This is a genomic window from Nocardia rhizosphaerihabitans (assembly GCF_014646295.1).
Classification (GTDB): domain Bacteria; phylum Actinomycetota; class Actinomycetes; order Mycobacteriales; family Mycobacteriaceae; genus Nocardia; species Nocardia rhizosphaerihabitans.
Genome location: NZ_BMNE01000008.1, coordinates 171,533 through 229,203, shown reverse-complemented (window position 1 = coordinate 229,203; position 57,671 = coordinate 171,533). Strand labels below are relative to the sequence as shown.

General features: G+C 70.0%; 49 protein-coding genes, 1 pseudogene and 1 riboswitch (2 of these 51 running past the window's edge). Of the genes and pseudogenes, 21 read left to right on the top strand and 29 right to left on the bottom strand.

Annotated features, from left to right (window positions below):
• Positions 1-615: the 5' portion of an arabinosyltransferase domain-containing protein gene (locus tag IEY60_RS29185; RefSeq protein WP_229740220.1), read on the bottom strand. Its footprint begins 2,631 nt before the window's first position; the window shows 615 of its 3,246 coding nt (coding positions 1-615); its start codon is at positions 613-615; the stop codon falls past the left edge of the window.
• A gap of 271 nt (positions 616-886) precedes the next feature.
• On the bottom strand, positions 887-1,384 hold the full coding sequence (locus IEY60_RS29180; RefSeq protein ID WP_189033708.1) for a WKL family lipoprotein: 498 nt from the start codon (positions 1,382-1,384) through the stop codon (positions 887-889).
• Between the two features lie 170 nt (positions 1,385-1,554).
• On the opposite strand from IEY60_RS29180, the gene IEY60_RS36045 reads away from it, so the two are divergent.
• On the top strand, positions 1,555-1,686 hold the full coding sequence (locus IEY60_RS36045; RefSeq protein ID WP_229740232.1) for a helix-turn-helix domain-containing protein: 132 nt from the start codon (positions 1,555-1,557) through the stop codon (positions 1,684-1,686).
• Positions 1,687-1,897: 211 nt separating this feature from the next.
• A pseudogene (locus IEY60_RS36040) lies at positions 1,898-2,707 on the top strand (RNA-guided endonuclease InsQ/TnpB family protein).
• Between the two features lie 49 nt (positions 2,708-2,756).
• Here IEY60_RS36040 and IEY60_RS29170 read toward each other — a convergent pair.
• Positions 2,757-4,142 (bottom strand): DNA polymerase IV, encoded by a 1,386-nt coding sequence (locus IEY60_RS29170; protein WP_189033707.1) that lies wholly within the window; start codon positions 4,140-4,142, stop codon positions 2,757-2,759.
• A 93-nt stretch (positions 4,143-4,235) separates the two neighbouring features.
• Here IEY60_RS29170 and IEY60_RS29165 point away from each other — a divergent pair, with 93 nt between their 5' ends.
• Positions 4,236-5,111, top strand: coding sequence for a UTP--glucose-1-phosphate uridylyltransferase (locus IEY60_RS29165; RefSeq protein ID WP_189033706.1), 876 nt, complete (start codon positions 4,236-4,238; stop codon positions 5,109-5,111).
• 365 nt (positions 5,112-5,476) lie between these two features.
• Here the strand turns inward: IEY60_RS29165 and ileS are convergent, their stop codons facing one another.
• The 8 genes from ileS to IEY60_RS36290 form a co-directional block, all read right to left on the bottom strand.
• On the bottom strand, positions 5,477-8,608 hold the full coding sequence (gene ileS / locus IEY60_RS29160) for an isoleucine--tRNA ligase (RefSeq protein WP_189033705.1): 3,132 nt from the start codon (positions 8,606-8,608) through the stop codon (positions 5,477-5,479).
• Between the two features lie 277 nt (positions 8,609-8,885).
• Positions 8,886-9,110: a hypothetical protein gene (locus IEY60_RS29155; protein WP_189033704.1), complete on the bottom strand. Its 225-nt coding sequence runs from the start codon at positions 9,108-9,110 to the stop codon at positions 8,886-8,888.
• An 83-nt stretch (positions 9,111-9,193) separates the two neighbouring features.
• Positions 9,194-10,054 carry a DivIVA-like cell division protein Wag31 gene (gene wag31, locus IEY60_RS29150; protein ID WP_189033703.1) on the bottom strand — a complete coding sequence of 287 codons (861 nt, stop codon included), beginning with the start codon at positions 10,052-10,054 and terminating at the stop codon, positions 9,194-9,196.
• A 60-nt stretch (positions 10,055-10,114) separates the two neighbouring features.
• A complete protein-coding gene (locus IEY60_RS29145; protein ID WP_189033702.1) occupies positions 10,115-10,417 on the bottom strand; it encodes a YggT family protein in 303 nt (100 codons plus the stop codon).
• Positions 10,418-10,506: 89 nt separating this feature from the next.
• The gene (locus IEY60_RS29140; protein ID WP_189033701.1) at positions 10,507-11,262 is read right to left on the bottom strand and encodes a cell division protein SepF; all 756 of its coding nucleotides are present in this window, start codon (positions 11,260-11,262) and stop codon (positions 10,507-10,509) included.
• Positions 11,263-11,449: 187 nt separating this feature from the next.
• Positions 11,450-12,205, bottom strand: coding sequence for a YggS family pyridoxal phosphate-dependent enzyme (locus IEY60_RS29135; protein WP_189033700.1), 756 nt, complete (start codon positions 12,203-12,205; stop codon positions 11,450-11,452).
• Positions 12,202-12,933 carry a peptidoglycan editing factor PgeF gene (gene pgeF, locus IEY60_RS29130; RefSeq protein ID WP_189033699.1) on the bottom strand — a complete coding sequence of 244 codons (732 nt, stop codon included), beginning with the start codon at positions 12,931-12,933 and terminating at the stop codon, positions 12,202-12,204. Before pgeF ends, IEY60_RS29135 begins: the two co-directional genes overlap by 4 nt.
• 57 nt (positions 12,934-12,990) lie before the next feature.
• Entirely contained in the window at positions 12,991-15,861 is a 2,871-nt protein-coding gene (locus tag IEY60_RS36290) for a helix-turn-helix transcriptional regulator (protein WP_189033698.1), read from the bottom strand.
• Positions 15,862-16,029: 168 nt separating this feature from the next.
• On the opposite strand from IEY60_RS36290, the gene IEY60_RS29120 reads away from it, so the two are divergent.
• Positions 16,030-16,575 (top strand): LppU/SCO3897 family protein, encoded by a 546-nt coding sequence (locus IEY60_RS29120; protein WP_229740219.1) that lies wholly within the window; start codon positions 16,030-16,032, stop codon positions 16,573-16,575.
• Positions 16,576-16,634: 59 nt separating this feature from the next.
• On the opposite strand, the gene ftsZ is transcribed toward IEY60_RS29120, so the two are convergent.
• The 15 genes from ftsZ to IEY60_RS29045 form a co-directional block, all read right to left on the bottom strand.
• Positions 16,635-17,891: a cell division protein FtsZ gene (gene ftsZ / locus IEY60_RS29115; RefSeq protein ID WP_189033696.1), complete on the bottom strand. Its 1,257-nt coding sequence runs from the start codon at positions 17,889-17,891 to the stop codon at positions 16,635-16,637.
• Between the two features lie 160 nt (positions 17,892-18,051).
• On the bottom strand, positions 18,052-18,729 hold the full coding sequence (locus IEY60_RS29110) for a cell division protein FtsQ/DivIB (RefSeq protein ID WP_189033695.1): 678 nt from the start codon (positions 18,727-18,729) through the stop codon (positions 18,052-18,054).
• Positions 18,730-18,737: 8 nt separating this feature from the next.
• Positions 18,738-20,177: a UDP-N-acetylmuramate--L-alanine ligase gene (gene murC / locus IEY60_RS29105; RefSeq protein ID WP_229740229.1), complete on the bottom strand. Its 1,440-nt coding sequence runs from the start codon at positions 20,175-20,177 to the stop codon at positions 18,738-18,740.
• 131 nt (positions 20,178-20,308) lie between these two features.
• On the bottom strand, positions 20,309-21,424 hold the full coding sequence (gene murG, locus IEY60_RS29100; protein ID WP_189033694.1) for an undecaprenyldiphospho-muramoylpentapeptide beta-N-acetylglucosaminyltransferase: 1,116 nt from the start codon (positions 21,422-21,424) through the stop codon (positions 20,309-20,311).
• Positions 21,421-22,914: a putative lipid II flippase FtsW gene (ftsW, locus tag IEY60_RS29095; protein WP_373291781.1), complete on the bottom strand. Its 1,494-nt coding sequence runs from the start codon at positions 22,912-22,914 to the stop codon at positions 21,421-21,423. Before ftsW ends, murG begins: the two co-directional genes overlap by 4 nt.
• The gene (gene murD, locus IEY60_RS29090; RefSeq protein ID WP_189033741.1) at positions 22,911-24,347 is read right to left on the bottom strand and encodes a UDP-N-acetylmuramoyl-L-alanine--D-glutamate ligase; all 1,437 of its coding nucleotides are present in this window, start codon (positions 24,345-24,347) and stop codon (positions 22,911-22,913) included. Before murD ends, ftsW begins: the two co-directional genes overlap by 4 nt.
• Positions 24,348-24,397: 50 nt before the next feature.
• Positions 24,398-25,474 carry a phospho-N-acetylmuramoyl-pentapeptide-transferase gene (gene mraY / locus IEY60_RS29085; RefSeq protein WP_189033693.1) on the bottom strand — a complete coding sequence of 359 codons (1,077 nt, stop codon included), beginning with the start codon at positions 25,472-25,474 and terminating at the stop codon, positions 24,398-24,400.
• Positions 25,471-26,964: a UDP-N-acetylmuramoyl-tripeptide--D-alanyl-D-alanine ligase gene (locus IEY60_RS29080; RefSeq protein WP_189033692.1), complete on the bottom strand. Its 1,494-nt coding sequence runs from the start codon at positions 26,962-26,964 to the stop codon at positions 25,471-25,473. The genes mraY and IEY60_RS29080 overlap by 4 nt, the downstream gene beginning before the upstream one ends.
• The gene (locus IEY60_RS29075) at positions 26,961-28,628 is read right to left on the bottom strand and encodes a UDP-N-acetylmuramoyl-L-alanyl-D-glutamate--2,6-diaminopimelate ligase (protein WP_189033691.1); all 1,668 of its coding nucleotides are present in this window, start codon (positions 28,626-28,628) and stop codon (positions 26,961-26,963) included. Before IEY60_RS29075 ends, IEY60_RS29080 begins: the two co-directional genes overlap by 4 nt.
• Positions 28,629-28,731: 103 nt before the next feature.
• A complete protein-coding gene (locus tag IEY60_RS29070) occupies positions 28,732-30,615 on the bottom strand; it encodes a peptidoglycan D,D-transpeptidase FtsI family protein (RefSeq protein WP_189033690.1) in 1,884 nt (627 codons plus the stop codon).
• The gene (gene ftsL / locus IEY60_RS36025) at positions 30,612-31,589 is read right to left on the bottom strand and encodes a cell division protein FtsL (RefSeq protein WP_229740218.1); all 978 of its coding nucleotides are present in this window, start codon (positions 31,587-31,589) and stop codon (positions 30,612-30,614) included. The genes IEY60_RS29070 and ftsL overlap by 4 nt, the downstream gene beginning before the upstream one ends.
• Positions 31,586-32,584 (bottom strand): 16S rRNA (cytosine(1402)-N(4))-methyltransferase RsmH, encoded by a 999-nt coding sequence (gene rsmH, locus IEY60_RS29060; protein ID WP_189033689.1) that lies wholly within the window; start codon positions 32,582-32,584, stop codon positions 31,586-31,588. Before rsmH ends, ftsL begins: the two co-directional genes overlap by 4 nt.
• 219 nt (positions 32,585-32,803) lie before the next feature.
• The gene (gene mraZ, locus IEY60_RS29055) at positions 32,804-33,235 is read right to left on the bottom strand and encodes a division/cell wall cluster transcriptional repressor MraZ (protein WP_189033740.1); all 432 of its coding nucleotides are present in this window, start codon (positions 33,233-33,235) and stop codon (positions 32,804-32,806) included.
• 420 nt (positions 33,236-33,655) lie between these two features.
• Positions 33,656-34,084 (bottom strand): SCO2097 family morphological protein, encoded by a 429-nt coding sequence (locus IEY60_RS29050; protein ID WP_189033688.1) that lies wholly within the window; start codon positions 34,082-34,084, stop codon positions 33,656-33,658.
• Positions 34,085-34,209: 125 nt separating this feature from the next.
• Positions 34,210-34,659 (bottom strand): SAV_6107 family HEPN domain-containing protein, encoded by a 450-nt coding sequence (locus IEY60_RS29045; protein WP_189033687.1) that lies wholly within the window; start codon positions 34,657-34,659, stop codon positions 34,210-34,212.
• A gap of 116 nt (positions 34,660-34,775) precedes the next feature.
• Between IEY60_RS29045 and IEY60_RS29040 the strand changes: the two genes are divergently transcribed.
• The 5 genes from IEY60_RS29040 (at position 34,776) to IEY60_RS29020 (ending at position 40,016) form a co-directional block, all read left to right on the top strand.
• Positions 34,776-35,408, top strand: a complete 633-nt coding sequence (locus tag IEY60_RS29040; RefSeq protein WP_189033686.1) for a GNAT family N-acetyltransferase — start codon at positions 34,776-34,778, stop codon at positions 35,406-35,408.
• Positions 35,405-36,982, top strand: a complete 1,578-nt coding sequence (locus IEY60_RS29035; protein ID WP_189033685.1) for a phytoene desaturase family protein — start codon at positions 35,405-35,407, stop codon at positions 36,980-36,982. The genes IEY60_RS29040 and IEY60_RS29035 overlap by 4 nt, the downstream gene beginning before the upstream one ends.
• Before the next feature lie 223 nt (positions 36,983-37,205).
• On the top strand, positions 37,206-37,970 hold the full coding sequence (locus IEY60_RS29030; protein WP_189033739.1) for a carotenoid biosynthesis protein: 765 nt from the start codon (positions 37,206-37,208) through the stop codon (positions 37,968-37,970).
• A 125-nt stretch (positions 37,971-38,095) separates the two neighbouring features.
• On the top strand, positions 38,096-38,842 hold the full coding sequence (locus tag IEY60_RS29025) for an LppM family (lipo)protein (protein ID WP_189033738.1): 747 nt from the start codon (positions 38,096-38,098) through the stop codon (positions 38,840-38,842).
• Between the two features lies 1 nt (position 38,843).
• Positions 38,844-40,016 (top strand): glycosyltransferase, encoded by a 1,173-nt coding sequence (locus IEY60_RS29020; RefSeq protein ID WP_189033684.1) that lies wholly within the window; start codon positions 38,844-38,846, stop codon positions 40,014-40,016.
• A gap of 197 nt (positions 40,017-40,213) precedes the next feature.
• Here the strand turns inward: IEY60_RS29020 and IEY60_RS29015 are convergent, their stop codons facing one another.
• Positions 40,214-40,912, bottom strand: a complete 699-nt coding sequence (locus tag IEY60_RS29015; protein WP_189033683.1) for a hypothetical protein — start codon at positions 40,910-40,912, stop codon at positions 40,214-40,216.
• A gap of 212 nt (positions 40,913-41,124) precedes the next feature.
• Positions 41,125-41,219, top strand: a riboswitch (SAM riboswitch).
• 15 nt (positions 41,220-41,234) lie between these two features.
• Here IEY60_RS29015 and IEY60_RS29010 point away from each other — a divergent pair.
• The 8 genes from IEY60_RS29010 to IEY60_RS28975 are packed head-to-tail and all read left to right on the top strand — an operon-like array spanning position 41,235 to position 51,001.
• Positions 41,235-42,854, top strand: coding sequence for an ABC transporter substrate-binding protein (locus IEY60_RS29010; RefSeq protein ID WP_189033682.1), 1,620 nt, complete (start codon positions 41,235-41,237; stop codon positions 42,852-42,854).
• Positions 42,855-42,856: 2 nt separating this feature from the next.
• Complete coding sequence (locus IEY60_RS29005) at positions 42,857-43,885, top strand: ABC transporter permease (RefSeq protein ID WP_229740217.1); 1,029 nt, start codon at positions 42,857-42,859, stop codon at positions 43,883-43,885.
• Positions 43,886-43,941: 56 nt separating this feature from the next.
• On the top strand, positions 43,942-44,832 hold the full coding sequence (locus IEY60_RS29000; RefSeq protein ID WP_189033681.1) for an ABC transporter permease: 891 nt from the start codon (positions 43,942-43,944) through the stop codon (positions 44,830-44,832).
• The gene (locus IEY60_RS28995) at positions 44,829-46,565 is read left to right on the top strand and encodes a dipeptide ABC transporter ATP-binding protein (protein WP_189033680.1); all 1,737 of its coding nucleotides are present in this window, start codon (positions 44,829-44,831) and stop codon (positions 46,563-46,565) included. The genes IEY60_RS29000 and IEY60_RS28995 overlap by 4 nt, the downstream gene beginning before the upstream one ends.
• The gene (locus tag IEY60_RS28990; RefSeq protein WP_189033679.1) at positions 46,562-47,683 is read left to right on the top strand and encodes an LLM class flavin-dependent oxidoreductase; all 1,122 of its coding nucleotides are present in this window, start codon (positions 46,562-46,564) and stop codon (positions 47,681-47,683) included. The genes IEY60_RS28995 and IEY60_RS28990 overlap by 4 nt, the downstream gene beginning before the upstream one ends.
• Entirely contained in the window at positions 47,680-49,047 is a 1,368-nt protein-coding gene (locus tag IEY60_RS28985) for an NtaA/DmoA family FMN-dependent monooxygenase (protein WP_189033678.1), read from the top strand. Before IEY60_RS28990 ends, IEY60_RS28985 begins: the two co-directional genes overlap by 4 nt.
• Positions 49,044-49,853 (top strand): DUF1684 domain-containing protein, encoded by an 810-nt coding sequence (locus IEY60_RS28980; RefSeq protein WP_189033677.1) that lies wholly within the window; start codon positions 49,044-49,046, stop codon positions 49,851-49,853. Before IEY60_RS28985 ends, IEY60_RS28980 begins: the two co-directional genes overlap by 4 nt.
• Entirely contained in the window at positions 49,850-51,001 is a 1,152-nt protein-coding gene (locus tag IEY60_RS28975; RefSeq protein ID WP_189033676.1) for an LLM class flavin-dependent oxidoreductase, read from the top strand. The genes IEY60_RS28980 and IEY60_RS28975 overlap by 4 nt, the downstream gene beginning before the upstream one ends.
• Positions 51,002-51,128: 127 nt before the next feature.
• Here the strand turns inward: IEY60_RS28975 and IEY60_RS28970 are convergent, their stop codons facing one another.
• Positions 51,129-51,359, bottom strand: a complete 231-nt coding sequence (locus IEY60_RS28970) for a hypothetical protein (RefSeq protein ID WP_189033675.1) — start codon at positions 51,357-51,359, stop codon at positions 51,129-51,131.
• A gap of 350 nt (positions 51,360-51,709) precedes the next feature.
• Between IEY60_RS28970 and IEY60_RS28965 the strand changes: the two genes are divergently transcribed.
• Positions 51,710-52,297: a DUF2867 domain-containing protein gene (locus IEY60_RS28965; protein ID WP_189033674.1), complete on the top strand. Its 588-nt coding sequence runs from the start codon at positions 51,710-51,712 to the stop codon at positions 52,295-52,297.
• On the opposite strand, the gene IEY60_RS28960 is transcribed toward IEY60_RS28965, so the two are convergent.
• On the bottom strand, positions 52,287-53,228 hold the full coding sequence (locus IEY60_RS28960; RefSeq protein ID WP_189033737.1) for a methylenetetrahydrofolate reductase: 942 nt from the start codon (positions 53,226-53,228) through the stop codon (positions 52,287-52,289). The two genes, IEY60_RS28965 and IEY60_RS28960, sit on opposite strands and share 11 nt — an antisense overlap.
• 338 nt (positions 53,229-53,566) lie before the next feature.
• Between IEY60_RS28960 and IEY60_RS28955 the strand changes: the two genes are divergently transcribed.
• From IEY60_RS28955 to IEY60_RS28945, 3 genes are all read left to right on the top strand, one after another.
• Positions 53,567-54,721, top strand: coding sequence for a polyprenyl synthetase family protein (locus tag IEY60_RS28955; RefSeq protein ID WP_189033736.1), 1,155 nt, complete (start codon positions 53,567-53,569; stop codon positions 54,719-54,721).
• Positions 54,722-54,728: 7 nt separating this feature from the next.
• On the top strand, positions 54,729-56,303 hold the full coding sequence (crtI, locus tag IEY60_RS28950; protein ID WP_189033673.1) for a phytoene desaturase family protein: 1,575 nt from the start codon (positions 54,729-54,731) through the stop codon (positions 56,301-56,303).
• A 101-nt stretch (positions 56,304-56,404) separates the two neighbouring features.
• On the top strand, positions 56,405-57,671 hold the 5' portion of the coding sequence (locus IEY60_RS28945; protein WP_373291780.1) for an alpha-(1->6)-mannopyranosyltransferase A. The gene runs 395 nt beyond the window's last position; 1,267 of the gene's 1,662 nt are visible here — the first part of the coding sequence; its start codon is at positions 56,405-56,407; the stop codon falls past the right edge of the window.

Sequence of the window (57,671 nt, the reverse complement as noted above, 5' to 3'; positions counted from 1 at the left end):
CACCTGCACCGCGAGGTCGGCGGGCGGTGCGCCGGTCAGCTCGCTGAAGACGCCGACCACCTGGGGCCGCAGATCGGCGGGCACGGTCGCGCCGGAGGCACCGAGGCCCGTCGCGGTGACGGCGGCTTCCTGCGGCGAGATCGCGACGGCGATCGCGCAGGTGTTGCCGAGCACGTCGGCGAGCGGCGCCGTCCACAGCAGTGTCGAGCGCGACACCACGTCGACGCGGCCGGGCCGGTCGGGAGTGTCGGCGACGACCTTGACGACGAAGCCGTACTTCTCCATGTCGGCCGACTGGTGCGGAATCGTCGACACGGCGACGCCGCCGCTCTCGGCGAGCGTGCTCAGCGCGGCGCACGGCACGGTGGCCGACAGGGCGGCGGGAGCGTAGGCGACCAGCGGGGATTCGATCGAGGTGGTCGTGCCGCGCTGCGGCCAGGCCACCGTGGCGGTGTCGACTCGGACCGGCAGGAACGGGATGGCGACCGCGCTCAGCACACCGACGAGGGCGGCGACCATCGCGACGATGCGCGCCCACCCGCCGAGCCGGGCCCGTCGTGCGGGCTCCGAAGCATCCTTGGGCGGATTCCCCTGCCGCACGATCGTCTCTACCACGGGGCCCGATAGTAGCGGCGCGGACGACGGCGGTCGAAACGCGAACATCGCTCAGTCACTTCCCGTACTCCCGGCCCCGCACGACCCGACCTCGAGGAGGGTCCGCCGCGTCAGCGGCGGTTCGCGGCCGTCCCGCCGGTCAGGTGCCGTTGCGTAGGCGACGAAGGAGCAAGCAACGGTGCCTGACCGGCGGGACACAAGGGGCCGCGAACTCGAGCGCGCCAGCGCTCCAACAACACAGCGAACTCGAGCGCGCCAGCGCTCCGAAAACTCAGGCGCAGGCGACCGACTGCTGACCCAGGTTGGTCAGCATGCCGCAGGCCCACGACTTCTGGACCTTCCACTTGCCGTCCTCGGCCACGAACGGCACATCCACGACATTGGTCTGACCGTTGACCGTGAAGTTGGCCTTGGCATTGACACTTTCGCCGAACGAGGTCACCTCGGTGACCTGCACCTGCACATTGGCGTCCTTGGCAGCCTGCGCCAACCGGTTCGGCAGCTCGGGATCGGCCGAACCACCCTGCACGAAGTCCACCTTCTCCTCGTTCGGGACCGAGGGATCCAGCGCGGTGTTCAGCTGCGCATTGAGCTCCTCCACCGTCGGCACCGGGGGCAGGTTCGCGGCGGTCGTGGCCGCGGCCTTGGCGCTGGTGGTGGTCTTGGCGGCGGGCTTGTCACCCTTGTCGTCGCTGCACGCGCTCAGCCCGAGGGCGGCGACCACGGCCAGTCCGGCGATCGCGACACGTCCGGTCGTACGAAGCTTCAACTGCTCGTCCTTTGCGTTCGAGGTGGGAGTTCCATCGCGGTAGCCGAGGCTACCGGAGACCTGCCGAAGCGCCGCCCTACAGGCCGGTGTGGACATCGCCACCTTCTGTCATAGCCCAAAGGTATTGTCGGCGTGTGCAGCTGCGATACAACTTCCGTCTGTACCCCACCATGTGGCAACAGCGGTCGTTGGCGAAGGCATTCGGGTGCGCCCGCGTGGTCTACAACGATGCCTTGCGGACTCGCCACGAAGCGTTCGAAGCCGGTCAGCGGGTCAGCGATGCGGAGTGCCCAAACGGCTGACTGCTTCGAAGGCGACCGCGGAACGGGAATAGCTCGGGGAAGTGTCGTCGGTGGTTCTTCAGCAGACACTCGCCGAGCTGAACACCGCGTACCGCAACTTCTTCGCCTCGTTGACCGGCAGGCGTAAGGGTGCGCGGGTCGCCCACCGAAGTACCGGTCCCGCAAGGACAATCGGCAATCGATCCGGTTCACTCGTAATGCCAGGTTCACGGTGACCTCGAGTCGGAAGCTGAGGCTGCCGAAGGTTGGCGATGTAGCTGTGCGCTGGTCACGGGTGCTGCCGTCGGATCCCTCGAGTGTGACTGTGATCAAGGACGCGGCGGGCAGATATTTCGCTTCCTTCGTGGTCGAGGTCGAGTCCGTCCCGCTCCCACCCTCGGATTCCGAAGTGGGTATCGACCTGGGTCTGACGGCGTTTGCGGTGCTGTCGAACGGGAAAACGATCGACAATCCTCGGTTCTTACGCCGCGCCGAACGCAAGCTGCGCGCCGCACAGCAGTCGCTGTCACGCAAGTAGAAGGGCTCAGCGAACCGGGCCAAGGCACGAATCAAGGTCGCGAGGGCGCACACCAAGGTGGCCGACACGCGCAGGGATTGGGCGCGCAAACAGTCCACGACGATTATCCGCGACAACCAAGCGGTGTACATCGAGGACTTGTGCGTCTCAGGCTTGGCGCGAACCCGATTGGCGAAGTCGGCGCACGTTGCAGGATGGGGCATGTTCACCCGCATGATCGAAGGGAAAGCTGTCCGGTACAGGCGGGTCTTCGGCAAGGTCGACCGCTGGTTCCCCTCCTCCCAGCTGTGTTCACAGTGTGGCGCACTGACCGGAGCGAAGCCGTTGCATGTCCGCTCATGGACGTGCGATTGCGGTATCACCCACGACCGGGACCTGAACGCCGCGAACAACATTCTGGCCGCGGGACGCGCGGACAGCTCAACGCCTGTGGAGCTGGTGTCAGACGTGCCTTCAGGTGCGCGACCGGCCGTGAAGCAGGAACCCACCGGAAGCGCGGCCTAACCCGTGCAGGCCGGAATGCCTACCCTTCGGGGCGGGAGGACGTCAATACTCACGAGAGGCTGGCGAGCGGGTCGGCCCGGGTCAGGTGCTCGTCGTCGGCCGGAAACGTACGCGCTGGGCCCGGGCCTGTCGAGCTGGTCTCGAAACGGACGGTCACCACGCCGTAGCCCGCGCCCTGGACCCAGCCGTGCCCGAATTCGGGGTGGCTGACGTCCATGCCCGGAAACCATTGTCCGGCAGGAGGATGGGGGTCGTCGGGGGGTGGCGTGGTGTCTTCGACCGCCTCTGCGGCCAGGTCTTCCGGCACCGCCTGGTCGAGTTCGGGGAACAGCGATTCCTGGCGCACCAGCGACAGTCCGCCGTAGCCGACGCCGACCAGCCGGATCGGGCCGAGTTCGGTCGGATCGATGGCGGATCGTTGCGCGGCCGCGGACAGGGTGGCGAGGTCGGCGGTGGCGTAGGGCAAGGTGAACGACCTGGTCACGATGCTCATGTCGGACTTCTTGAGTTTGAGCACCACCGTGCGGGCCGCGCGGCCGTCGCGTTCGAGCCTGCGGTGCGCTGATGCCGCCATGGCGGTGATGGCGGTGCGCAGGTCGGGCAGGGTGACGATGTCGCGTTCGTAGGTGTTCTCGGCGCTGATCTGCTTGGCCTCGGCGCGCTCGGTGACCGGGCGGTCGTCGATGCCGCGGGCGAGCCGGTGCAGCGCGGCGCCCATGCTGCCGCCCAGGATCGAGGCGGCCTCGGATTCCGGCAGCGCCGCGAACGCGCCGACGGTCTCGATGCCGAGGCTGCGCAGCCTGCTCTCGGCGACCGGGCCGATCCCCCACAGTTTGCGGACCGGCAGCCCGGCAAGCAGTTCGCCCTGTTCGGCGGGGGAGATCACCCGCATGCCGTCGGGTTTGGCCAGGCCGGAGCCGATCTTGGCGAGTTGTTTGCCGGTGCCCGCGCCGATCGAGGCGGTGAGTCCGGTGCGCGCGTCGACCAATGCGCGCAGCATCGCGCAATACTCCTCGACCTGCGCCACGCTCGCACCGACCAGCTCGGCGGGTTCGGCGAACGCCTCGTCGAACGACAGGGTCTCCAGCACCGGGATGCGGCTGCGGAGCGTGTCGAACACCTGGGCGCTGAGCACCGAGTACACCGCGCCACGCGGCGGCACCACCACGGCCGACACGCCGATCAGCCGCCGGGCCTGATGCATCGGCATGGCCGAGCGCGCGCCGTAGACCCTGGCCTCGTAGCTGGCGCCCGCGACGACACCGCGCTGACCCGCGCCGCCGACCAGAACGGGCCTGCCACGCAGGGTCGGCCGCGTCAATTGCTCGGCCGAGGCGAAGAAAGCGTCCATATCGATGTGCAGCACCCAGCGGCGGGCGGTGACCGCCGCATCGGCCCTGGCCGGGACGCCGGCGGTGGTGGCGTCGGTCCTCACGCCCGCAATCTACGCGGGCCCGCCGACAGATTCGGCAGCCTGTTGACAGCCGTGACACAGCGATCACTCAGCCGGATATGTGATGATCGGTGGATGAAGATCCGCAAGGCTGTCATTCCGGCTGCGGGAATCGGCTCCCGGCTGCTCCCGCTGACCAAGGCGACGCCGAAGGAGATGCTGCCGGTCGGCGACAAACCGGTCATCGAGCACACCGTGCGCGAGCTGGTCTCCTCCGGGATCACCGACATCACCATCGTCGTGAGCAGCGGCAAGTCGCTGATCCAGGATCACTTCCGCCCGAACCCGGCACTGGTCGCGCAGCTGCGCGCCGACGGCAAGTCCGCCTATGCCGACGCGGTGGAAGAGGTCGGTGAGCTCTCGCGCGCCGGTCACATCACCTATCTCGACCAGCACGGTCCGTACGGCAACGGCACACCCGTGCTCAATGCCGCCCGGCACCTGGGCGACGAGCCGATGCTGGTGCTGTGGCCCGACGACGTGTTCGTCGCCGAGGTACCGCGCGCCCAGCAGCTCATCACCGCCTACGAGTCCACCGGCTGCCCGGTGCTCGCGCTGCTACCGATGGCGCCGGGCGAGTCGCAGCGCTACGGCGTGCCCGTGGTGCGCGAGGACCTCGACGAAGGTCTGCTGCGCATCTCCGGCCTGATGGAGAAGCCCAAGCCCGAGGACGCGCCGTCGGCCTACGCGGCCATCGGCGGGTACGTGGTGACGCCGGGCATCATCGACGAGCTGCAGGTGCAGACCGACAACTGGTACACCCACCAGACCGGCGAGGTGTACCTGACCGACGCGATCAACAACTACGCCGCCAACCACGCGGTGTACGGGCAGGTCATCCAGGGACGCTGGTACGACACCGGCAACCCGGCCGACTACCTGGTCGCGCAGTTCGCCTCGGCGCTGGCTCATCCCGAGTACGGGCCGCTGCTGCGCCAGCTGGTCGACTAGGCGTTCGTGCTCGGTCATGACAGCCGGTCGGCTATCGGGCGGCATCGCCTGACCGACCGGCTGATCCGGTGGCGCGCCGGGGATGACTCACTCCCGGCGCGACACCGTTTCCACAGGACAATCATCACGAGCAGTCACTGTCACCTGAGCGTGTTCCATGCGCATCAGCAGCAACGCGTCAGATTGTGCCCGACGATCCGGCGAATATCCCTCATTTGGCAAATTTTCAGCATCGAGCGTGTCGCCGAATGACCGAGGTATGCGAATCCGCGTGCGCCGCAGCCGATTAGACCGATCGGCGGCCGACACCATCGCCACCGGAAAGGGGCGGGGCCGTTTCCGGCCCCGCCCCTCTCTACGGCGATCTACGCCTTGCTGACCGAAGCCCGCACCCCGCCGGTGAGCTCGGCGGCATCCGGGCCCGCCACAGCGAACGTCAGTGTGGTGGCCAGGATCTCCCCGGCGATCAGGTCGCGGTGGATCTGGGCCCACTCGGCCCGTTCGGCGGGCACGTCCAGGACCACGCTGATCCGGTCCGACACGTCCAGGCCCTGCGACTTGCGGGTCTCCTGCAGGTCGCGAATGAGGTCGCGGGCCCAGCCCTCGGCCTCCAGCTCCTCGGTGACCACCGAGTTCAGCACCACCAGACCGGCATTGCCGGGCAGGGCGGCGGTGGACTCGGGTTCGGCGGCCACCAGGCGCTGGGTGTACTCCTCGGGCAGCAGGGTGATCCCGGCGGCGGTGACGACACCGTCGGCCGACTCCGTCCACTCCCCCGCCTTGACGGCCTTGATCACCGTCTGGACCTGCTTGCCCAGGCGCGGACCGGCGGCGCGCGCGTTCACGGCCAGCTCGAACCGGCCGTGCACGGCGACGTCGGTGGTCAGGTCGACCTTCTTGACGTTGACCTCGTCGGCGATCAGCGCGGTGAACGGCGCGAGCCGCTCGGCGTCGGCCGCGGCGATGGTGACCTCGGCCAGCGGCAGCCGCACCCGCAAATTCTGCGCCTTGCGCAGGCTCAGCACGGTGGAACAGACCACCCGCACCTCGTCCATGGCGGCGACGAGTTCGGGATCGTGCGGCAGCTCGGTCTCGGCGGGCCAGTCGGTCAGGTGCACCGAGCGCTCGCCGGTGAGCCCACGCCAGATGACCTCGCTGATCAGCGGCAGCAGCGGCGCGGCCAGGCGGGTGACCACCTCGAGCACCGTGTGCAGCGTGTCCACCGCGTCGCGGTCCTCGGACCAGAACCGCGAACGCGACCGGCGCACATACCAGTTGGTGAGCGCGTCGGCGAAGGAGCGCAGCTCGTCGGCGGCGCCTGCGATGTCGTAGGTCTCGAGCGCCTCGGTGATCACGTCCCGGGTGGCCGCGAGCTTGGCCAGGATGTACCGATCGAGCACGTTCGGCGAATCCGTGCGCCACTGTCCGGGCTTGGAGGCGTAGAGCTGCAGGAAGGTCCACGCGTTCCACAGCGGGCGCAGCGCGTGGCTGACGCCTTCGCGGATGCCGCGCTCGGTGACGATGAGATTGCCGCCACGCAGGATCGGCGAACTCATCAGGAACCAGCGCATCGCGTCGGAGCCGTCGCGGTCGAAGACCTCGTTGACGTCGGGGTAGTTGCCCTTCGACTTCGACATCTTCAGGCCGTCGTCACCGAGCACGATGCCGTGCGCGGCAACGGTTTTGAACGACGGCGAGTCGAACAGCGCGGTCGACAGGACATGCAGCGTGTAGAACCAGCCGCGGGTCTGCCCGTTGTACTCGACGATGAAATCGCCGGGGAAGTGGCTGTCGAACCACTCCTTGTTCTCGAACGGGTAGTGCACCTGCGCGTAGGGCATCGAGCCCGACTCGAACCAGCAGTCGAGCACCTCGGGCACCCGGCGCATGGTCGAGTTCCCCGTCGGGTCGTCGGGGTTGGGCCGGGTGAGCTCGTCGATGTAGGGCCGGTGCAGGTCCTGCGGGCGCACGCCGAAGTCGGCTTCCAGCTCGTCGAGCGAACCGTAGACGTCCACGCGCGGGTAGGCCGGGTCGTCGGAGACCCACACCGGGATCGGGCTGCCCCAGTAGCGGTTCCGGCTGATGTTCCAGTCGCGCGCGCCTTCGAGCCACTTGCCGAACTGGCCGTCGCGGATGTGCTCGGGCACCCAGCTGATCTGCTTGTTCAGCTCGACCATCCGGTCACGGAACTGGGTGACCGCGACGAACCAGGACGGCACGGCCATGTAGATCAGCGGCTGGCCGGAACGCCAGCTGTGCGGGTAGGAGTGCTCGATCGTCTCGTGCCGCAGCAGCTTTCCGGCGGCCTTGAGGTCCTTGATGATCACCGGGTTGGCGTCGAAGACCATCAGGCCCTCGTACGGCGGCACCATCGAGGTGAACTTGCCCGCCGGGTCCAGCGGCTGCACGATCTCGATGCCGTTGGCCGCGGCCACGTCCATGTCCTCCTCACCGAAAGCCGGTGCGAGGTGGACGATTCCGGTGCCGGAGTCGGTGGTGACGTAGTCGGCGGTGAGCACGCGGTGCGCGTGCGGGTGGCCGACGAAGAAGTCGAAGGGCGGGCGGTAGGACAGGTCGGCCAGGGCCGCGCCGTCGTACTCGCCGAGCACCTCCGGCTCGTCGCCGAACTCACGGGAGTAGTGCGAGACGCGTTCGGCGGCAAGCAGATAGCGCTTGTCGTCGGCGCCGCGTACGTGCACGTAGCGCACGTCGGGGTGCACCGCGATCGCCAGGTTGGACGGCAGGGTCCACGGCGTGGTGGTCCAGATCAGCGCGTTCGCGCCGTCGAGCGCGGCCAGGGGATGCTCGGCCGGGACGACCAGCTGCATGTCGACGGTGACCGCGGGGTCCTGCCGCATCTTGTAGGCGTCGTCCAGGCGGGTCTCCTGGTTCGACAGCGGTGTCTGCTCGTACCAGCTGTAGGGCAGCACCCGGAAGCCCTGGTAGATCAGGCCCTTGTCGTAGAGCGACTTGAACGCCCACATCACCGACTCCATGAAGTCGAGATCGAGAGTCTTGTAGTCGTTGTCGAAGTCGACCCAGCGCGCCTGGCGGGTGACGTAGTCACGCCACTCGCCGGTGTAGCGCAGCACCGAGGACTTACAGGCGGCGTTGAACTCGGCCAGCCCCATCTCGTCGATCTGCGCCTTGTCGGTGATGCCGAGCTGCTTCTCGGCCTCGATCTCCGCGGGCAGGCCGTGGGTGTCCCAGCCGAAGCGGCGGTCGACCAGCTTGCCGCGCATGGTCTGGAAGCGCGGGATCAGGTCCTTGACGTAGCCGGTGAGCAGGTGACCGTAGTGCGGCAGGCCGTTGGCGAAGGGCGGGCCGTCGTAGAAGACGAACTCGTCGTTGCCGTCCCGGTTGCGCAGGCTTGCGCGGAAGGTGTCGTCGCCGGCCCAGTAGTCGAGGACCTGCTGTTCGAGTTCCGGGAACGACGCGCCGGAACCGGCGCCGAAGTCGACCCGGGGGTATGCACCGGTGGTTGTCTCGTCCGCCATCGCGGATCTGCTCCTCGTGCCGCCGCGCCGTCGGCGCGAATCCTGGGCACGGGGACGATGCCGGCGCCGGTGCGCCGTACCGCGGTACCACCCCGTTTGCCCGTTCCGCCCCTGGTGGGAAGCGGTGCGGGCCTCTCGTTGTGTGAGCTGTGACGGGCTCACCCGTTCGGTTCTACTGAGCGCGAGCGCCGTTCTTCCGAAGGCTCCCCGGTGATGGCCGGATCAGTGCCGTGTGTTCTTCGATTCTAGCGGGGACCGTCCAGCGGATATTCCGCGGTCAGTCCCACCGGCTGCGCCCCTCGGCACGCTGCGCGTGGTGCCGTCCGGGCCGGACCGGGTCGTTCTCGGGTTTTCGCGAGGCCAGCGCACTCACCAACAGCGTGGCGGCGCCGATCATGCAGATCAGAATGCAACCCCACGCCCACAACACCGAACCGGTGGCGAGCGCCGCGACAAGCAGACCGAAACCGATTGCCGCGAGGACGAGCGTCAAGACGAGCATGCTGACTCCCAAGAAACCCGAGCAGCCCGATGAAAGCTGGGCGTTCCCGGATCACGCGGCGTGCCGCGCGACCCGGGTCCAGTTTACTTGCCGCCCTTGGCGAAGGAGGCGGGAGCCAGACTGTTGGCCGAACCGTTGGTCTCGCCGGCGAACTCGCCACCGTCGACCGGAACGGCCGACCCGCGGTTCTCCAGCTCTTCCAGCTGCGACTCCAGGTACGACTTCAGCCGCACGCGGTACTCGCGCTCGAAGGTCTTCAGCTGCTCGATGCGGCTTTCGAGCACCGTGCGCTGCTGGGTGATGGTGGCCATGATCTCGGCGTGCTGACGCTCGGCGTCGGCGGTGAGCGCCTCGGCCTTGTCCTTGGCCTGCCGGATCTGGGTGTCGGAACGGTTCTGCGCGTCGGCCAGCATCGCGTCGGACTTCTGGCGCGCGTCGGCGATCATCGCCTCCGAGCGGGTGCGGGCGTCGCCGACCAGTCGCTCGGAGTTTGCCCGCGCGTTCGAGAGCAGTCCCTCGGCCTCGGTCTTGGCGTCGGTGGTGAGCCGGTCGGCCATCTCCTGCGCCAGGGTGAGCACCTTCGCGGCCTGCATGTTCGCGTCGGGACCGGAGTTGTCCCGGACCGGCGCGGCGACCGGCATCGGCGCGGGCGGCGCGGCTGGGACCGGTGGCGCGATAGGTTCAGGTGCTGGCGGCGGAGCCTGCTGGACCGGCGCCTTCACGGCGTTGACCGGGGCGGATGCACGGTTCTTCTTGGCATCGGCCAGCTCGGTGTCGAGCTCGGCGACCCGCTGGCGCAGGTCGGCGTTCTCCTCGATCAGGCGCGAAAGCTCCTGCTCGACGAGGTCCAGGAAGGCATCGACCTCGTCCTCGTTGTAGCCGCGCTTACCGATCGGCGGTTTGCTGAACGCGACGTTATGCACATCGGCAGGAGTCAGCGGCATCGAAGGATCCCTTCACGCGTCTTTTGGAGAACTAGCAAGCGGTCTTCTCGATTCAGTATGTCACACGGAGGTCACGGGCTGCCCGAGCCTACCCACGATGGACATCAGGATGAAGACCACGAAGAGCAGGACCATTATCGACAGATCGAGCCGAATACCCCCGAGGTTCACAGGAGGTATCAACCGCCTCAGGAGTTTCACCGGCGGGTCGGTCACCGTGAAGATGACCTCCAGCAGGATCACCACCACACCGGTAGGGCGCCAATCGCGTGCGAAACTGCGAATGAACTCGACAATCACCCGACTGATCAACAACAGCCAGAAGATGAAAAGCACGAGGTACAGAACCGCGAACAGGGCCACGGCTTCACTCTGCCGCAAAATCGGCGGCTTGCAAAATGGCCGCGCCGCGCGGTGCGCGGGCGGCCATCAGGATGGTGCGGATGTGACGTCTATTTCTGGTTGTAGAAGCCGTTTTCGGCGATCCGGCGGCGCTCTTCCGCCGATACGTCGACATCGGCCGGTGAGAGCAGGAACACCTTTGTCGCCACCTTGTCGAACGAACCGCGCAGCGCGAACGCGAGCCCGGCCGCGAAATCGACCAGCCGTTTGGCATCGGCATTGCTCAGGTCGACCAGGTCCATGATGACCGGGTTGCCCTCGCGGAAACGCTCACCGATGATCCTGGCCTCGCTGTAATCCCGTGGACGCAGCGTGGTGATCTTGGACAAGGGACCTCCGTCCTCGAAGATCCCGGGCCGCCGCGCTGCCGCGGGCTCGGGGCGCAAACGCTCCTCGAGCCTGCGCTCCTCGGCGTCGGGATCGACCGCGAGCGCTCCACGGGTGGAGCCGCGCATGCCGGGTGCGACACCGCCCGCCCGGAACGAGCGACCCGACGACGGGGCGGTCTCGATCCTGGTCGGACGCCGCGGCGCCTCGTAGCGATCGTCGGCGTAGGTGTCGGCGACGTAATCGTCACGACGCGCCTGGTAGGCCGATTTGTAGGCCGGCTGCGGGTAGTCGTCGGCCTCGTCCTCGAAACGGTCGGAGCCGTAACGATCTTCGGCGTAGCGGTCGTAGCTGCGCGGGCGGGTGCGACCTGCGCGCTCCTCGGCGCCACGAGGGGCGTGATCGTCGACGTAATCGTCTTCGTACTCGTCGAGCGGAACCATGCCGAAGTACGCCTTGAACTTGTGCAGCGTGCTCATACCTCCACCTCGCGCTCGCTCGGTTCCGGCATGACCACGCAGGTGGCTGAGCCGATGACTCGCTCGCTCCGCTCGCTCATATGGTCGACCTTCCTTCGGCCCCGGTGGCGGCCGGGTGTTGAAGTTCTTGCTCAGCGCCTCGTCGGCCCAATCGTATGTGTCGAATGTGACTGATGAGGTTTCTTTGCTACGCCGAGGTTATCGGTCGCGCGCCCATCAGGGCGGTACCGACACGCACACAGGTCGAACCGTGTTCGACAGCAACTTCCAAATCACCCGACATACCTGCAGAAAGTTCGGTGGCATCGGCGTGTTGCGCGAGCAGCGAAGTGTGCAAAGTCGCAAGATTCGCAAAGGACGCATCAGTCGCGGCGTCAAGGGGCGGAATCGCCATCAGACCGGCCAGATCCAGGCCGGGAGCCTTTGCCACGAGGTCGGCGAGGGCGGGCAGATCGGCCGGTGCGACACCCCCGCGTCCGGGGTCGTCGTCGAGACTCACCTGGAGCAGGACACGCAAGGGCGCGGTACGCTCGCCGGCTGCCAGTGCGTCCTGTGCGGCCCGGTCCAGCGCGTTTGCCAGTCGTTCGCTGTCGACCGAGTGCACGGTGTGCGCCCAGCGCGCCACCGCGCGCGCCTTGTTCCGTTGTAAACGGCCGATCATGTGCCACTCGATGTCGTCGTAGGCCAGCTGGTCGACCTTGGCCGAGGCCTCCTGCTCGCGCGACTCGCCGAACTCGCGCCTGCCGAGGCGGTAGAGGATGTCGACGTCGGCGGCCGGGAAGAACTTCGTCACCGGGAGCAGGCGGACCGAACCCGCCGGGCGGCCCGCGGCGGCCACGGCGGTGTCGATGCGCGCGAGCAGGCCGTCGAGCCTGGCCGAGAGTTCCGCGGTGCGGACGGCGTCCTGGTCGGCGACCACCGGCTCCGGGCGCTGACCGCTCATGCCGGGGTGTCCATCCAGATCACGCCGGCGATGCGGCCGGTCGGGGCCCCGCGGCGGTGGCTGAACAGGGTCTTGTCCTCGATGGTGCAGCGCGGGTCGAGCGCGATTCCACCGACGCCCGCCTCGGTGAGCTGCCTGCTGATGCCTGCGCGCAGGTCGAGGCCGGGGGTCTTGCGCACCGTCGTGGTGGCGCTGCCGGGCAGATGGGCCTCGACGTCGGCACGCATCGCGGCGGGGACTTCGTACTGGCGGCCCGACGCGGCGGGGCCGAGGAAGGCGCCGATCCGGTCGACGCGCGCGCCGACCGAGACCATCGCCTCGAGTACCCGGGGCACGATGCCGATCCTGGCGCCGATGCGGCCCGCGTGCACCGCGGCGATGACGCCCGCCTCGTCGTCGGAGAGCAGGATCGGCACGCAGTCGGCGGTCAGCACTACCAGGGCGAGATTCGGCACGGTCGTGACCAGAGCGTCGGTCACCGGCACCGGCTCGGCGCGCGGTCCGTCGACGATCTCGACATGGCGTCCGTGCACCTGCTCCATCCACACCAGCCGGTCGGGGGTGAGCCCGATGCCCTCGGCCAGGCGAATGCGATTGCGCCGCACGGCTTCCGGATCGTCGCCGACGTGATCGCCCAGGTTGAACGAGTCGTACGGGGCGGCGGAGAAGCCACCGGCGCGGGTGGTGGTCACCCGGCGGACGGTCACGGTGGTCGGTGCGGAAGTCATGACTTCGAGCGTAGTGCGGTCGGGGCGGTGTGGGTCGCCCGCGCGTGGTGACGTCGGTCAACCTCGGTGCGCGGACAACGGACCGTCGAGTTCGTCGAGCTTGCGGGCGATACCCGCGCGGCCGGTCAGGCCGAGCTTGCGCAGGACGCGGCCGAGGTGGTCCTCGACGGTGCGGGGGCTCAGGTAGAGGTGGGCGGCGATGTCTTTGTTCGTGTGGCCCTGGGCCGCCAGTTCGGCGACTTCGCGTTCGCGTCTGGTCAGGCTGGTCGCGGCGACCGGCTGGCTGCCGGCCAGGGTGCGCTGTGCTGTCGTCGTCTCGGCCAGCAGTCGCTGTGCGCCGGCGGCGGCGAAAACCGCGCGCGCCGAGGCGAATCGGCTGGTCGCCTGGCCGAAGTCGCCGCTGCGGCCCGCGACGATGCCCGCCACCAGTTCGGCTTGTGCCCTGTTCACCACCATCCCGGCCCGGGTGAACGCGGCGATCGCCTCCTCGGCGGAAGCGGCTGCCGTATCCAGGTCACCGACGGCTGTGGCGTAGTCGGCTCGGGCCAGTGCGGCGGCACCGATCTGACTGCCCAGGCTCCGATCTCCGGTCTGGCTGGTGGCTGCGCTGCCCCGGGTGGCCAGGGTCTGGGATCTCGCCGCCGTGGTCGCTCGGGTCGCCAGGTCGGCGGCCATCGTGAGGTCGCCGTCGGCGATGGCGGCGTGGGCGGCCCGCGCCAGGTGGGTCGGGTGCAGGGGTCCGGGGCGTGCGTCGAGTGGTGGGAGGTCCGGAGCATCGGGGATCAGACCGGGCGCCTGGACGGCCGGCGGTGGGAGGCCGAGGGTGCGGGCGGTTTCGGCGAGGGTGGTGTCGACGACCTTGCGCCACCAGCGCATGGCGGGGCGTGGGAGGGCGGCGACGGTGTGCCATTGGGCGGTGGCCGTGTCGGTGGGGGCGGTGAGTTGGAGGGTGCGGAGTTTGACCGCGCCGGCGAAGGCGAGCAGGTCGGGGTAGTAGAAGGTGGTCGCGGCGTCGGTGGCGTCGTCGGCGGCGGTGATCGCGGCGTCGAGGCGGCCGAGTTTGGCCAGGGAGTAGGCGCGGACGGTCTGGAGTTCGGCGAGGGCGTAGCTGCGGCCGAAGCGGTGGCTGACCCGGATGGCACGGTCGAGGTGGACGAGGCCGTCGCGGTCGTGGTCGAGGAAGTACGCGCACCAGCCCAGAGCGGGGATCGCGTGGACGACCTCGCGGAAGTCTGCATCGGTCAGGTTCTCGAAGGCCTGATGACACTCGGGGTAGAGATCGGCCGCTGTCCCGATCTGGCCGTCGGCGACGAAGCCGAGGCAGCGCAGTGCGGTCGCGGCGGCGCGGACCGCCGGGTCCTCGATCTCGGCGGAACCGAACAGGGCATTGAGGCGGGCGTGGCCCTCGGCATCCTGGTGATCCTGCAATGCCAGGATGGCCAGTTCCAGCTGGACCGGACCGTCACCGACGCGACGAGGCAGGGTGGCGGCGACGGCGAGCAGGGTCCTGGCGTGGTCGACCCGGCCGAGCATGCGGGCACACCGCGCCGAGAGCAGCAGTGCTTCCAGCTGGTGCGGGCCCGGTTTCGCGGCGGCGGGGTCGAGCGCTTCGGCGGCGCGCTCGGCCGCGCCGGCCAGCAACAGTGCCCGGCCGAGTCCCACCGCGTCGGCGAGCGGATCGGTGGCCGACGGGGCGATCCGGTGCGCGAGCGCGAGCCAGCGCGCGGCCGACGCCGGTGCGTCGGCGAGCACTTGCTCGGCGGCGGCCCGCAGTTCGGTGCCCGCGACCTCGTCGCGACCGAGCAGGGCGTGCTCGAGTTGCCCCGCCCGCGCGGGCATCGGCGCGTCGCGGGCACGCAGTGCCAGTGCGGCACGGCGGTGCGCCATCGCCAGCCAGCCCTGCCCGGCCAGTCGATGGGCGGCCGTGCGGATCAGCGGATGAACGAAGGTCACCGCACCGTCGCTCGCGCAGACCACGCCGCGTGCGACCAGCCTGTCGAGCGCGTCGGCCACCGTCGCCGCGGGGAGATCCACTGTTGTGCACAACAGTTCGAGGTCGGGCGGCACCCCGCACACCGCGATTGCTTGCGCGACCGACCGTTCGGTGTCGGGTAGCTGGGCCAGTTCGGCGCGGATCGTCCGGTCCAGGGCCGCATAGTCGTTCGACGCGGGGTCGGGATTCTCGCCGCGCAGCGCCCGGTCCAGTTCCTGGTCGGGCAGCTCGGCCAGCAGCGACAGGTACAGCGGATTGCCATGGGAGGCGCTGAGCAGCCGGGCACGACGCCGCGGGTCCTCCCCCGGCAGCAGACCGTCGACCTCGGCCTCGCCGAACGGCGGCACCCGGATATGCGCCGATCGCACGTGCGGCACCCGCAGCAGCCGGGTGATCGACGCCGGGCAGCCGCCATCGCGGAACGCGAGGAGCAGGCGGAATCCACCCGCGGGACGATTCCGGATCAGAAACGCCAGCAGCCGAACCGATTCGGCGTCAGCCCACTGCGCGTCGTCGACAACGAGCAACGTCTCGACGGCACCGAGTGCCCGCCGCATCCGGCGAGCAAAGCCGGCATCGGCGAGCACGTCCGCGCCGGACCCGCCGATCTCCGCATCGTCGACCGGCGACACGTGTCCACCCGGACCCGCGCCGAGCCCGGTTGTGGCTACGCGTAAGTCGATACCGCCACGTGCGTCGGTGAGCTGTTCGACGAGGTCGTCGGCGAGGTAGCCCGGTTGCGAGCCGGCGTCCTCGGCACCGGTGACCGAGAACACCCGGCAGGGGGCGGCGTGTGCGAAGCGGGCGGCCAAGCGGGACTTGCCGATCCCGGCGGGCCCCTCCACCAGCAACAACCAGGGCGCGTCGGGGCCGGTGAAGGTCGCGGTCAGCGCGGCGAGTTCGGGCGCGCGGCCGACGAAGGCACGTTCGATCATCGTCACCACCTCTCACGCCCGGATCGACCGGGACTGAGCCTAACCCGGGCCACCGACGGGCAAATGCCGTGGTTTCCCGGATGCTCCGTGCACGGGCGTGGGGTTGGGTGGGCGAGGCCGATCACCGCCGAAGGGTCCGCGGTGAGGTTCTTCAGAAAGAAGGTTCGCATGACGTTCACCGGCAAGGGAATGGTTTCGCGGTTCGCGCTCGCACTGCTCGCGGTCACGGCACTCGGTGCCGCGGGCTGCTCGGCCGTGGACAAGGTCACCGAGGTGGCCCAGGACGCGGGCAAGTCCGACACCGCCCGCTCGAAGGTCGGTGACTGCATCAACGTGATCTCCGCGTCGGTCGTCGACTCCGACACCGAGCCGGTCGCCTGCTCGGCCGAGAACGCCGTGTACCAGGTCGTGCAGGTGCACGACAAGAAGGTCGACTGCCACGAGGACTACACCTCCTACGAGGAGACCTTCGGCAGCGGCGGCACCATCGCGTTCCTGTGTCTGGCACCGAACTTCAAGCAGGGCAGCTGCTACAACGAGGGCATGATGACCGGCTACAAGTACGTGCCGTGCACCGCCGCCGACGCCAGCTTCAAGGTCGTGTCCCGGATCGACGGTCAGGTCGACGAGCAGCTGTGCGGCGAGGACGCCGACTCGGTGCTCGTGGTCAACGACCCGAAGATCACCTACTGCCTCGGCAGCGCCACGAGCTGACCCCGCACACACGAAAGCGCCCGGACTCGACCGAGTCCGGGCGCTTTTCGTCGTGCTGCCTATCGACGCATGAAGATCGGCACTTCGATGTCGTCGTCATCGTCGCCGTCGTCGCGCTGATCGGGATTGTTCACCTGGTTCATCGCCCGCTCGGTGACCCGCTGACGCTCGGACTCCCGGTACCGCTCGGTATCCCGGTAGCTCGGCGCGCTGGTGCGGCCGGTCGACACCCCGCTGGTGGCGGGTTCGGTGGCGCGCGCGGGCGCCTCGCTGCGCGCCTGGCCGACCTCGCCCGCCCGGCCGGAACCGATCGGGTTGGTCCCGTTGCGCGGGGTGCTGACGTTGGTCTCGAACGCCCGCCGCGACGGTCCACCGCCGTCGAAGCCCGCCGCGATCACGGTCACGCGCACCTCGTCGCCGAGCGAATCGTCGATGACGGTACCGAAGATGATGTTGGCCTCGATGTGGGCCGCCTCCTGCACCAGCGAGGCCGCCTCGTTGATCTCGAACAGACCGAGATCGGAGCCGCCCGCGATGGAGAGGAGCACGCCGTGCGCGCCGTCCATCGACGCCTCGAGCAGCGGCGAATTGATCGCCGTCTCGGCCGCTTTCACCGAGCGGCCCTCGCCGCGCGCCGAGCCGATGCCCATCAGCGCCGAGCCCGCGCCCGACATGACGCTCTTGACATCGGCGAAGTCGACGTTGATCAGACCCGGGGTGGTGATCAGGTCGGTGATGCCCTGCACACCGTTGAGGAGCACCTCGTCGGCGGAGCGGAACGCGTCCATCAGGCTCACCGCCGCGTCGCCCAGCTGCAGCAGCCGGTCGTTCGGAATGACGATCAGGGTGTCGCACGACTCGCGAAGCAGGTTGATCCCCACCTCGGCCTGGTTCCCACGCCGTTTGCCCTCGAAGGAGAACGGCCGGGTCACGACACCTATGGTCAGCGCGCCCAGCTTGCGGGCGATGCTGGCGACGACGGGCGCGCCACCGGTACCGGTGCCACCGCCCTCGCCCGCGGTGACGAAGACCATGTCGGCGCCCTTGAGCACCTCTTCGATCTCGTCCTTGTGGTCTTCTGCGGCCTTGCGGCCGACTTCCGGATCGGCGCCTGCGCCGAGGCCGCGGGTCAGCTCGCGGCCGACATCGAGTTTGACGTCGGCATCGCTCATCAGCAGGGCTTGGGCGTCGGTATTGACCGCGATGAACTCGACTCCCTTGAGTCCCTGTTCGATCATTCGGTTGACGGCGTTCACGCCGCCGCCGCCGATACCGACGACCTTGATCACTGCAAGGTAGTTGTGCGGGGGCGTCATGGGCTCTCGCCTTCCTTCGATCTTAAACCCTCAACCTCAACCATAGGGTTGGCGTTATGTCAAGTATCCGACTGCTGCGGAACGCTATTCGCAGCCACTGCGATCCCGGCGCAGGCGCGCCGAGACGAGAGCCAGAATCTTGTGCCACAAAGAGTGTCGCTCACTTTACCGTGACCAGATTCGGACTCGACACGTCGAACACGGTCCCCTCACGGGTCAGCAGCGGCAACACGACGGCAGCTTTGCGCTCGCCGTCGCCCGTGCTGCCCCACACTACCTTCCTACCGTCGCGAAGGTTCAGCGAGACGTCCGAAATCGACCGTGCGACAACCTCACCCACCTGCACCGACAGTGCGGGCGGCAGCGTGACCAGCACATCCACAGCAGCCTTGGCCGCCGCGGGCCCCATGAAGGAGCCCTCGGTGATCAACTTGGGCACCCCGATCGGTGCCGCGGGCTCGATCGCGAATTCGACACTCTCGGCGTCGATCAGGTGCGCGCCGTCCGGTGATTCGATGTACAGCACCGGTGTTCGTTCCACCACGGTGACGAGCACGGTGGACGGGAATTTGCGCTGCACCCGGACCGAGCGCACCTTCGGGATCGCGGCGACCCGCTGGGCGATCGCGGTGGTATCGATGCGCAACATCGAACGGCCGTCCGGGATTTCGAGCCGCCCGCGGACCTCCGCCTGCGACACCGCCGACAAACCGTCGACCCGCACGGTGCGCACCGACAGCACGGGGGTGAACCAGGCCAGCACGACGAGCACCGTCACCACGAGGAGACCGACCACCGTCCAGAGCCGGTAGCCACGCCACCCGCGCGCGGCGGGCATCGGCAATCTCACCGGCCCTGTTGGGGCCGGGCCCGCAGGCCGTCGAGGATCTGGCTGCCGAGCATGGTCACATCGCCCGCGCCCATGGTGATCACCACGTCGCCGGGCTTGGCCAGGCCGGCGACCTGCCTGCCCACCTTCGACATATCCGGTTGGTAGTGCACGGGACCGGTCACCGCCTGGGCCACCAGCGCGCCGTTGACGCCGGGCAGCGGCTCCTCGCGGGCGCCGTAGACATCGAGCACGACCACCTCGTCGGCCAGGCTGAGCGCGGTGCCGAACTCGGCGGCGAAGGTGGCGGTGCGGCTGTAGAGATGCGGCTGGAAGACCACGATCACCTGGCCGCGCCGGGTGCGGGCGCCGTCGCGCGCCTCCTGGGCGACGAGCTGGGCCGCGGCCTCGAGCACGGCGCGCACCTCGGTGGGATGGTGGGCGTAGTCGTCGAAGACGCGCACGCCGTTCTCGCGACCGGTGAACTGGAACCGGCGGTGCACACCGCCGAAACCTTCCAGCCCCTGCACGATCTCGTCGACGTCGGCACCGGTGGCCCTGGCGGCCAGCAGCGCGGCCAGCGCGTTGAGCGCCATGTGCCTGCCCGGCACCGACAGCCGCACCGTGCGCGGGGTGGTCTCGCCTGCCAGCTGGAATTCGACGATGCCGCCGACATCGCGCGGCTGCCAGTCGATCAGCCGCGCGCCGACCGTCACCGGGGCGTCGGTCAGATCGCCGGAGCCGTAGCCGAGGACCTCGACGCCGCGCTCGGCCATCCTCGGCGCGACACGATGGGCCAGGGCCAGCGAGCCGGGATCGTCCAGGCACACCACCAGCAGGCCGCCGGGGGCGAGCCGGTCGGCGAAGTCGTCGAACACCTGGACGTAGGCCTCGTCGGTGCCGAAGAAGTCGAGGTGATCGGACTCGATATTGGTGACAACGGCGACGTCCGGGTCGTATTGCAGCAGTGAGCCGTCGGACTCGTCGGCCTCGGCGACGAAGATGTCGCCGCTGCCGTGGTGGGCGTTGGTGCCCGCCTCGTTGAGCTCACCGCCGACCGCGAACGACGGATCGGCGCCGCAGTGCTGCAGCGACACGATCAGCATCGAGGTGGTGGAGGTCTTGCCGTGGGTGCCCGAGACCAGCAGCGTCTTGTGTCCGCGCATCAGCGCGGCGAGCACGGTCGGGCGCAGCAGCACCGGGATGTGGCGCCGATTCGCCTCGACCAGTTCGGGATTGGTCTTCGGGATCGCGGCGTAGGTGGTGACGACGACCGTCGGGCCGCCGGGCAGCAGGTCGAGCGCGTCGGCGTCGTGGCCGATGCGGACCTGCGCGCCGCGCGCCCGCAGCGACAGCACGCCGCGGCTCTCCCGGGCATCGGACCCGGACACCGCGCCACCGCGCGACAGCAGGATCCGGGCGATGCCGGACATGCCGGCGCCGCCGATGCCGACCATGTGCACCCGTTCGAGCTCGGGTGGCAGCCCGGTGCCCGCGTCCTCGCTGATCCCGCTCGAGCTGTGCTTATTGCCGATGATCGGGCGGCCTCCGTGGTCACGCTCCGCTTCCGCCTCCGGCCGCTGACCGCTCATCGGGCAACCTCGGTGACGATCCTGGCCACCGTGTCGGCAGCGTCGCGATGGCCTGCGCCTGCGGCGGCGCGGCTCATCTCGGCGAGTCGAGCGGGGTCGAGCAGCAGCGGAATCACCTCATCGATCACGTATTTCGGGGTCAGGTCGGCGTCGGCGACAATTCTGCCACCTCCCTGCGCGACCACGGGCCTGGCATTGAACTCCTGCTCGCCGTTGCCGTGCGGCAGCGGCACGTAGAACGCGGGCAGCCCGACCGCCGACACCTCGGCCACGGTCATCGCGCCGGAGCGGCACACCACCGCGTCGGCGGCGGCGTAGGCCAGGTCCATCCGGGACAGGTACGGCACCGCGACGTAGGGCGCGTCCGCGTCGGCGGTGCTCACCTCGACGCTGTTCTTTGGTCCGTGCGCGTGCAGCACCGAGATCCCGGCGGCGGCCAGCTGCGGCGCGGCGCCGGAGACGGCTTCGTTGAGGCTGCGCGCGCCCTGCGAACCACCGAACACCAGCAGCACCGGGCCCTCGGCGGGCAGGCCGAAGTGGGCGCGGGCTTGCGCGCGCAACGCCGGACGGTCGAGCCCGGTGATGGAGTCACGCACGGGAATCCCGACGACCTGCGCGTTCGCCAGTCCCGAATCGGGAACCGCGGCAAGCACCTTCGCGGCCAGCTTGGCGCCGACCTTGTTCGCGATGCCCGCCTTGGCATTGGCCTCGTGCACCACGACCGGAACGGCGCGCTTGCGACCGAACAGTCCGCCGCGCGCCGCGAGGTAGGCGGGCAGGGCGACGTAGCCGCCGAAGCCGATGATCACGTCGGCCTGCACCTCGTCGATGACGGCCCTGGTCCGCTTCACCGAGGCGCGCACCCGGCCGGGCAGGCGCAGCAGGTCGGCCGACGGCTTGCGCGGCAACGGCACCGGCGGGATCAGCTCGAGCGGGTACCCGCGTTCGGGGACGAGCTTGGTCTCGAGACCGCGCTCGGTGCCCAGCGCGGTCACCCGGATCGAATCGTCGAGCTTGCGCAGCGCGTCGGCGACGGCCAACGCGGGTTCGATATGGCCGGCGGTGCCGCCGCCGGCGACGATCACCGACAACCCCGTGCGCGGGTGACTCACCTGGATCTACCTCGTTCTTTCGCGTGTGGCATCGGATAGGTCGGTTCCCATGCTCTGGTCGACCGTAGCGAATTGGTGCCGCGGCTCTGCGGCGTGCGTCGCCTGCGCTCGGCGGGCGGCTGACGGCGGGGCGCCTGGCGTGGGCGTTCGGCTTTCCCGCGCGCGGCGGACTTGCGCGGCGCATCGGCCCTGGCCGGGGTGTACACCTCGGGGATCGGCAGGCGCAGCAACCGGCTGAGCCTGCCGTCCTGCCCGGCCTGCAACGCCGACACCGCTTCCGGTTCGTGCCGGGCGGCGCTGGCGATGATGCCGAACATGAACAGCGTGATCGCCAGCGACGAACCACCCGCCGACACCAGCGGCAGCTGCAATCCGGTCACCGGGAGCAGCCCGACGACGTAGCCGATATTGATCAGCGCCTGCGCGGTGATCCACGTGGTGGCGGTGGCGGTGAGCAGGCGCAGGAACGGGTCGACCGAGCGCAGCGCGATCCGGATCCCGGCGTAGACGAACATCGCCAGCAGCGCCAGCACCGCCATGCAGCCGAGGAAGCCGAGTTCCTCGCCGATGATGGCGAAGATGAAGTCGTTGTGCGAGTTGGGCAGGTAGCTCCACTTGGCGCGGCTCTGCCCGAGCCCGCGGCCGAGGATGCCGCCGTCGGCGAGGGAGTACTTGGCTTGGCGCGCCTGATAGTTGACGCCCTGCGGATCGTCACCGGGGTTGAAGAACGCGCGCACCCGGTCGGAGCGGTAGCCGGCCGACAGCGCCAGCACCGACGCGACGACCAGCCCGCTGACCAGGATCCCGACGAACAACCGCACCGGCAGCCCGCCGAACCACAGCAGCGCCATCAGCACGATGCCCAGCGCGATCGTCGTCGACAGGTTCGGCTCGAGCACCACCAGCAGACACACCAGCAGACCGGCGGGCACCAGCGGCACCAGGATGTCCTTGAGATGGGCACCGCGCCGCGAGGCCAGCAGATGCGCGCCCCACACCACCAGCGTCACCTTGACGACCTCGGACGGCTGGATGGACAGCGGCCCGATGTCGAACCAGCGCCGGGCGCCACCATGGACGGCGCCGATGCCGGGGATCAGCACCAACACCAGCGCCAGCACCGAGATGCTGAAGATCGGGAACGACCACTGCCGCAGCAACCGCAGCGGCAGCCGCAGCGCGATATAGAACGCGACGGCGCCCAGCGCGGCGAACATGGCCTGCTGGATGAACAGCGAGTACGCCGACCCGCCACCGGCATAGGCCTCGACACTCGACGCCGACAGCACCATGACCAGGCCGAGTACGGTGAGCAGGGTCGCGATGGTGACGATCAGGTGGAAGGACGCGAGCGGACGGGCCAGCCAAGCGCCGAAGCGCTCCCCCGCCCATCCCGGCTGTGCCGCATTCCGTCTGCCCCGGCGCCCTACGTGGTTACGCAAGCCGCCTCCTCCGGGCGCTGACGGTTCAGCCGGGCGCGTCTCTGTCATAGCGCCCGCCCGATGTCACCGTCTTCCAGTGCCGTCACCGCATCCACGAAGCAGCGTCCGCGGTGGGTGTAGTCGTCATACATGTCCAGGGAGGCAGCCGCTGGCGCGAGCAACACGGTGTCTCCGGCGCGGGCCAGGCCCGCCGCGGCGCGGACCGCGCGGCCCATGACCGCCTCGGCACGCTGGGATCTCGACGACTCCATGTCTGCATCGTCTCCCGCATCCAGCTCGATGACCGGGACTTCGGGTGCGTGTCGCGCCAATGCGGCGGCGATCACCGGCGCGTCGGCCCCGAACAGGACCGCGCCGACCAGCCGTTCGCCCACTTCCTCGATGAGGTCGTCGACACTGGCGCCCTTGAGCAGACCGCCCGCCACCCACACCACGTGCGGGTGCGCCATGATCGCGGCGCGCGCGGCGTGTGGGTTGGTGGCCTTGGAGTCGTCGATGAACTCGACACCGCCCAGTTCGCGCACGAACGCGGTGCGGTGCGGGCCCACCTTGTGCTCGGCCAGGCCTTCCTTGACGAACTGCGGCGCCACGTCGATCGCCCTGGTCAGCGCGGAAGCGGCGAGGGCATCGGCGATGCCTGCCGGGCCCTGCGGGCTGATGTCGGACGTCTCGGCGAGGATGGCGGCCTTGGTGAACGCGCGGTCGAGCAGCTTGCCGTCGACCACGCCCAGCTCGCCGTCGGCGGGCACACCGATCCGGAAGCCGACCGTGCGCCGGGCCTTGGCCTTGCGGGCCAGCGAGCCGGCGACCGGATCGTCGAGGCCGACGACGCCGACCCGTCCGGTCAGCGCGCGGGCCTTGGCGGCGGCGTAGGCGTCGAGGCCGCCGTGCCAGTCGAGGTGGTCCTCGGCGACATTGAGCACCACGCCCGCCTCCGGGCGCACCGAGGGCGCCCAGTGCAGCTGGAACGAGGACAGCTCGACGGCGAGCACCTGCGGACCTGGGTTGCGGCGCAGCGCGTCCAGGATGGGCAGGCCGATATTGCCGCAGGCCACACTGGCGATGCCGGCGGCGCGCAGGATCGAGTGCGTCATCTGGGTGGTGGTGGTCTTGCCGTTGGTGCCGGTGATCACCAGCCACTTGCGGACCGGACCGTAGATCCTGGCCTGATCGACCCACCAGGCGAATTCGACGTCACCCCAGACCGGGATGCCCTCGGTGACGGCGGAGACCAGCACCGGCGAATCCGGCCGCCAGCCCGGGCTGGTGATCACCAGCGCGAACCGGCTCAGGTCGGCGCGTTCCAGCTCGACGCTGGTGGCGACTTCCAGACCCAGTTCGGCGGCCTCGGCCAGCGCCTTGGCGCCGGAGTCGGTGACCACCGGGTGCGCGCCGATATCGCGCAGCGGTTCGATCAGCGAGCGCCCGGAGACGCCCCAGCCTGCGACGAGAACGTCACGGCCACGCAGGAATTCGAGCATGGGGCCCGGCGAGCGGAGGGCACGGGGAGAGTGTTCGACCATGTTCGTCCTCACCCGACCTGCGAGAGATATTCGCTGTAGAACAGCCCGAGACCCACGGCGGCGGCGATGCCTGCCAGGATCCAGAATCTGATGATCACCGTGGTTTCGGCCCACTTGCTCAATTCGAAGTGGTGATGGAACGGCGCCATCTTGAACAACCGGTTGCGGGTGGTGCGGTACACCGCCACCTGCAGCACCACCGACGCCGCCTCGGCGACGAACAGCGCGCCGATGACGACCATCAGCAGCTCGGTGCGGGTGGTGATGGACAGCCCGGCGAGCATGCCGCCCAGTGCCAGCGATCCGGTGTCGCCCATGAAGATCTTGGCGGGCGCGGCGTTCCACCACAGGAAGCCGATGCACGCGGCGGCCGCGGCGGCGCACACCAGCGCCAGGTCCAGGGGATCGCGCACGTTGTAGCAGCCGGCTTCGGGTGCGGTGGAGCACGCGTTGCGGTACTGCCAGAAGGTGATGATCACGTAGGCACCGAGCACCAGGCTCATCGAACCGGCGGCCAGACCGTCCAGGCCGTCGGTCAGGTTGACCGCGTTGGACCAGGCGACCACGAGCAGGCAGACCAGGATGACGAACACGATCGCGCCCAGCGACACCGTCGAGATGTCGCGCACATAGGAGATGTGCTTGCTGCCGGGCGTGAGCCCGTTCTCGCCGCGGAACTGCAGCACCAGCACGGCGAAGATGACGGCGGCGCCGATCTGGCCGATGTACTTGCCCGCCGCCGACAACCCGAGGTTGCGCTGCTTGCGCAGCTTGATGAAGTCGTCGAGGAACCCGACGACGCCCAGCGCGGTGGTAAGCCCGAGCACGAGCATGCCCGAGGCGGTCGGGCCCTCGGCGTCGTAGCCGATGCCGATCAGGTGCGAGCCGAGGTAACCGGCCCACATGCCGATCAGGATGGCGACGCCACCCATGGTCGGGGTGCCGCGCTTGGCCTGGTGACTGGCCGGGCCGTCGACCCGGATCTCCTGGCCGAAGCCCTGTCTGGCGAAGACCCGGATCAGCAACGGCGTCAACAGGATCGACACCGCCAGTGCGATCCCCGCCGCGAACAGAATTTGCCTCATCGAGCCGTACTACCTTCCCCTGCCCCGGTCAGGTGCTCGGCGACGGCCCAGAGGCCGACCGCCTTCGACGCCTTGACCAGTACCACATCGCCCGCGGCGATCTCGTCGTCGAGCAGCGCGATCGCCGCGTCGATATCGGGTACGAGGACCGACTCCTCGCCCCATGAGCCTTCCATCACCGCACCCTGGTGCATCCCCCGGGATGGCCGTCCGGTGCCGACCACGATCAACCGGTCGACATCCAGGCGTACCGCCAGGCGTCCGATCGCGTCGTGTTCGATCACCGAGTCGTCCCCGAGTTCGCCCATCTCGCCGAGCACGGCCCAGCTGCGGCGCGGCTCCTCGCCCGCCTTGGCCAGGGTGACCAGCGCTTTGAGCGCGGCCCGCACCGAATCGGGATTGGCGTTGTAGGAGTCGTTGATGACGGTGACGCCCTCGGCGGTGGTCCGCACGTCCATCCGGCGCGCCGAGGCAGCGCCTGCGCCTGCCAGCGCCTGCGCGATCGTCGCCAGGTCGGCGCCGCATTCCAGCGCGACGGCGGCCGCGGCCAGCGCGTTGCCGACGTGGTGCTCGCCGTGCACGGCCAGCTGCACCGGCACGGACTGCCCGCCCGCGTGCAGGGTGAACCTGGCGCGGGCCTGCTCGTCGGTGACCACGTCGGTGGCGCGCACGTCGGCGTCACCGGACAGGCCGACCTTCACCACGCGGGCCTTGGTCCGCGGCGCCATGGCGGCGACATTCGGGTCGTCGGCGTTGAGCACGGCCAGCCCGTCGGCGGGCAGCGCCTCGACCAGCTCGCCCTTGGTCTGGGCGATCGCCTCGCGGCTGCCGAACTCACCCAGGTGCGCGGTGCCGACATTGAGCACGACGCCGATGCGCGGCGGCGCGATGCGGGCCAGCGCGGCGATGTGGCCGGGGCCGCGAGCCGAGAGCTCGAGTGCGAGGAACTTGGTGTCCAGGCCCGCGCGCAGGGCGGTCCAGGGGTGACCGAGTTCGTTGTTGAACGATCCGGGCGGCGCGACGACCGGGCCCAGCGGCGCCAGCACGGCGGCCAGCAGATCCTTGGTCGAGGTCTTGCCGGAGGACCCGGTGACGCCGACGACGGTGAGTCCGGTGCGCTGGGCCAGCCGCTGGGTGCTCGCCCTGGCCAGCTCGGCCAGCGCCGCCAGCACGGCGGCGCCGGAGCCGTCGTCGTCGTGGCTCAGCGCGACCGAGGTCGCGGGCACCGAGCCGCGGTCGGGCGCGACGACGATCGCGGGCACGCCGACCGGCCTGGCGGCCAGCACGGCGACCGCGCCCGCGGCGACCGCGGCGGCGGCGTAGTCGTGTCCGTCGGAGTTGGCGCCCGGCAGCGCGAGGAACAGATCGCCGGAACCGATTCGGCGCGAATCGAATTCGACCGAACCGGTCACCAGTGCCTGAGGGTCGGGTACGTCGTGCAGCTCGCCGCCGACGACGTCCGCGATCTCCCGCAGTGTCATCTCGATCATGAAACCGTCAAGTCCTCCGAGTCCGTCTGCGGACTGTGTCGTGTCTGCAGGGCTTCCAGCGCCGCCGCGACCACCTCGCGGTCGTCGAAGGGATGCTTGACGCCCTGGATCTCCTGACCCGCCTCGTGGCCCTTGCCCGCGATGAGCACCACGTCGCCGGAACGCGCCCAGGCGATGGCAGCGGCGATGGCCGCCGCGCGGTCACCGATCTCGCGGATCTCGCCGCGGTCGGTGGCCGGGAGTTCGTGCGCACCGGCCACCACGGCGGCCCTGATGGCCGCCGGGTCCTCGGTGCGGGGATTGTCGTCGGTGACGATCAGCAGGTCGGCGCCGCGTGCGGCGGCCGCCCCCATCAGCGGGCGCTTGGCCGCGTCCCGGTCGCCACCGGCGCCGACGACGACGGCCAGCCTGCCGTGCCCGACCTCGGTGAGGTGACCGCGCAGGGTGGCGACGACCGATTCGACCGCGGCGGGCTTGTGCGCGTAGTCGACGACGGCGAGGAAGTCCTGGCCGCGCTCGACCCGCTGCATCCGGCCCGGCACGTCGACGGTGGCCAGCGCGGGCGCGGCCACTGCCGGATCGACGCCGGCGGCCGCGCAGGTCGCGACGGCGAGCAGCGCGTTGGCGACGTTGTAGCGGCCGGGCAGCCGCAGCCGCACGGTGAGCTCGCCGTCGGGCCCGGCCGCGGTGAACTCCTGCGCGCCGCCGGTGGCCTGCACGTCACCGGCTTGCCAGGTCGCGGCGCGGCGATCGGCGGGCCCGGAGGAGGTAGCGGAGCGTGACCACGCAGGGCCCTCGGTTGCGGCGCCAGAAGGTACAGCGCCCACGGTCGATACCGTGACCGGCGCGGTCAGCTCACCGGCGAGGCGGGTGCCCCATTCGTCGTCGACGCAGATCACCGCGGTGCGCGCGGCGATCGGCGAATCCGCTTCGAAGAGTTTGCGTTTCGCGGCGAAGTAGTCCTCGAAGTCGGCGTGGAAGTCGAGGTGGTCCTGCGACAGATTGGTGAACGCGCCGACCGCGAATCGCACGCCGTCGACCCGGCCCAGCGCCAGCGCGTGGCTGGACACCTCCATCACCACCGCCTGCACGCCCTGCTCGACCATCGCCGCGAACATCGCGTGCAGCTGCGGCGCCTCGGGCGTGGTGAGCGCGCTGGGCACCCGCCTGCCGCCGATGCGGGTCTCGATGGTGCCGATCAGCCCGGTGGACAGGCCCGCCGCGGCGAGCCCGGCTTCCACCAGGTACGAGGTGGTGGTCTTGCCGGAGGTGCCGGTGATGCCGACGATGCGCAGCCGGTCGCTCGGGTGGCCGTAGATCTCGGCGGAGAGTTCACCGAGCACGGCACGCGGCTGCTCGCGCACGAGGACGGGTACGGCGACCTCGCCGATCAGGGCGGCGCCCGCGGCGTCGGTGAACACCGCCACCGCGCCACGGGCGATCGCGTCGGCGGCGAACCGCGCGCCGTGGGAGTTGGCGCCGGGCAGGGCGGCGAACAGGTCACCGGAGCGCACGGCATTGGACCGTTGCTCGATGCCGGTGACGATCGTTTCGGTGGTCACCGGAGTCGCCACCGTGGCGCCGGTGAGGTCCAGCAGGGCCTGCAGCGACGTCGACGGCGGCGTGTTCGGCCGGAGCGCGTGCGGGCTGGACTGCGCGGGCACAAGGCTCCTCTCTGAGAGTGATCGAGCGCGTGGGCGAGACGAGCAGTCAGGTTACCGACGCGCGGTGTCGGACGGACAACGCGGGTTGTGCCAAGGCGAAGAGTTAGAGCCCGGCCTCCAGCACCAGCCGCTTGGGCTCCGGCGAGGGCGGCACCCGGTCGCGCTGCAACGCCCAGGAGGCGATGGTGTGGAACAGCGGCGCGGCCGACCCGCCACCGGTGCCGTCGGAGCTGCGGACCGGCGCGTCGAGCATCATGCCGATCACGTAGCGGGGGTTGTCGGCGGGCGCCAGCCCGGCGAAGGTGATGTAGAACGACGAGGTCGAATAGCACCGGCAGCCAGGGTCCACCTTCTGCGCGGTGCCGGTCTTGCCCGCCACCTGGTAGCCCTCGATCGCGGCCTGTGCGCCGGTGCCCATCTGGTAGCCCATCGGGTCCTTCTGGACCGTCGCCTGGAAGATGGTACGCAGCGTGCTCGCGGTCTGCGGGCTCACCACGCGCACGCCGTCCGGCTGCAGTTCCTCGGTGCGGGTGCCGTCGGGGGCGATCCTGGCCTTGACGATGCGCGGCGGAATGCGCAGGCCGTCGTTGGCGATGGCCTGGTACATGCCGGTCATCTGCAGCGTCGTCATCGAAAGACCCTGGCCGATGGGCAGGTTCGCGAAGGTACCGCCGGACCACTGGTCGCGCGCGGGCACCTGGCCCGGGCTCTCGCCGGGCAGGCCGATCCCGGTGCGCTTGCCGAGGCCGAAGCGGTCGACCATTTCGGCGAAGCGGTCCTCGCCCACGCGCTGCGCGAGCATGAGAGTGCCCACGTTGGAGGACTTTCCGAAGATCCCGGTGGTCGTGTACGGCGCGGTGCCGTGCTGCCACGCGTCGTTGACGGTGACGCCCGACATCCGGATCGAGCCGGGCACCTGCAGCACTTCGTCGGGGGTGGTCAGGCCGTATTCGATGGCGGCGGCGGCGGTGACGATCTTGTTCACCGAGCCGGGCTCGAACGGTTCGGAGACCGAGGGGTTGCTCATGTTCGCCGAGGCCCAATGCTGGGGTCCCAGTGCGGGATTGAAGGTGTTGTCGTTGGCCATGGCCAGCACCTGACCGGTCTTGGCGTCGAGCACCACCGCCGAGGCCGAGGACGCGCCGGACAGCTGTTTGGCCTGCTGCACCTGCTGCTGGACGAAGTACTGCATGTCCTCGTCGAGGGTCAGTTCCACGCCGTGACCGTTGACCGCGGGCTGCTGATCCCGGTAGCTGCCCGGGATCACCGCGCCGTCGGAGCCGCGGTCGTAGGTGCGCGAACCGTCGGTGCCTGCGAGGACCGAGTCCAGCGCGGATTCCAGGCCGATCTGGCCGTGCCCGTCCCACCCGGTCGCGCCGACCACATTGGCCGCCAGCGCTCCACCGGGGTATTCGCGCAGGTCCTGGCGTTCCTGGCCGACCTCCGGGTACTTGGCGATGATCTCCGAGGCCACCCGCGGATCGACATTGCGCGCGAGGTAGGTGAAGGTCTTGTCGCTGCGCAGTTTGTCCAGCAGCTCTTCTTCCTTGGGCGCTGCCGCGCCGAGCTTGTCGTGGACGAACTTCGCGATGTCCTTCAGCCGCTGCTCCGGATCGGGCGCGCTCGACTTGGCCTTCTTGGCGTCGGCCAGCTGCTGGCGCACCCGGACCGGCTGGAAGGTCAGCGCTTTCGCGGTGATGGTGAAGGCGAGCCGGTTGCCGTTGCGGTCGGTGATCGGGCCGCGCACGGCGGCCTCGGTCTCCTTGGTGGTGCGCTGCGACGCGGCCTGCGCCGAAAGCGCGGGCGCGGCGATGCTCTGGATGTAGAGCAGCTGCAACGCCACCACCGCCAGCGTGGCCAGCAGAGTGACCCGGCCGACGCCGAGGCGCAACCGGATCGGCCGGTCCGGCGAGAGCGAGCCCGAACGGCGGGCCCTCGACGAGACCGGCCCGCGTCGCCGTGGCGACGCGGGCCCGCTCTGCCTCATCGACCGCCCTCCGGGGCGACGATCTGCGGCGTCTCACTCGGTGGCCGGGCCGCGGGGCTCGGTTGTCCGACCGCGACACCCGGTGCGGGCGGCGGCGTGTCGGTCTGCGCCTGACCGTCCACCGGCGCTCGACCGGCCGCGGGAGCCATCGGCGCCGGCGCTTGGCCGTCCACCGGAGCTTGGCCGTCCACCGGCGCCGGAGCTTGACCATCCACGGTCTGACCGGGCGCCGTCGCTTCGACCGGAGCCGGGGCGAGCGGCGCGGGCGCCGGTGCCGCCGCGGGCTGGGGCGAGACCACGGGCGCCTGCGGCTGGGCGGGGGCGCCACCTTGGCCCTCGGGCGCGGCGGGGGTATTCCCCGGCGCACCGCTGGGCGTGGCCGGACTCGCGAGCGTAGCGCCCGGCTGCACCGGAACCACCCGCTCCCCCTGTGCCTGCAAATGTCCAGGCGGCGGACCGCTGGGCGTCGTGGTGGGCGGGCTGTTCAGCGGCGGCGCGGGCGCGCCCTGGGCGGGCGTCGGCGTGCCGATGACGGTGACCTCACCGCCGGGACCGAGCACCAGCCGGGCCGGGTCCTTGGCGGGAATCATGCCCAGTTCCCTGGCGCGCGCGGCCAATTCGGGGGCCGAGTCGGCGGCGGCGACCTCGCGCTGCAGCGCGGCCCGCTCGTCGGCGAGCTTGCGGTTGACCGCCCTGGCGTCGCCGAGCTGGTAGCTGTCCTCGGCGGCGCGGGTGGTCAGCAACAGAGTGAGGGCGAGGCCGCAGCCGAGCAGTCCGATGATGGCGGTGACGAACGGGATCCGCCCGGCCATCGTGGATGCCCGTTCGGGCAGCTCGATGCCGTCGAGCAGTTGCTCCCTGGTGCGCTTGCGCGCGTAGGCCCGCTGTGCGGCACCGGACTTCACCCGTTCGGCCGCCTCGACGCGACGGGCCGTACGCCCCGGTACTGCGACGGTGCTCGTCCGCACGCTCATCGTGTCCCCTCCTGTGTCCTCCCTGACCTCTCCGCGATCCGTTCGGCCGCGCGCATCCGCACCGGCGCGGATCGCGGGTTGACCTCGATCTCGGACTCGGTCGCCTTCTCCGCACCTCGGGTCAGCATCCGGAATTCCGGTCCCATGCCGGGCAGTTCGACCGGCAGGTCCATCGGTGATCTGGACACGATGCGTGGCGCGAATTCCTGCTTGACCAGCCGGTCCTCCAGCGACTGGTACGACATGACGCAGATCCGCCCGCCGACGCGCAGCGAATCCAGGGCCGCCGGCAGCGCGGCGCGCAGCGAATCGAGCTCACCGTTGACCTCCACCCGCAGGGCCTGGAACGTGCGCTTGGCCGGATGACCGCCGGTGCGCCGCGCCGCGGCCGGGATGGTGTCGTAGAGCAGTTCGACCAGCTCGGCGCTGGTGGTGAACGGCTTGACCGCGCGCCTGCGCAGCACCTCGGAGGCGATCTTGCCCGCGAACCGTTCGTCGCCATAGGTTTTCAGCACCCTGGCCAGGTCGCCGTGGCTGTAGGTGTTGAGCACGTCGGCGGCGGTCGGGCCGGTGGTCGGGTCCATCCGCATGTCCAGCGGGGCGTCGACGGAGTAGGCGAAGCCGCGATCGGCCTCGTCGAGCTGCATCGACGACACCCCGAGGTCCATCAGAATCGCTGACACGGACCCGATCTCGGGCAGTCCGGCCTGATTCAGCGCGTCGGCGATCCCGTCGTAGCGGGTGTGCACCAGGGTGATCCGGTCGGCGTAGGGCGCGAGCCGCTCGCCTGCCAGTTTCAGCGCGGTGGTGTCGCGGTCGAGCCCGACCAGGTGCGCGTTCGGATACGTGCGCAGGAAATGTTCGGCGTGCCCGCCCAGGCCGAGGGTCGCGTCGATGTAGACCGCGCCCGGTTCGCTCAGCGCGGGCCCGAGCAGTTCGTCGGCGCGTTGGAGCAGGACCGGCACATGACGGGGGTTCTCGGTGTCATGGTTCACCTCGACCTCCCGGGATACTGCCTCGCGTCGCAGACGGGTCGCCTTGCCACACAGTGCTTTTCGAATGAGATTGCGGTCTGAATGAAGCTGCTCCACCGCCCTTGCGATGGAACCGGCGAATGCGTCGAGGTCTCTGACCGAGGCGCGGCACCTGGCGTCGGGGAAGTACGTCAGGGTCCACGCCCGGGCAGAGGCCTCGCAGCACTCGCGTGCTCCGGGCTAGAAGATCCCGCCCAGCGACTCGTCTCTGGCTTGCGCGTAGTCCTCCTCGTGCTCGGCGAGGTAGGACTCCCACGCCTGCTTGTCCCATATCTCGAGGAAGTCGACGGAACCGATCACCACGCAATCACGCGTGAGATTCGCATAGCGTCGATGGTCCGGCGACAACGTGATCCGGCCCTGTGCATCCGGACGTTGCTCGTCGGTGCCCGCCGCCAGCGCTCGGACGAAAGCCCTTGCCTGCGGGTTGCTTCGAGACGCCGCCGCGGCCCGCCGCGCGAGCGCGGTGAACTCATCTTTCGGATACACGGCCAGGCTGTGGTCTTGGCCTTTCGTGACCATCAACCCTCCCGCCAGATCGTCTCGGAACTTCGCAGGCAACGTCAGTCGCCCTTTGTCGTCCAATCGGGGGGTGTAGGTACCGAGAAACATCTCGGCCACCTCCCTACTGGATCACCTCGCCGTACGGCCTCTCCTGTAGTGCGCGACCCACATTACCCCACTTTCCCCCACTTTCAATCGAAACCCCGGGTGATCCTGCTCCCCGCCAACACAATTCCGCAGGTCATGCCAGCTATCACCGAGATTCGGGGTTATCGCGTGTTCGGGCAACCCGCGCGGGTCGGCAACCCGCGGTTCCGACAACGTTCAGCAAACATCCCAGGTGCGACCGGCGTCGGCGCCCGCCGGAGGGCCGCGCGGGGGCAGGGTGGGGAACGGTGGGGAAGGTGGGGGAACCGCCCTGACCACAGGCCCGGCGGACGGCAGGCACCGGAGACAGACGAAGGCGGCGCCGCACCCGATCGGGTGCGGCGCCGCCTTCGATGCCGTTACGCTCCGGCTACAGCCGAGCTACTCCTGCTCGAACCTTCGGCGGAACCGGTCCTCCATCCGCTCGGAGAAGCCGCCCGACTTGCGGGGACGGCCACCGCGCCCGGTCGAGCCACCCGACGGGCCACTGCCCGCGGCGGGAGTCTCGGTCGAGTCCGGACGAGCGGACCTGCGCGAATTGCCGATCATGAGCAGGACACCCGCCCCGAACATGGCGATGAATCCGACGAGACTGATGATCGGGAAACCGCCCGGCTTGAACGGGGCGGCGATGCCGGCGACGAGCAGGAACAGACCGATGGCGAACAACGCCGCGGCCTGCAGTCTGCGTCGACTCGACGTGGAGCGAAGTCGTCCGCCGCGGACGGACGAGGCGAACTTCGGATCCTCAGCATAGAGAGCGCTCTCGATCTGTTCGAGCATGCGCTGCTCGTGCTCGGAGAGTGGCACGGTACCTCCCCCGGCACTAGGCGTGGCTGGTCGCCTCCGGGTAGGCGACGGGTAGCCGACCTTGGCGGCTATCTGCTCCCCATGATACGAGTTCGATCGAAGCCGTACCACCTACTCGGTGATAACTAAGCAGTCATGTCCCGGTCGCGACTCGGCTGCGGGCGTGTCTTGGCCGCGGCGACCAGCGCATCGTCGACGTCGTAGAGGAATGCGCCGACCCGTGAACAGAACTCATCGGCTCGGGTGTCGGTGATCGCGCGGTCCAATCCGGCCTCCAGATCGGCCCGCAGCTGCGAATGGGCCTCGAAGTAATCGGCCCACATCGCGAACTCGGGTGTGGCGCGTCTCAGCAATACCCACGCACTGCGCGACCTGGCCCGCGGCGCCCGGTCGGCGCCGGTGAGCGCGATCATCGCGCCCGCGCCGCGCAGGGCGGCCAGGTAGGCGGTGCGGAATCGCTCGCCCGGCTCGTGTTCCCAGGCCGAATCGGTGAGCAAGGCGTCGGCCTGACGTAGCAGCCCGCCCGCGCGACCGTCGTGCCCCGCGTGCTCCCGACCATCGTTGCGACCAGCCATCTGCTGCCCCTTTCGCCCCTCGCACAGATCGAACAAGCATTCGAACGTTTGAATTGAGATTGAATATAGGGACACCCACCGACAACTTCCGCGCCTGCGCGCCATCGACGAGAGCCATGACAGCCGTCAAGCCGAATCACACCCCCGCACCCGTCGTCGTCGACCTCACCGTCGCCGCCCTGCGGTCGCGCCTGCACGACGCCCTCTCGGTGTATGTCGCCGCGATGGACTATCCCCGCGGCACCGAACACCACCGCGCGCCGATGTGGACCGAGCACACCACCCGCGCCGGCTGGCGCGCCGTGGCCGCCCTGCTCCCCGACGACTCGGGCTCGGTCGACCTGCGCACCGCCCCGATCGTCGCGATCGCCTACGGCTACAGCGGCGCGCCGCGGCAGTGGTGGCATCAGCAGGTGCACACCGGAATGCGCCGGTGCGGCTGGCCGGAAGCGGCCGCTCGCGACCTGCTCGCCGACTATTTCGAACTCACCGAACTGCACGTGCACCCCACCGCGCAGGGTCGCGGGATCGGGTCGACGCTGCTCGAGCGCCTGCTGGCGGACCGGCCGGAGGCGGCCGTGCTGCTGTCGACGCCGGAGGTGCCCGAGGAGGCCAACCGGGCGTGGCGGTTGTACCGGCGGGCCGGATTCACCGATGTGATCCGCAATTTCGTGTTCGCCGGCGACACCAGGCCGTTCGCCATCCTGGGCCGGCGGCTGCCGCTGCCCGCCTCCGGCAGCCGAGCGTGAGGTCGGCGGGAACGACGATCGTCGTCGGTTCTGGTCACAACGCGCTGGTCGCCGCCTGCTATCTGGCGCGAGCCGGGCAGCGGGTGCAGGTGCTCGAGCGCGACGAGGTGCCCGGCGGCGCGGTGTCGACCGTCGAGCGGTTCCCCGGCCATCTGGTGGATCGCGGGTCCTCGGCGCACATCATGATCCGGCACACCGGGATCATCGAGGAGCTCGAGCTCGAGCGATTCGGGCTGCGCTACATCGACTGCGATCCATGGGGTTTCACGCCGTCCGACGGCGTACGCCCGCCGATCGTCTTCCATCGCGATCTGGATCTGACCTGCGCGTCGATCGCCGCGGCCTGCGGTGAACGCGACGCCGACGCCTATCGCCGTTTCGTCTCGGTGTGGGGTGAGCGCAGCGCGCGGGTGATGCGGTCCTTCGGTGGTCCGCCGACACCGGGCAGGCTGCTGCGCTCGTTCTGGGGGCTGGACGCGCGCGACGGCGGCAGCGCGCTGTCGCGGGAGTTCCTGCAGTCCGGTGACGCGCTGCTGGACTACTGGTTCGACGACGAACGGCTCAAGGCGTCGCTGGCCTGGTTCGGCGCGCAGTCGGGTCCGCCGATGTCGGAACCCGGCTCGGCGCCGATGGCCGGTTTCGCCGCGCTTATGCACACCCTGCCGCCGGGCCGGGCCGTGGGGGGAAGTGGGGCGCTCAGCGCGGCCCTGATCGCCCGGCTGCGTTCCGACGACGGTGAACTGCACACCGGTGACGCCGTCACCGCGCTGCGCCGCACCGGCAGCGGCTGGCAGGTGTCCACCGCATCGGGGCGAAACCTGCACGCCGACACCGTGGTCGCGGGCTCCCACATCCTGGCGACCCTGGATCTGCTGCGCGCGGGCGATTTCGACACCGACACCCTCGACGACTGGCAGCGCCGGATCCGGGTCGGCCCCGGCATCGGCATGGTGGTGCGCCTGGCCACCGACCGGCTACCGGAATACCCCGGCGCCTCCCCCGCCGAATCCGCCCGCGGCCTGCAGTTCCTCGTCTCGGACCGGAGCCAGCTGCGCCTGGCCCACGGCGCGGCCCTGGCCGGTTCGCTGCCGCCGCGACCGGTGGTGCTGGCGATGAGTTTCAGCGCCCTCGACCCGACCATCGCGCCGCCTGGCGAACATCAGCTGTCGCTGTGGGCGCAGTGGCATCCCTACGAGCTCGCCGACGGCAGCGACTGGGCAGCACACGCCGAGCGCGAGGCGGATCGGATCATCGGCGAGGTCGACCGTTACGCACCGGGATTCGCGTCCTCGGTGCGGCAGCGGTTCGTGCAGACCCCGGTCGATCTCGAACGGGAAATGGGGCTACGTGGCGGCAATGTCATGCACGTCGAGATGTCGCTCGACCAGATGATGCTGTGGCGGCCGCTGCCCGAGCTGTCGGGTCAGCGCGTCCCGGGCGCTCCCGGCCTGTATCTGACCGGTGCGTCCACCCATCCCGGCGGTGGGGTGTCCGGTGCCAGTGGGCGCAGTGCCGCGCGGCTGGTCCTCGGCGATCGACGAACTCGCCGATTCTCGTTGCCGCGCAGACGATGAGAAGCGCCATGCCGGGCGTTCGGGAGTCGAAGCCCGATACGGACGCCCACCCTGATGCGGATGCCGGGCTTCTGGCCGCTGCCGGGCAGGCAGGTAGGCGGCGGCGGTGATCGACACACGCGGCTTCCGACGTTGTGTGAGCGACGCGGGTCGCGCGGTCCGCGGGTGGGCGGGCGCCGATCCGCGCCGCCTCCTTCCCGCTGTCACGCCCGCTGTCACGGCCATGCTGCTGGTCCTGGTCCAGATCGCCTATCCGCTGAGTGCGGGCACGGCACGTGATCGCATCACCGTCACCGTCGTGGTGCTCTCCGCGGCGACCGCCGTGCTGCACGCGGCCACCACCCGCGGATGGCGCTGGGCCGTCGGGTTCTTCGTCATCGTCTCGGGTCTCGGCCTCGCCGCCGAGGTCATCGGCACGGCCACCGGGTTCCCGTTCGGTGACTACGCCTATGCCGTCGACCGGATCGGACCCGCGCTCGCCGAGGTTCCGCTGGTGGTCCCCCTGGCTTGGACCGGCGGGCTCTACCCGATCTGGATCGTCGCGGGTCTGCTCGTGCACCGAGACGCGAGCATCGGGTCGGCAGTGCGACGCGCCGGGCTGTTCGTCGTGGGTGCGGTCGGCTGGGATCTGTTCCTCGATCCGCAGATGGTGGCCGACGGCCAGTGGACCTGGCAGGTCACCGACGCGGGGCTGCCCGGTCTCCCGCAGATCCCGTACACCAACTATCTCGGCTGGGCGCTGGTTGCCGCGGTGATGGCGCTGCTGCTCACCGTGCTGGACCGGCTGGTTCCGCCTGCCCGTGACCCGTCGGTGGCGGTCCCGGTGGCCGTGTTCGGATGGACCTGGCTCGGCTCGACGCTCGCGCACGCGGTCTTCCTCGGTCTGCCCGCGTCCGCGGTCTGGGGTTTCCTCGGCCTGGCGCCGCTCGGCATCCCGCTCCTGCTGCGCGCCCGATCGCACGAAACAGCAGCGGACCGCACGAACTGAGGCCCGGAATCATGGGCGAAATGCCTGTTCGGCACGGGTCGGCGCGACCTGGTGGGCCCGTCGTGTGTGTTCTCGGGCCCGGGCCTGGCACGATGTCAACCGTGCAGCCGAGTCTCGTCGCCGACATGCCCACTCCTTCGCCGCGTCGTCATGGGCCAGCGCGTCGCGTCGCGGCCGTCGCCGTCCTGCTGGCGATGCTGGTGCCCGCGCTGGCCGGGTGCCTGCGGGTGCAGGTCTCGATGGGCGTGTCGTCCAACGACCGGGTGTCGGGACGGATCGTCGCCGCCGTCGTCCCGACCGGCGCCGACGACAAGGGTCCGCAGCTGAAGGCGCCCGATTCGCTGGCGGCCAAGGTTCGCGTCGAGAACTACAACCAGGACGGGTACGTCGGCACGCAGGTGTTCTTCGACGACCTGTCCTTCGGCGAGGTCGGCCAGCTCGGCGGCCTGTCGGATCAGACCCAGGGCATGTTCACCCTGGAGTTCCAGCGCAACGGCGACCTGGTGAGCCTCACCGGCCGCGTCGACCTGGAGTCGGTGCCGCCGCAGGGCTCGGACGTGCAGTTCTCCATCGCCTTCCCGGCCCGCGTCGCCAAGACCAACGGCACCCGCGAGGGCGACAACACCGTGTCCTGGAAGCTGCCCGCCGGTGAGACCTCCACCCTGCGGGCCGAGGTGAAGTACGCCGACCCGAACACCCGCTCGTTCGCCGGCTGGGCGGGCATCGTCGGCGGCATCACCCTCGCCGTCGCCGCGCTCGTCGCGGGCCTCGCCTTCCGCGACCGCAATCCCGGCCCGCCGAATGCACCGCGCGGCGGTTTCTCGCCACAGGAGATGTGGCGCGACATCACCAGCCGCAGGCTGGGCCGCTGACATGGGCGCGGCGGTCCGCTACCTGACCTGGGCAGGCACCGGTCTGGCCGCGCTGGGCGCGACCACCGCCGCCTACAACCTGGTCACGTTGCGCACCCTGCCGCGCCGGGTCGCCGGCGTGATCGAACCCGTGACGGTGTGCGTGCCCGCCCGCGACGAAGCCGACCGCCTGCCCGACCTGATCGCCGACCTGCGCGCCCAGACCGGCGTGCCGCGCCTGCGGGTGCTCATCCTCGACGACGCCTCCACCGACAACACCTACGAGGCCGCACTCGCCGCGATCGGCGACGACGACCGCTTCAGCGTGCTCCGCTCCGCTGCCCACCCCGCCCCCGGCTGGACCGGCAAAGCCGCCGCCTGCGCCCGCCTCGCCGCCCGCACCGACGCGGCGGCCCTGGTCTTCGTCGACGCCGACGTCCGCCTCGCCCCACACGCCGTGGCCGCCGCCGTCACCGAATTGCGCAGGCGCGCAGCCGGTCTGGTGTCGGCCTGGCCGGTGCAGGAGGCGGGAACGAGCACCGAGCGTCTTGTCCAGCCACTGCTCGCGTGGTCCTGGGCCTCGACCCTGCCCCTCGGCCCGGCCAATCACAGCCTGCGCCCCTCGACCGCGGTCGCGTGCGGGCAGTTCCTCGCCGTCGACGCCGAGGCGTATCGCGCGGGCGGCGGTCACGCGGCCGTCGCCGCCAGCGCCACCGAGGACCTCGATCTGGCCAGAGCGCTGCGCCGGGCAGGCCATGGCACCGCCCTGGTGACGGCCGGTCGGGCAGCGAGCACCCGGATGTACACCGGCGCAGGCGAACTCACCGACGGCTACACCCGCTGGCTGTGGTCGGCCTACGGCGGCCGGATCGACGCCGGCGCCGCGATCGGAGCGCTTGCCGCCCTTGCCTATTGGATTCCCCCACTCGCCGCCCTCTGTGGACGGGGCCGGACCCGCCGCGCCGGACTGCTCGGCTACCTGGCCGCGGTAGCAGGCCGGCTCGCCGCCCGCAGCACCGAAACCCGCCGCGCGCCTACCCCCACCGACATCGCATCAGCCGTGGCCCACCCCCTGGGCGTAGCCCACTACCTGACCCTGTGGACGCGCTCGCACCACCGCCACCGCACCGGCAGACTGCACTGGAAACAACGCCCCCTCGTCGCCCCGGCAACCGTCACCGCACAGCGCGCCTGACCCTGTAGCAGTCAGCCCTCGCCAGGATCTCCCGCGCGATCCGCAGACTCGGCGCCCTCGACCTCGGTGCACGCCAGGAAGATGTCGTCCGCCGCGACGGCAGCATTGGCCGAAGCCGGTACTTGCCGGATTCGCCGGGGTGGTGGCGCTGATCATGGGAACGGTCCGGCTCGTCGTGGAGTAGGACACCCGAACGCTCAGGGGACTTCGGTGATTCCGATGGTCGGGAAGAAGAAGCAGGAGCGGCCCGCGTTGTCGGTGGTGCCGAAGACGGCGGCCAGGACGGTGCCGTGGCCGGTGTCGACGGGGACCGCGCGCACGCCGCCGACGGGGATGGCGGTGAACAGGAAGTCGCGGATGGCGGTTTCGGCGAGGGGGCGTAGTTCGACGGGTACCTCGGGCGGGACCATCGCGCGGACGATGTCGGCGATCGAGCCCATCGAGGCCAGGCCACCGCGGCCGGTGCTGATGTTGAGCCAGGCCACCTGCATGCCGGAGGTCTTGGTGGTGGCCGTGTCCGGTGACAGGCCGTAGGGCAGGAAGGTGAACATCGTCTGGCCGGATTTCACGGCGGTGAGGTCGAGGCCGGGGATCTGGACGGTATTCGCCGGCCACGGGCCGGGGACCGCACCCGCGACGGCGGGAACGAGGCCGAGGTCGTCACCGCCGCAGTTCGCGGCGACCGTGGGATACAGGAACGGTTGGACGCCGAGCGCTTCGAGGGTGTCGACGACGGTCTGATACGCGCCGAGCAGGTCGCCGGGACCGGCCGTCTGCGCCGCCGGCGCGTCCCTGGTTACCTCGGGCGCTGCGACCGCGGTGGGCGCGGCCAGTAGCAGCGCGGCGGCACAGGCCGCCAGCGTGGTCAGTGTGGTGCAACGACGCGGCTCGGTCACGGCGCACTCCTCATGGACGCGAAGACATCTGACGCTACTCCCGTACCGGGCGTAATTCGCGCAGGTGAGGTGGCACCGAGCCGTCGGCGCGTCGCAGAGTGTGCCCGAGTACGCCGCCGGTTCCAAGCTCTGCGCTCACGCTGATCCTTACCGTTGTGAAGCATCCCGGCAGTGCCACATGCTGATTCGGCACCGGCCCCTGCGGCCGGGCGCACCCATCCAGAGCGACCGAGAGACCTGGCTCGATGACGTCGCAGCAACCCGCCCGTTCCCCGGGTGTGGGTGCTTCCGCCGGGTTCGATGGAGGAAGAAAGTGCACCCTGTGATCGGTCCCCGTCATCGTCTCGCCGCCGTCGCCGGCGTTCTCGCCGTCGCCACCTCCGTGGTCGCGTGCGGTAGCGACAGCGCAGGTTCGGGTGGGCAGGCCGGTCCGCCGCAGCCCGGCGGCACGCTGCGGTACGGCCTGTCGCAGGCGCCGTCGTGCTCGGATCCGGCGCAGGCGGGCTCGAATCAGTCCATCTACGTCGCCCGCCAGATCGTCGACTCGCTGACCGATCAGGACCCGAAGACCGGCGCGATCACGCCGTGGCTGGCCACGAGCTGGGAGGTCAGCTCCGACGCGAAGGTGTTCACGTTCAAACTCGCCGACGGCGTCACCTTCAGCGACGGCACCCCGCTCACGGCGGACTCGGTGCGCGACACCTTCGACGCGATCGTGAAGCTCGGTGGCGCGAAGGCGCCGCTCGGCACGAGCTACCTCACCAACTACGTGGGCACGACCGCGGTCGACAAGCTCACCGCCCGAGTGGAATTCAGCCAGCCCAACGCCCAGTTCCTGCAGGCCTCCTCGACGCCGCAGCTCGGCATCCTGGCGCAGGCGACCAATGCCGAACCGGCCGAGGCCAGGTGCGCGGGCGACAACATCGGCAGCGGGCCGTTCACCTACGCCGGCTACAAGCAGGACGTCTCGGTGACGCTGGCGAAGCGGGCCGGATACCACTGGGGCTCGGCGGTATTCGGGCATCAGGGCGAGGCGTACCTGGATCGGATCGAGTTCACCGTCGTCCCCGAATCCGGGGTACGCACCGGCAGTCTCGTCTCCGGTCAGCTCGACGCGATCAGCGACGCGCTGCCCCAGGACGCGCCGCAGATCGAGGCCGTCGGCGGTCAGGTGCTGTCCACGTCCAACCCCGGCACGCCGTTCGGCCTGCACCCCAACGTAACTCGTGGTCCGCTGCGCGATCCGGCGGTGCGCCAGGCTCTGCTGCCCGCGCTGGACCGCAAGCAGCTCGTGGACACCGTGCTCGGCCCGCAATTCAAGGCCGCGACCTCGACCCTGGCCTCGGCGACACCCGCGTACGCGGATCTGTCAGCCCAACTGCCCCACGACCCGGCCAAGGCGAAGTCGATCCTCGACCAGGCAGGCTGGGTCCCCGGCGCCGACGGCATCCGCACGAAGAACGGTGAGCGCCTGAGCTTCTCGGTGACGTTCAGCCAGGTGTTCGCGGGCAACCAGGCGATCCTGGAGCTGGTGCAGCAGCAGCTGCGCCAGGTGGGCGTCGACCTGACACTCGACCTGGTGTCCCTGCCGGAGTGGACCGCCACGATGAACTCCAAGGACTACGACGCCACCTACGGCAACTCCACCCGCGCCGACGGCGACATCCTGCGCACGTCCTTCTCGCTCACCGGTCGCAACCTCAACGCCCGTGGACCGATCCCGGCGCTGGACGAAACACTGGACAAGCAGCTGGCCGCCAATGATCCGGCCGCACGGGCGACGCTGATCAAGACCGCGCAGCAGCAGATCCTCGACAACGGCCTCTACATCCCCACCGTCGAGTTGTCCCAGGCGATCGGCGCGGCCTCGAACACCCAGGATCTGAAGTTCGAGGCCTCGGCCCGGCTGCAGTTCTTCGACACCTGGCTGAGCGGGCGCTGATCATGGGGCGCTACGTGGGCTCCCGGGTGCTGCAGGCGATCTGGGTGTTGTGGGCGGCGTTCACGATCTCCTTCGTCGTGCTCTACCTGCTGCCCACGGATCCGGTGTCGATGGCCGCCGACGGCGGTGGGCCCGGCACCGCTGTCGACAAGGTGGCGATCGCGGAGCTGCAGGCCCGCTACGGCCTGGACAAGCCGCTGTGGGAGCAGTACGTGAGCGCGCTCGGCAATGCGGTCACCGGTGACCTCGGGCGGTCCATCAGCACCGGTCAGCCGGTCACCGAGGCGCTCGGCGACGCGCTGCCGTCGACTCTCGGATTGACCCTGCTAGCCCTGCTTTTCGCCGCGATAGGTGGCACCGCTGTGGCCTTTGCCGCCACCTACACACGACGGCCGTGGCTGCGCAACGCGCTCGGTGCCCTGCCGCCGCTGGGTGTTTCGGTACCGACCTTCTGGACCGGCCTGATCCTGTTGCAGCTGTTCTCCTTTCGCCTGCACTGGTTCCCGGCGTTCGGCGGGACGGGACTGCGCGGCACCCTGCTTCCCGCGCTGACCCTGGCGCTGCCGATCGGGGCGGTGATCGCCCAGGTGCTCGCCGCCGGACTCGAGCAGACGTGGCGGCAGCCGTTCACCGAGGTCGCGCTCGCCAAGGGCGCGTCGCGGTGGTGGGTGCAGCGGCGCCACGTCGCCCGGCTGGCGAGCGTGCCCGCGTTCACCATCGCCGGTGTGCTGGTGGGCACCATGCTGGCCGGGTCGGTGGTGGTGGAGTCGGTGTTCGCCCGCGCCGGTGTCGGCAGGCTGACCCAGACGTCCGTGCTCAACCAGGACATTCCCGTCGTGCAGGGCGTGGTGCTGCTGTCGGCGCTGATCTTCGTCGTCGTGAACCTGACCGTCGATCTGCTGTATCCCCTGCTCGATCCGCGGATCACCGGTAGCCGGGGGCGTACGAAACTGACGACGCCCTCCGGCGACAGCACCGAACTCCCGGATACGAAGGCCGATGTCGCCGCGAAGGCGGTGCACGGTGCCTGACTCCACGCCCGCTCCGGCCGCCTCGGAGACCGGCATCGACACCGAAGGGAACGACCATGGTTGACCTCCTCGTGCGCCGTGGATCGGTCGCCGAGCGGCCCGCGGCGGCCGACGACAGTGCGGTCCGGGCCACCGAGATCGCGCGATGGGTCCGTAGCCATCTGGGCCTGCTGGTCGCGGGTGTGGTGCTCGCCGTCGCGATCGGGTGGGCGGTGGCGCCGTCGGTCTTCGCCTCCGGCGACCCGCTGACCGGCGTGCCCGCGGAGAAGTTCCAGGCGCCCAGCGCGGCGCACTGGTTCGGCACCGACAATCTCGGCCGCGATCTCTACACGCGGATGGTGCACGGCGCCGGGCTCTCACTCACCGCCACCCTCACCGCGGTCGGTATCGCGCTGGTCGTCGGCTCGCTGCTCGGGCTGCTGTCCGGCGCGGCGGGCGGCATCGTCGACACGGCGATCATGCGGGTCGTCGATGTGCTGCTGTCGATCCCGGCGCTGCTGCTGTCCCTGGCACTGGTGACCGCGCTCGGCTTCGGCACCCGCAATGTCGCCCTCGCCGTGGGCATCTCGTTGATCGCGAACTTCGCCCGGGTCATGCGTTCGGAGGTGCTGCGGGTACGGCACGCGCCGTATGTCGAAGCGGCACACGCGTCGGGCGTGCGCTGGTACACGGTGCTGGCCCGGCATGTCCTGCCGAATTCGTTCCAGCCGGTCCTGGCGCTGGCCGCCGTGGAATTCGGGATGGCGGTGCTGGCGGTGTCCTCGCTGAGCTTCCTCGGTTACGGCACCAAACCGCCCACCCCCGAATGGGGTTCGCTGATCTCGGAAGGCCGCAACTTCCTGGCCTCCGCGTGGTGGCTGACCACCCTGCCGGGCCTGGTCATCGTCGCGGTCGTGCTGTCGGCGCAGCGTCTGGGTCGTTTCGCGGGGAAGGCGGAGAACCGATGAGCGCGAGCGGGTCGCCGACCGGAATCGGCGGCGCGGAGACCATCGAACACGCGGATGTCTCGCCAGGCCGGTCGACTTCGCGGTCCGGTGCGGCGGTGACACGTCGAGAACAGGCAGGACCGCTGCTGCGCGTGGCAGATCTATACATCGCCTACCGATCGAGCTCCGGCCCGGTCGACGCCCTGCGCGGCGCCTCGATCGAGGTCGAGCGCGGCGAGGTGGTGGCGCTGGTCGGCGAATCCGGCTCGGGCAAGTCCACGCTGGCGCACGCGATGATCGGTCTGCTCGGCGATTCCGCGCGGATCGTCTCGGGCAGTATCGAATTCGCCGACGAGCAGGTCGATCCGACAGACGAGAAGGCGCTGCGTCGACTTCGCGGCGCCCGAGTCGGTTTCGTCCCACAGGATCCGGGCCTTTCGCTGAATCCTGTCGTGCGGGTGGGCGATCAGGTCGCCGAAGCACTGCTGGTGCATCGCCTGGCCGATCGGCGCGGCGCCCGGTTGCAGGCGCTGGACCTGCTCGAAGAGGTCGGGCTGGACCGGCCGGAGATCCGGGCACGGCAGTATCCGCACGAGCTGTCCGGCGGGCAGCGCCAGCGGGTGCTGATCGCCATCGCACTGGCCTGCGGGCCGGAGTTGATCATCGCCGACGAGCCGACCAGCGCGCTCGACGCGACGGTCGCCCGGCAGGTGCTGGATCGGCTGGCCGAGCGGATCGCGGCCCGCGGCACGGCGGTGCTGCTGATCACCCACGATCTTGCCGTGGCCGCCGAGCGGGCCGATCGACTCGTGGTGCTCGCCCAGGGTGAGGTCGTCGAATCCGGGCCGACTGCCCAGGTTCTCGCCCGTCCGGCGCATCCCTACACGCGACGGCTGCTGGCCGCATCACCGGCGCTCGCGCCCACCGGGTTCCGACCGCCACGAACCCGGGCCGAATCGCCCTTGCTCTCGGTGCACGCCCTGCACAAGCGTTTTCACGCGGCCGACGTCACCGCCGTCGACGATGTCGAGTTCACCCTCGACCGCGGGGAGACCCTCGCCCTGGTCGGCGAGTCCGGGTCGGGCAAGTCCACCACCGCGCGCATCGCCCTGCGTCTCACCGAACCCGACAGCGGCACGGTGACGTTCGACGGCCACGACCTCACCACCGCGCGCCGCCGCCGACTGCGCGAACTGCGCAGACGCTTCCAGGTGGTGTATCAGAACCCGTACTCGTCGCTGGATCCGCGCTGGCAGATCGGCGACATCATCGCCGAGCCGCTGCGCGCCTACCGTGTCGGCCGCCGCGCCGAGCAGGACCGCCGGGTGACCGAACTGCTCGACCAGGTCGCGCTGCCCGCCGACTTCAGCACGCGCAAACCCGCCGAACTGTCCGGAGGCCAGCGGCAGCGGGTGGCGATCGCCCGCGCGCTGGCCCTGCGCCCCGATCTGCTGGTCCTCGACGAACCGGTCTCGGCGCTCGATGCCTCGGTGCAGGCGCAGATCCTCGATCTGCTCGACGGCCTGCAACGCGACCTGGCCCTCGGCTACCTGTTCATCTCCCACGACCTGGCCGTCGTCCGCCAGATCAGCGACCGGGTGGCGGTGATGCGACACGGCCGCATCGTCGAAACCGGGCCGACGGCAACCCTGTTCACCGATCCGCAGCACGCCTACACCAGGGAGCTGCTCGCGGCGATCCCGGCGCCCGGCATCCGGATCGACCGCATCGACGGAAAGGACCTCACCCGATGAGCAAGGTCACACTGTTCCTCGGCATCGAAACAGCGGGCACCGGAACGCATCCCGCGTCCTGGCGGCGTGCCGATTCGCGGGCCGAAGATCTGTTCAGCGCTCGCTACTGGACCGAGGTCGTCTCGCGGGCCGAAGAACTCGGGTTCGACGCGGTGTTCCTGCCCGACTCGTTCGGCCTGCAGGAGGGCGGCGCGGCGGTGACCCGCGGCAGGCTCGACGCGGTCGCGATCGCCGCCCGGACCGCGCCGGACACCCGGCGGATCGGGCTGATCCCGCAGGTCCCGGTCACCCACACCGAACCGTTCCATGTGTCCAAGGCGATCGCCGCGCTCGACTTCGCGAGCCTGGGCCGCGCGGGCTGGGAAGTCGGGGTGTCCATCGGTGCCGGGCAGGCGAAGGCGTTCGGCCGCAAGGGTGTTCAGTCCGACGCGCAACTGTGGCACGAGGCCGACGAAGCGGTCGAGGTGGTGACCCGCCTGTGGGACAGCTGGGAGGACGGCGCCGAGATCCGCGATGTGGCCACCGGCCGGTTCATCGACCGGGATCGGCTGCACTACATCGACTTCGCCGGCGAGAACTTCTCGGTGAAGGGCCCGTCGATCACCCCGCGCTCGCCACAGGGTCAGCCGATCGTAACCGTGCGCGCCGACGATCCCGCGTCCATCGACGTCGCGGTGCGCCGCGCCGACCTCCTCCGCATCTCCGCCCCCGACCTCGCCACCGCCGCCGAACGCCGCCTCGCGCTGCGTGCCGCCCTCGCCACGGCGGGCCGCGATCCCGACACCGTGCGCGTGCTGCTGGATCTTCCTGTCCACCTGGCTGATTCGGCCGAGCAAGCGCACGCCGAGGTCGCCGAGCTGGACCGGTGGTTCGCGCAGGCCGACGACACTGCCCTGCGGTACGTGGGCACCGCCACCGCGCTCGACGAACTCCTCGACGAGATCGCCCGCACCGACGCCGCCGACGGTGTGGTCCTGCGACCGCTCGCGCTGCACGCCACGCTCGCGGCACTCACCGCACGTCCCCCGGCCGAATCCACACCGGGCACCCTCCGCGACCGCCTCGGCCTCCCCCGCCCCGCCAGCCGCTACGCGACCACGCAAGGAGCAGCGCTGTGACCTCGAAGCCACGCAAGCAAGTCCATCTCGCCGCGCACTTCCCCGGCGTCAACAACACGACCGTCTGGGCCGATCCGGCGTCGAAGTCGCAGATCGACTTCGCCTCGTTCGAACACCTGGCCCGGACCGCCGAACGCGGCCTGTTCGACTTCTTCTTCCTGGCCGAGGGCCTGCGGCTGCGCGAGCACCGGGGCCGCATCCACGATCTCGACGTGGTGGGCAGGCCGGACACGTTCACCGTGCTCAACGCGGTCGCCGCCGTCACCGAGCGGCTCGGGCTGGCGGGCACCATCAACAGCACCTACAACGAGCCGTTCGAGCTGGCCAAGCAGTTCGCCTCGCTGGATCATCTCTCGGGCGGCCGGGCGGCCTGGAACGTGGTCACCTCCTCCGACGCGTTCACCGGGGAGAACTTCCGGCGCGGTGGATATCTGGAGCACAGCGAGCGGTACCGGCGCGCGGCCGAGGTTGTCGAAGCGACCAGGGCGCTGTGGGACAGCTGGCCTGCCGACGCGTTCGTCGTCGACCGGGAACGCGGTGTCTTCGCCGAGGAGGTGCCCGGAACCGCCTTCCGCAGCAGCCAATTCGACATCGATGCCACGTTCGTCCTGCCGTCGAGTCCGCAGGGACACCCGGTGTTGTTGCAGGCGGGTGATTCCGACGAGGGACGCGAATTCGGGGCGAAGACCGCCGACGCCATCTTCACCGTGCACGGCACCCTCGAGGCGGGCCAGAAGTTCTACGCCGACATCAAGGGGCGGCTCGCGAAATACGGTCGCGCACACGATGAACTGCTGGTCTTCCCGGCGGCCACCTTCGTCCTCGGCGACACCGAAGCCGACGCGCACGAGCGAGCCAGGGAGATCCGGTACCAGCAGGTGAGCCCGCAGACCGCGATCGCCTTCCTCGAACAGGTTTGGGGCCGCGACCTCTCCGGCTACGACCCCGACGGCCCGCTGCCCGACATCGAACCCGACACCACCACCGAGATCACCCGGGGCCGGGTGCGGCACGCGAAAGATCCATTGGCCATGGCGAAGGCATGGCGGGCGCAGGCCGAGGCGGGGAAGCTCAGCATCCGCGAGCTGATCATCGAGGTCACCAGCCGCCAGCAGTTCATCGGCACCGCCGCCCAGGTCGCCGAGCAGATCGACCACTACGTGCAAACCGATGCCGCCGACGGGTTCATTCTCGTCCCGCACCTCACTCCCGCCGGGCTCGACGAATTCGTCGACACGGTCGTGCCGGAACTGCAGGAACGCGGCAGTTTCCGCACCGCCTACACCGGCACCACGCTGCGCGACCACCTCGGTCTGCGTCAACCCAACCACCCCGCCATCGCCGAAGGAGCACGCGCGTCATGACGATCACCGTCGACACCACCAGCACCGCAACAACGTTCACCGACGACTGGCACCGCTGGCACGACGCCCGCGAGGACGGCCTGCGCGACCCCCTCGGCTGGCTCAGCCTCGCCGGGCTGCACTGGCTCACCGACAGCCCCGAACGCCTCGACGGCGTCCCCGGCACCTGGTGGGTGACCGACGAGAAGGTGTTCATCACCGCCCAGCCCGCCGACCGGCTCGACGTCGAGGGCGAACGGATCGCGGGCGTGCGGATTCTGACTCCCGCCGAGGGCGCGCCGGGACTGAGCGTGTTCAACGAGGAGCGGGTTTTCGAGGTGATCCGGCGCTCCGGGCAGTACGCCGTGCGCGTGCACGACCCGGCCGCGCCCACCCTGGTCGCGTTCACCGGGGTCCCCGCCTATCCGGCCGACCCGCGCTGGGTCGTCACCGGCCGGTTCACCCCGTTCGAGACTGCCCGCACGATCACGACCGGTGCGGTCGTGGACGGGCTCGAACACCATCACAGCGCGGCGGGGACCATCGAATTCCGGATCGGCGACGCCGTGGAGACGCTCGTCGCCTTCGGCACGCCCGCGGATCTGAAGGTGCTGTTCACCGATGCCACCAGTGGGGTCACCACCTACCCGGCGGCGCGGTCGCTCGCGATCGGGGCGGTCGAGGCCGACAGCACCGTGACCCTGGACTTCAACCGGGCGGTGAACCTGCCGTGCGCCTTCACCGACTACGCGACCTGCCCGGTGGCGCCGGCCGAGAACCGGCTGCGGGTGGCGATCGAAGCGGGAGAACAGGATCCGAAGCTGTGACGGTTCCGCTGTCGATCCTCGACCTCGCGCCGATCAGCGAAGGGTCGAGTGCCGCGCAGGCAGTGCGCAACACGATCGATCTCGCCCAGCACGCCGAACAGTGGGGCTACCACCGGTATTGGCTGGCCGAACATCATTTCGTGTCGGTGGCCAGTTCGTCCTCGCTGACCCTGCTCGCCCTGGTCGCGGCCGCTACCTCCCGCATTCGGGTCGGCACCGGCGCGGTGCAGGTGGGTCATCACACCTCGGCCTCGATCGTCGAGGCGTTCGGCACCGTCGACGCGCTGCATCCGGGGCGGCTCGATCTGGGTCTGGGCCGGTCAGGGCATCGGCGCAGCCTGTTCGGGGCGGAGGCGTCCACCGCCAAGGGCGGGCATCCGGTGCTGGACACGGTCACCGGGCGCACGCGGATCCGCGACGGCGTGGTGGTGCCGCCGCCGTTCGACCCGCGCGGGATCACCGACCGGTCCAAGTTCGCCGCCTCGCTCGAGGCGTTGCAGCAGCCGCACGCCGAGGCGCTGGACTTCCCCGATCAGATCGCCGAGGTCCGCGCCCTGCTCGAGGGCACCTATACCTCGTCCGATGATGTTGCGCTGCACGCGGTTCCGGGCGAGGGCGCCGATGTCGAACTGTGGTTGTTCGGCAGCACGGCCGGTGAGAGCGCCGAAGTGGCGGGCAGGCTCGGGTTGCCGTTCGCGGCGGCCTATCACGTCTCCCCCGGCACCGCGCTGGACGCGGTCGAGGCCTACCGGGCGGCGTTCCGGCCCTCGCCCACCCTCGCCGAGCCGCACGTGATCGTGTCGGCCGATGTCGTGGTCGCCGCCGACGACGCCACCGCCCGCCACCACGCGAGCACCTACGGCCACTGGGTCCACAGCATCCGCAGCGGTTCCGGCGCGAGCGAATACCGCGACCCCACCACCGCCTCACCCCTCACCCCCGACCAGCTCCGCCTGGTCGAGGACCGCCTCGCCGCCCAGATAGTCGGCTCCCCCGACACGGTCACCGAACGCCTGGAAGCCCTGGTCAAAGTCACCGACGCCACTGAACTCCTGATCACCACCATCACCCACGACCACACCGACCGCCTGGAATCCCACCGCCTCCTGGCCGACGCCTGGGGCCTGCGCGCCGCACGCGCGGCTTGAACCCTGCGCTGCGGGGTCGTGCCGCAACTACGGCCCCGCAGCACCGGCCGCTCCCGAGATCCCGCCCCCGGTGCTGCGAATAGCGTTGCCCTGCATCAGCCGGGCGGAGCGCGAGTGTCGCGTGGATTCAGTCGAAAAGGTCTGCTGTCGTGGCAGCGTCGATCGCGCGCCGCAACCAAGTGTCGAGCTGGGCCAGATCCCGGCACTGCTCGATCCTGGCCCGCTGATCCTCCGAGACGACGATTCGACGCGCGCTGAGGACGGTGATGATGCTGGCCGCGACGCCCTCCTCGCGACCTTCTTCGCGCCCCTCTTCGACATACTTGCGGGCGATTCGGCCCTGGTACTCGTAGGTCATCGTCCTCAGTTCCTCCAACCGTCGGCTGGCCGCCTCGGACAACACCTTATCGACCAGGTCATGGTACATCCGTGCGCGTTCGTCGTCGGTCTTCGTCAGGCCCTAAGTTGCGCGGCGGGTGGGGAGCCAGTACCGATCGGCGGGTTTGCCAAGCCACGCCGTTGCTGTCCGAAATATCCACCGACTCAATGACTTACCCGACTCCTCGCGTCTTCGATTCGATTGTCGGCATACGCGGCGCGACCGACACGTCAAGCCCTCCTTTGTCACACGAGTCGCCTCTATACGTAGGCGTATAACAGGGGGTAATCTCCTATCCATACGCATCCGTACGGATAGGGGTTTCTCTCATGCGGCTTTCCGCAGCGGCACATACCGATCGACCGTGGCGCATTCACGAGATCGCCGGGGATTTCGATGTCGAAGACGTGTGGCGGTTTCGGACGCCCGGGGGCAGGGCGGACGACTTTCCCGCCTTGCTCGCGGCGTTGCAGGCGGCCAGGGCCTCCGATTCCTCGGGCATCAGCGGGCTGCTGTTCAAGATCCGATGGAAGCTGGGTGAGGTGTTCGGCTGGGATCGGGAGTCGGCCGGGACCGGAGGACGGGTGGGATCGCTGCGGGACCGGCTGCCCGCCGATCTGCGTGACACACCCTGCCCCGATGACACGGACAGTCCGCTGACCAGCGTGTACGTCCTCGACGACGAGTACGCCGCGGAGATCGCCAACGGCACCATGCATGGCGTCATGCACCTGGGCTGGGTGCCTGACGACACCGGTCCGGGCTACCACCTGCAGATGGCCGTCCTGGTGAAGCCGAACGGCCTGTTCGGCCGCGCCTACATGGCGTTCATCAAACCGTTCCGGTACCTGATCGTCTACCCGGCGATGACCCGGAGCTGGGAACGGACCTGGAACGAGCTGGTGGCTACGCGCTGAGCGGGGCCGCTGTGACGCCGTAGCCGAGGTTGGTGAGGACCTCGCTGGTCGCTTTGGCGAAGTTGAGGGTGATGAAGTGCAGGCAGGGGGCGCCCTCGTCGATGAGGCGCTGGGCCATTTCGGTGGCGATCTGGATGCCTTCGGCGCGCACGGCGGCCTTGTCCTCTTCGGGGCCGGTGCCCGCGGCGCGGGTCAGGCGTTCCATCACCGCGGGGGCGAGGGGGCGTCCGCAGAGTTCCTCGGCGCGCTGGACCGTGCGCAGCGAGGTGATGGGCATCAGCTCGGGGATGATCGGCTTGGCGCCCTCGATCGGGTCGGCGGCCAGCACCCGGTCGCGCAGGCGCAGGTAGTGCTCCACGTCGAAGAACATCTGCGTGATCGAATACTCCGCGCCCGCACGCAGTTTCGCGACGAGGTGACGGGTGTCGTGATCGAGGTCGGGCGAGCGGTGGTGGCCCTGCGGGAACGAGGCGACACCGACGTGGAAGTCACCGAGGTCGCGCACGATGCGCACCAATTCCTCGGCAAACTCGACGCCCTCGGGATGCTTGCGCCACTCACCGAGCGGATCACCGGGCGGGTCGCCGCGCAGGACGAGCAGGTTGCGGATGCCCGAGTCGGCGTAGGAGCCGACCAGCGCGCGCAGTTCGCCCATGCTGTGGCCGACGGCGGTGAGGTGGGCGACCGGCAGCAGGGTGGTCTCGGTGGCGAGCTCACCGGTGATGCGCACGGTGCGGTCCTTGGTGGAGCCGCCCGCGCCGTAGGTCATCGACACGAAGGCCGGGTGCATCCGCTCGAACTCGCGGACCGCACGCCACAGCCTGGCCTCACCCGCCGCGTCACGTGGCGGGTTGAACTCCACCGAGAACGGCACGCCGCTGCCCGAATGAGTGCGCAGGCTCTGCACCACCGAAGGGGTGTTCGAGACGATCGGCTGCTTCTGGGCGGGTCGATCTGGGGTCGAACGTCCCCGTCCATTGTCGAAAGTCACCGGTCCAGTGTAGTGGGACGGCACCGCGCGGCTGCGCCCACCGCGAACCGGCGGCCCGCGCAATCCGGAATCGGGCACGGACCAGCCGCTCGACCGTCAAGTCCGCTGGACGCTCGTCGATCGGAGGCCGGACGCCGCCGAATCGCCAGGTGTGGGGTCGGTCGCAGCGGCCATGTGCGCCGACGACACCCCCGCGCCACCCGCGTATTCTGCGACCAGACGCCGGTGATCGCACCGCCGCGTGCGAACCCGGTCCATCCGCTCGCCCACTTCCGCACCTGGAGGCCACCCTGTCCGCCGGAATCGGTACCCCGCTTTCCCGGTCCGTCGCCGACACGGCGGCCTCGGTCGACTTCGTCACCCTCACGCCGGGCACGCCCGCCTTCGTCACCGCGGTCGAGCAGGTGCTGGCCGGTTTCTTCGCCACCCGGCGCGAGATCGTCGACCCGCTCGGGCCGGTGTTCGTCGACGCCGCCGAGGCGCTGGAACAGTTCGTCATCCGTGGCGGCAAGCGAACCAGGCCGGGCTTCGCCTGGACCGGCTGGCTCGGCGCCGGCGGCGACCCGGCCGGGCCCGAGGCGGCCGCGGTGCTCACCGCCTGCTCGGCACTGGAACTGGTGCAGGCGTGCGCGCTGGTGCACGACGACATCATCGACTCCTCGCAGACCCGGCGCGGTTTCCCGACCGTGCACATCGACTTCGAGGACCGGCATCGGGCGGCGGGCTGGCCCGGCGACGGCGCCGAATACGGCAGGGCGGTCGCGATCCTGATCGGCGATCTGGCGCTGGCCTGGGCCGATGATCTGGTGCACGCGGCCGGGCTCACCCCGGCCGCGCTGGCCAGGTTCGCGCCGGTGTGGGCGCGGATGCGGACCGAGGTGCTCGGCGGGCAGCTGCTCGACATCAACGGCGAGGCCGGTGGCGACGAATCGGTCGAGGCCGCGCTGCGGATCAACCGGTACAAGACCGCCGCGTACACGATCGAACGACCACTGCATCTGGGTGCCGCGCTGGCAGGCGCCGACGACGACCTGGTGGCGGCGCTGCGGATCTACGGCACCGACGTCGGCATCGCCTTCCAGCTGCGCGACGACCTGCTCGGCGTGTTCGGCGACCCGGCCGTCACCGGCAAGCCGTCCGGTGACGACCTGCGCGAGGGCAAGCGCACGGTGCTGATCGCGGAGGCGCTGCGCCGGGCCGATCCGGAGTCGGCGGCACTGATCCGCACCGGGCTCGGCACCGACCTCGACGACGCGGCCGTGGACCGGCTGCGCGCGCTGCTCACCGAGCTCGGCGCGGTCGACGACGTCGAACGCCGCATCACCGAGCTCACCGACACCGGTCTGCGCGCCGTGGCGGCCAGCAGCGCGACCACCCAGGCCAAGCAGTTGCTGCACGAAATGGCGCTGGCCGCCACCCGTCGCGCCGCCTGAGGCTGATATGAAAAACGTTGTGGGACAAGCGAATCATGTCGTCGTGGTCGGCGCGGGACTGGCCGGGCTCGCCGCGGCGCTGCACCTGCGCGGCGCCGGCGTCGAGGTCACGGTGCTCGAACGGGCCGATCATCCCGGCGGCCGGGTCGGGCGCTACCGGTTCGACGACTACGAGATCGACAGCGGCGCAACGGTACTCACCCTGCCGGAGCTGATCGACGAGGCGCTGGCGGCTGTCGGGCACTCGCGCGAGAGCGTCGGCCTGCGGATCCACCGCCTCGCGCCCGCCTATCACGCGCGCTACGCCGACGGCAGCGACATCCGCGTCTTCGACGACGCCGCCGCGATGGCCGCCGAGGTCGCCGACACCTGTGGACCGGCCGAGGCGGGCAACTACCGGCGGCTGCGGGACTGGCTGGGCCGAATCTACGGCGCCGAGTACGACGACTTCATGGACGCGAACTTCGATTCGCCGCTGGACCTGGTGCGCGGCAAGCGCTCCCGCGCCTCGCTGGCGACGCTGGTCCGGCTCGGCGGCTTCGGCAGGCTGGGGCCGCGAGTGCGCTCATACCTGCGTGACGAGCGCCTGGCCAGGCTGTTCACCTTCCAGGCGCTCTACGCGGGGACGGTGCCGGACAAGGCGCTGGCGCTCTACGGCGCGATCCCCAACATGGACACCTGCCTCGGTGTCTTCTTCCCCGAGGGCGGCATGCGCGCGATCACGGCCGCGCTGGCCGAGGCCTTCGTCGCCGCCGGTGGGCAGCTGGTGCTCGAGGCCGAGGTCGCGGGCATCGACTACACGGCGAGCGGCGGAACGTCGCGGCGCGCCGAGGCGGTCCGCACCGTCGATGGTCGCAGCTTCGCGTGCGATGCCGTCGTCCTCACCGCCGATCTCGGTTCGCTGCCCCGATTCGGCCTGCGGTATCGCCGTGGTCTGCGAGCCTCGCCGTCGGCGGTGGTCGCGCACGGCACCGTGCCCGCCGAGGTCGCCGCGCAATGGCCGGTGCAGGCGCATCACACGATCGATTTCGGCGCCGCCTGGGCGACGACGTTCACCGAGATCTCCGCGCGCCGCGGGCGGGGCAAGCTGATGAGCGACCCGTCGCTGCTGCTGACCAGGCCCGCGCTCACCGATCCCGGCCAGTTCGTCGACCGCGCCGACGGCAGGCACGAACCACTGTCGGTCCTCGCGCCGTGCCCGAACCTGGACGCCGCGCCGCTGGACTGGGACCGCCTCGGCCCCGCCTATCTCAACGAGCTGCTCGCGGAGCTGGAACGGCGCGGCTACACCGGCATCACCGAGCATTTCCGGGTCGACCACGTCGACACACCGGCGACGTGGGCCGCGCAGGGCATGATCGCGGGCACACCGTTCTCGATCGCGCATCTGTTCCGGCAGACCGGCCCGTTCCGGCCACGCAACCTGCCAAGGGGCGTGGACAACGTCGTTCTCGCAGGTTGCGGCACCACTCCGGGGGTGGGTGTGCCCACCACGTTGCTGTCGGGCAAGCTGGCCGCGGCACGAATCACCGGCAGCCGGGCGCGCAACGCGACCGACCACCGGGTTAGTGTTCCAAGTTGAAGCCGTAAACTGACGGCCGAATTATCAGCTCGCGGTTGCGACCGCCGACCATCCGGGGGGACCGACCGAACATGCCGCCCCCCGAGACGACCGTAGGCCCCATGGACACCACGCGCACCCTCGAGCCGCAGCGCCACATGCCCACCGGGACCGATCCCGGCGTCCGGTCCTGGCTGCGCACCGCAGGCGACTTCGCCCGTAGCCCCGAAGGCCACGCGGCCATGATGGGCTTCTTCGGCGCGATCATGATCACCTTCGGCGGTTTCGGCGCCGGCGCGGTCCGCAAGCGCGACCCGCTGCTCGAGGCACTGCACCTGTCCTGGCTGCGGTTCGGGCACGGCTACGCGCTCTCGACGATCCTCATCTGGATCGGCGTGCTGATGATGATCACCGCGTGGGTTCGCCTGGGCCGCACCACCATCGGGACCGGCTCGTCGCGGGTCACGCTCAACGAACTGCGCGCGATCGTCGGGATCTGGATCACGCCACTGCTGTTCGCGGCGCCGATGTTCAGCCGCGATGCCTACTCCTACCTCGCCCAGGGCGCCCTGCTGCGTGACGGTTTCGACCCCTATCAGGTGGGTCCCGTCGCCAATCCCGGTGTGCTGCTGGACAACGTGAGCCCCGTCTGGACCACGACCACCGCGCCCTACGGGCCGGTCTTCCTGCTCATCGGCCGCGCGCTCACCATGATCACCGGCGACAACGTCATCGCGGGCACGATCGCCCTGCGCCTGGTGATGCTGCCCGGGCTGGCGCTGATGATGTGGGCGGTGCCCTATCTGACCAAGCACCTCGGCGGCAAGCCGACGGTGGCGCTGTGGCTGGCCGTGCTCAACCCGCTGGTGCTGATCCATCTCATCGGCGGCGTGCACAACGAGATGCTGATGGTCGGGCTGATGTGCGCAGGCATCGCGCTGGTGCTCGAACGGCACCATGTGGCGGGCATCATCGTCGTCGCCATCGGTGTCGCGATCAAGGCGACCGCGGGCGTCGCGCTGCCGTTCCTGGTGTGGATCTGGATTCTGCACGAGAAGGAACGCCGCGCCGCCGAGCGCCGCGCCGCCGCGGACTCCGACATGGGACCGCTCGAGGACCAGAATCACCCCGATGCGGCGCGGCCGTCCGCCGATATGCCGCATCCGCTGCTCGTGTTCACCAAGATCGCCGGCATCGGCGTCGGTGTGTTCGCGCTGGTGTTCGGCGCGGCATCGGTGATCGCCGGAGTCGGCTTCGGCTGGGTCACCGCGCTGCAGGGCTCGAACAAGATCATCAACTGGCTGTCGCTGCCGACGATTCTCGCGCACATGGTCACCTGGGTGACCCCGCTCGATTTCGATCCCGTGCTGTGGGTGACCCGCAAGCTGT

Excerpts from the sequence above, each read along its gene's own strand:
- IEY60_RS29045 (WP_189033687.1), bottom strand. The coding sequence starts at position 34,659 with ATGGCTGGTCGCAACGATGGTCGGGAGCACGCGGGGCACGACGGTCGC.
- IEY60_RS29120 (WP_229740219.1), top strand. The coding sequence starts at position 16,030 with ATGACGTTCACCGGCAAGGGAATGGTTTCGCGGTTCGCGCTCGCACTG.
- ftsL (WP_229740218.1), bottom strand. The coding sequence starts at position 31,589 with ATGAGCGTGCGGACGAGCACCGTCGCAGTACCGGGGCGTACGGCCCGT.
- IEY60_RS29080 (WP_189033692.1), bottom strand. The coding sequence starts at position 26,964 with ATGATCGAGATGACACTGCGGGAGATCGCGGACGTCGTCGGCGGCGAG.
- IEY60_RS29165 (WP_189033706.1), top strand. The coding sequence starts at position 4,236 with ATGAAGATCCGCAAGGCTGTCATTCCGGCTGCGGGAATCGGCTCCCGG.
- ileS (WP_189033705.1), bottom strand. The coding sequence starts at position 8,608 with ATGGCGGACGAGACAACCACCGGTGCATACCCCCGGGTCGACTTCGGC.
- IEY60_RS29110 (WP_189033695.1), bottom strand. The coding sequence starts at position 18,729 with ATGCCCGCCGCGCGCGGGTGGCGTGGCTACCGGCTCTGGACGGTGGTC.
- IEY60_RS29155 (WP_189033704.1), bottom strand. The coding sequence starts at position 9,110 with ATGCTCGTCTTGACGCTCGTCCTCGCGGCAATCGGTTTCGGTCTGCTT.
- IEY60_RS28980 (WP_189033677.1), top strand. The coding sequence starts at position 49,044 with ATGACGATCACCGTCGACACCACCAGCACCGCAACAACGTTCACCGAC.
- mraZ (WP_189033740.1), bottom strand. The coding sequence starts at position 33,235 with ATGTTTCTCGGTACCTACACCCCCCGATTGGACGACAAAGGGCGACTG.
- IEY60_RS36045 (WP_229740232.1), top strand. The coding sequence starts at position 1,555 with ATGTGGCAACAGCGGTCGTTGGCGAAGGCATTCGGGTGCGCCCGCGTG.
- mraY (WP_189033693.1), bottom strand. The coding sequence starts at position 25,474 with ATGAGGCAAATTCTGTTCGCGGCGGGGATCGCACTGGCGGTGTCGATC.
- IEY60_RS28970 (WP_189033675.1), bottom strand. The coding sequence starts at position 51,359 with ATGACCTACGAGTACCAGGGCCGAATCGCCCGCAAGTATGTCGAAGAG.
- IEY60_RS29000 (WP_189033681.1), top strand. The coding sequence starts at position 43,942 with ATGGTTGACCTCCTCGTGCGCCGTGGATCGGTCGCCGAGCGGCCCGCG.
- IEY60_RS28990 (WP_189033679.1), top strand. The coding sequence starts at position 46,562 with ATGAGCAAGGTCACACTGTTCCTCGGCATCGAAACAGCGGGCACCGGA.
- pgeF (WP_189033699.1), bottom strand. The coding sequence starts at position 12,933 with ATGACTTCCGCACCGACCACCGTGACCGTCCGCCGGGTGACCACCACC.
- ftsZ (WP_189033696.1), bottom strand. The coding sequence starts at position 17,891 with ATGACGCCCCCGCACAACTACCTTGCAGTGATCAAGGTCGTCGGTATC.
- murD (WP_189033741.1), bottom strand. The coding sequence starts at position 24,347 with ATGCTCGAATTCCTGCGTGGCCGTGACGTTCTCGTCGCAGGCTGGGGC.
- murC (WP_229740229.1), bottom strand. The coding sequence starts at position 20,177 with ATGGTCGGCATCGGCGGCGCCGGCATGTCCGGCATCGCCCGGATCCTG.
- ftsW (WP_373291781.1), bottom strand. The coding sequence starts at position 22,914 with ATGACAGAGACGCGCCCGGCTGAACCGTCAGCGCCCGGAGGAGGCGGC.
- IEY60_RS29030 (WP_189033739.1), top strand. The coding sequence starts at position 37,206 with ATGCTGCTGGTCCTGGTCCAGATCGCCTATCCGCTGAGTGCGGGCACG.
- IEY60_RS29140 (WP_189033701.1), bottom strand. The coding sequence starts at position 11,262 with ATGAGCACGCTGCACAAGTTCAAGGCGTACTTCGGCATGGTTCCGCTC.
- IEY60_RS36290 (WP_189033698.1), bottom strand. The coding sequence starts at position 15,861 with ATGATCGAACGTGCCTTCGTCGGCCGCGCGCCCGAACTCGCCGCGCTG.
- IEY60_RS29070 (WP_189033690.1), bottom strand. The coding sequence starts at position 30,615 with ATGAGGCAGAGCGGGCCCGCGTCGCCACGGCGACGCGGGCCGGTCTCG.
- IEY60_RS28965 (WP_189033674.1), top strand. The coding sequence starts at position 51,710 with ATGCGGCTTTCCGCAGCGGCACATACCGATCGACCGTGGCGCATTCAC.
- IEY60_RS29025 (WP_189033738.1), top strand. The coding sequence starts at position 38,096 with ATGCCCACTCCTTCGCCGCGTCGTCATGGGCCAGCGCGTCGCGTCGCG.
- IEY60_RS29040 (WP_189033686.1), top strand. The coding sequence starts at position 34,776 with ATGACAGCCGTCAAGCCGAATCACACCCCCGCACCCGTCGTCGTCGAC.
- IEY60_RS28995 (WP_189033680.1), top strand. The coding sequence starts at position 44,829 with ATGAGCGCGAGCGGGTCGCCGACCGGAATCGGCGGCGCGGAGACCATC.
- crtI (WP_189033673.1), top strand. The coding sequence starts at position 54,729 with ATGAAAAACGTTGTGGGACAAGCGAATCATGTCGTCGTGGTCGGCGCG.
- IEY60_RS29020 (WP_189033684.1), top strand. The coding sequence starts at position 38,844 with ATGGGCGCGGCGGTCCGCTACCTGACCTGGGCAGGCACCGGTCTGGCC.
- IEY60_RS29005 (WP_229740217.1), top strand. The coding sequence starts at position 42,857 with ATGGGGCGCTACGTGGGCTCCCGGGTGCTGCAGGCGATCTGGGTGTTG.
- IEY60_RS29135 (WP_189033700.1), bottom strand. The coding sequence starts at position 12,205 with ATGAGCGGTCAGCGCCCGGAGCCGGTGGTCGCCGACCAGGACGCCGTC.
- wag31 (WP_189033703.1), bottom strand. The coding sequence starts at position 10,054 with ATGCCGCTGACTCCTGCCGATGTGCATAACGTCGCGTTCAGCAAACCG.